This is a genomic window from Bogoriella caseilytica, from assembly GCF_003752405.1.
GTDB classification, from domain to species: Bacteria; Actinomycetota; Actinomycetes; order Actinomycetales; family Actinomycetaceae; genus Allobogoriella; species Allobogoriella caseilytica.
The window spans coordinates 1,883,475-1,939,274 of record NZ_RKHK01000001.1 but is presented as its reverse complement, the minus strand read 5'-3'; the positions used below and the strand labels follow the sequence as shown (position 1 = coordinate 1,939,274).

Annotated in this window: 57 protein-coding genes and 1 pseudogene (2 of these 58 running past the window's edge); 35 read left to right on the top strand and 23 right to left on the bottom strand. The window is 68.7% G+C overall.

The window, feature by feature from the left end:
- Together EDD31_RS08670 and EDD31_RS08665 are read left to right on the top strand one after the other, a co-directional pair.
- Positions 1-37 carry the 3' end of an aminodeoxychorismate lyase gene (locus tag EDD31_RS08670; RefSeq protein ID WP_123303801.1) on the top strand. It extends 848 nt beyond the left edge of the window, so only the last 37 of its 885 coding nucleotides appear in the window; its start codon lies beyond the left edge, outside the window; it ends in the stop codon at positions 35-37.
- Positions 38-111: 74 nt separating this feature from the next.
- Complete coding sequence (locus EDD31_RS08665) at positions 112-1,023, top strand: 2-hydroxyacid dehydrogenase (protein WP_170163254.1); 912 nt, start codon at positions 112-114, stop codon at positions 1,021-1,023.
- 32 nt (positions 1,024-1,055) lie between these two features.
- Here the strand turns inward: EDD31_RS08665 and menC are convergent, their stop codons facing one another.
- The 3 genes from menC to EDD31_RS08650 are packed head-to-tail and all read right to left on the bottom strand — an operon-like array spanning position 1,056 to position 3,729.
- Entirely contained in the window at positions 1,056-2,189 is a 1,134-nt protein-coding gene (gene menC / locus EDD31_RS08660; protein WP_123303799.1) for an o-succinylbenzoate synthase, read from the bottom strand.
- Complete coding sequence (locus EDD31_RS08655) at positions 2,189-2,893, bottom strand: MurR/RpiR family transcriptional regulator (protein ID WP_123303798.1); 705 nt, start codon at positions 2,891-2,893, stop codon at positions 2,189-2,191. The genes menC and EDD31_RS08655 overlap by 1 nt, the downstream gene beginning before the upstream one ends.
- Positions 2,890-3,729 (bottom strand): GNAT family N-acetyltransferase, encoded by an 840-nt coding sequence (locus EDD31_RS08650; protein WP_123303797.1) that lies wholly within the window; start codon positions 3,727-3,729, stop codon positions 2,890-2,892. The genes EDD31_RS08655 and EDD31_RS08650 overlap by 4 nt, the downstream gene beginning before the upstream one ends.
- A 36-nt stretch (positions 3,730-3,765) precedes the next feature.
- On the opposite strand from EDD31_RS08650, the gene EDD31_RS08645 reads away from it, so the two are divergent.
- Positions 3,766-4,959, top strand: coding sequence for a M20/M25/M40 family metallo-hydrolase (locus EDD31_RS08645; protein WP_123303796.1), 1,194 nt, complete (start codon positions 3,766-3,768; stop codon positions 4,957-4,959).
- A 45-nt stretch (positions 4,960-5,004) separates the two neighbouring features.
- Here EDD31_RS08645 and EDD31_RS08640 read toward each other — a convergent pair whose 3' ends face one another.
- Positions 5,005-5,604 carry a TetR/AcrR family transcriptional regulator gene (locus tag EDD31_RS08640; protein WP_123303795.1) on the bottom strand — a complete coding sequence of 200 codons (600 nt, stop codon included), beginning with the start codon at positions 5,602-5,604 and terminating at the stop codon, positions 5,005-5,007.
- Between the two features lie 61 nt (positions 5,605-5,665).
- Here EDD31_RS08640 and EDD31_RS08635 point away from each other — a divergent pair, with 61 nt between their 5' ends.
- From EDD31_RS08635 to EDD31_RS08605, 6 genes are all read left to right on the top strand, one after another.
- Complete coding sequence (locus EDD31_RS08635; protein WP_123303794.1) at positions 5,666-6,568, top strand: oxidoreductase; 903 nt, start codon at positions 5,666-5,668, stop codon at positions 6,566-6,568.
- Between the two features lie 66 nt (positions 6,569-6,634).
- On the top strand, positions 6,635-7,813 hold the full coding sequence (locus EDD31_RS08630; RefSeq protein WP_123303793.1) for an AI-2E family transporter: 1,179 nt from the start codon (positions 6,635-6,637) through the stop codon (positions 7,811-7,813).
- A 479-nt stretch (positions 7,814-8,292) separates the two neighbouring features.
- Entirely contained in the window at positions 8,293-8,814 is a 522-nt protein-coding gene (locus tag EDD31_RS08625; RefSeq protein WP_170163253.1) for an alternate-type signal peptide domain-containing protein, read from the top strand.
- A 23-nt stretch (positions 8,815-8,837) separates the two neighbouring features.
- On the top strand, positions 8,838-9,335 hold the full coding sequence (locus EDD31_RS08620; RefSeq protein ID WP_123303791.1) for a hypothetical protein: 498 nt from the start codon (positions 8,838-8,840) through the stop codon (positions 9,333-9,335).
- A gap of 516 nt (positions 9,336-9,851) precedes the next feature.
- Positions 9,852-10,406: a signal peptidase I gene (locus tag EDD31_RS08610; protein ID WP_170163252.1), complete on the top strand. Its 555-nt coding sequence runs from the start codon at positions 9,852-9,854 to the stop codon at positions 10,404-10,406.
- Positions 10,406-11,116: a hypothetical protein gene (locus tag EDD31_RS08605; protein ID WP_123303788.1), complete on the top strand. Its 711-nt coding sequence runs from the start codon at positions 10,406-10,408 to the stop codon at positions 11,114-11,116. Before EDD31_RS08610 ends, EDD31_RS08605 begins: the two co-directional genes overlap by 1 nt.
- On the opposite strand, the gene EDD31_RS08600 is transcribed toward EDD31_RS08605, so the two are convergent.
- On the bottom strand, positions 11,092-12,414 hold the full coding sequence (locus EDD31_RS08600) for a UDP-glucose dehydrogenase family protein (protein ID WP_123303787.1): 1,323 nt from the start codon (positions 12,412-12,414) through the stop codon (positions 11,092-11,094). The genes EDD31_RS08605 and EDD31_RS08600 overlap by 25 nt on opposite strands.
- Positions 12,415-12,719: 305 nt before the next feature.
- Here EDD31_RS08600 and EDD31_RS08595 point away from each other — a divergent pair, with 305 nt between their 5' ends.
- From EDD31_RS08595 to EDD31_RS08555, 9 genes are all read left to right on the top strand, one after another.
- Positions 12,720-13,262, top strand: coding sequence for an alternate-type signal peptide domain-containing protein (locus EDD31_RS08595; protein WP_170163251.1), 543 nt, complete (start codon positions 12,720-12,722; stop codon positions 13,260-13,262).
- 20 nt (positions 13,263-13,282) lie between these two features.
- Complete coding sequence (locus EDD31_RS08590; protein ID WP_123303785.1) at positions 13,283-13,759, top strand: hypothetical protein; 477 nt, start codon at positions 13,283-13,285, stop codon at positions 13,757-13,759.
- Positions 13,760-13,763: 4 nt separating this feature from the next.
- Positions 13,764-14,270, top strand: a complete 507-nt coding sequence (locus EDD31_RS08585) for a fibronectin type III domain-containing protein (protein WP_148058911.1) — start codon at positions 13,764-13,766, stop codon at positions 14,268-14,270.
- Positions 14,263-14,835 (top strand): signal peptidase I, encoded by a 573-nt coding sequence (locus tag EDD31_RS08580; protein ID WP_123303783.1) that lies wholly within the window; start codon positions 14,263-14,265, stop codon positions 14,833-14,835. Before EDD31_RS08585 ends, EDD31_RS08580 begins: the two co-directional genes overlap by 8 nt.
- A complete protein-coding gene (locus tag EDD31_RS08575) occupies positions 14,817-15,587 on the top strand; it encodes a hypothetical protein (protein ID WP_123303782.1) in 771 nt (256 codons plus the stop codon). The genes EDD31_RS08580 and EDD31_RS08575 overlap by 19 nt, the downstream gene beginning before the upstream one ends.
- A 303-nt stretch (positions 15,588-15,890) precedes the next feature.
- Positions 15,891-16,688 (top strand): class E sortase, encoded by a 798-nt coding sequence (locus EDD31_RS08570; RefSeq protein ID WP_123303781.1) that lies wholly within the window; start codon positions 15,891-15,893, stop codon positions 16,686-16,688.
- 88 nt (positions 16,689-16,776) lie between these two features.
- Positions 16,777-18,297, top strand: coding sequence for a sugar transferase (locus EDD31_RS08565; RefSeq protein ID WP_123303780.1), 1,521 nt, complete (start codon positions 16,777-16,779; stop codon positions 18,295-18,297).
- Positions 18,297-19,259 (top strand): glycosyltransferase, encoded by a 963-nt coding sequence (locus EDD31_RS08560; protein ID WP_123303779.1) that lies wholly within the window; start codon positions 18,297-18,299, stop codon positions 19,257-19,259. The genes EDD31_RS08565 and EDD31_RS08560 overlap by 1 nt, the downstream gene beginning before the upstream one ends.
- A 4-nt stretch (positions 19,260-19,263) precedes the next feature.
- Positions 19,264-21,351 carry a glycosyltransferase gene (locus tag EDD31_RS08555; protein ID WP_123303778.1) on the top strand — a complete coding sequence of 696 codons (2,088 nt, stop codon included), beginning with the start codon at positions 19,264-19,266 and terminating at the stop codon, positions 21,349-21,351.
- On the opposite strand, the gene EDD31_RS08550 is transcribed toward EDD31_RS08555, so the two are convergent.
- The 8 genes from EDD31_RS08550 to EDD31_RS08515 all read right to left on the bottom strand — a co-directional run bounded on the left by EDD31_RS08550 (position 21,348) and on the right by EDD31_RS08515 (position 31,751).
- A complete protein-coding gene (locus EDD31_RS08550) occupies positions 21,348-22,331 on the bottom strand; it encodes a glycosyltransferase family 2 protein (protein WP_148058910.1) in 984 nt (327 codons plus the stop codon). The two genes, EDD31_RS08555 and EDD31_RS08550, sit on opposite strands and share 4 nt — an antisense overlap.
- The gene (locus EDD31_RS08545) at positions 22,315-23,373 is read right to left on the bottom strand and encodes a polysaccharide pyruvyl transferase family protein (RefSeq protein WP_123303776.1); all 1,059 of its coding nucleotides are present in this window, start codon (positions 23,371-23,373) and stop codon (positions 22,315-22,317) included. Before EDD31_RS08545 ends, EDD31_RS08550 begins: the two co-directional genes overlap by 17 nt.
- Before the next feature lie 21 nt (positions 23,374-23,394).
- The gene (locus tag EDD31_RS08540; RefSeq protein ID WP_123303775.1) at positions 23,395-24,849 is read right to left on the bottom strand and encodes a lipopolysaccharide biosynthesis protein; all 1,455 of its coding nucleotides are present in this window, start codon (positions 24,847-24,849) and stop codon (positions 23,395-23,397) included.
- On the bottom strand, positions 24,846-25,955 hold the full coding sequence (locus EDD31_RS08535) for a glycosyltransferase (RefSeq protein ID WP_123303774.1): 1,110 nt from the start codon (positions 25,953-25,955) through the stop codon (positions 24,846-24,848). The genes EDD31_RS08540 and EDD31_RS08535 overlap by 4 nt, the downstream gene beginning before the upstream one ends.
- Before the next feature lie 4 nt (positions 25,956-25,959).
- Positions 25,960-27,432 (bottom strand): O-antigen ligase family protein, encoded by a 1,473-nt coding sequence (locus tag EDD31_RS08530; protein WP_123303773.1) that lies wholly within the window; start codon positions 27,430-27,432, stop codon positions 25,960-25,962.
- Positions 27,433-27,483: 51 nt separating this feature from the next.
- Positions 27,484-29,031 (bottom strand): tyrosine-protein kinase domain-containing protein, encoded by a 1,548-nt coding sequence (locus EDD31_RS08525; RefSeq protein ID WP_123303772.1) that lies wholly within the window; start codon positions 29,029-29,031, stop codon positions 27,484-27,486.
- Positions 29,032-29,124: 93 nt separating this feature from the next.
- Positions 29,125-29,691: a hypothetical protein gene (locus tag EDD31_RS08520; RefSeq protein WP_123303771.1), complete on the bottom strand. Its 567-nt coding sequence runs from the start codon at positions 29,689-29,691 to the stop codon at positions 29,125-29,127.
- A gap of 128 nt (positions 29,692-29,819) precedes the next feature.
- Positions 29,820-31,751, bottom strand: a complete 1,932-nt coding sequence (locus EDD31_RS08515; protein ID WP_123303770.1) for a DUF4012 domain-containing protein — start codon at positions 31,749-31,751, stop codon at positions 29,820-29,822.
- Between the two features lie 87 nt (positions 31,752-31,838).
- On the opposite strand from EDD31_RS08515, the gene EDD31_RS08510 reads away from it, so the two are divergent.
- Complete coding sequence (locus EDD31_RS08510) at positions 31,839-32,423, top strand: arsenate reductase/protein-tyrosine-phosphatase family protein (RefSeq protein WP_123303769.1); 585 nt, start codon at positions 31,839-31,841, stop codon at positions 32,421-32,423.
- A gap of 11 nt (positions 32,424-32,434) precedes the next feature.
- A complete protein-coding gene (locus EDD31_RS08505; protein ID WP_170163250.1) occupies positions 32,435-33,013 on the top strand; it encodes a CAP domain-containing protein in 579 nt (192 codons plus the stop codon).
- Positions 33,014-33,108: 95 nt separating this feature from the next.
- Here EDD31_RS08505 and EDD31_RS08500 read toward each other — a convergent pair whose 3' ends face one another.
- On the bottom strand, positions 33,109-33,312 hold the full coding sequence (locus EDD31_RS08500) for an LPXTG cell wall anchor domain-containing protein (protein ID WP_170163249.1): 204 nt from the start codon (positions 33,310-33,312) through the stop codon (positions 33,109-33,111).
- A 481-nt stretch (positions 33,313-33,793) separates the two neighbouring features.
- Between EDD31_RS08500 and EDD31_RS08495 the strand changes: the two genes are divergently transcribed.
- Together EDD31_RS08495 and EDD31_RS08490 are read left to right on the top strand one after the other, a co-directional pair.
- Positions 33,794-34,279: a MarR family winged helix-turn-helix transcriptional regulator gene (locus EDD31_RS08495; RefSeq protein WP_123303766.1), complete on the top strand. Its 486-nt coding sequence runs from the start codon at positions 33,794-33,796 to the stop codon at positions 34,277-34,279.
- A pseudogene (locus EDD31_RS08490) lies at positions 34,276-35,538 on the top strand (MFS transporter); the annotation flags it as partial. The gene EDD31_RS08495 and the pseudogene EDD31_RS08490, both read left to right, overlap by 4 nt.
- On the opposite strand, the gene EDD31_RS08485 reads toward EDD31_RS08490, so the two are convergent.
- The 4 genes from EDD31_RS08485 to EDD31_RS15080 form a co-directional block, all read right to left on the bottom strand.
- Positions 35,505-36,338 carry an HAD-IIB family hydrolase gene (locus tag EDD31_RS08485; RefSeq protein ID WP_123303765.1) on the bottom strand — a complete coding sequence of 278 codons (834 nt, stop codon included), beginning with the start codon at positions 36,336-36,338 and terminating at the stop codon, positions 35,505-35,507. The pseudogene EDD31_RS08490 and the gene EDD31_RS08485 sit on opposite strands and share 34 nt — an antisense overlap.
- Positions 36,331-36,504, bottom strand: coding sequence for a hypothetical protein (locus EDD31_RS14775; protein WP_170163248.1), 174 nt, complete (start codon positions 36,502-36,504; stop codon positions 36,331-36,333). Before EDD31_RS14775 ends, EDD31_RS08485 begins: the two co-directional genes overlap by 8 nt.
- Entirely contained in the window at positions 36,504-37,322 is an 819-nt protein-coding gene (locus EDD31_RS08480) for a class E sortase (protein ID WP_123303764.1), read from the bottom strand. Before EDD31_RS08480 ends, EDD31_RS14775 begins: the two co-directional genes overlap by 1 nt.
- A gap of 61 nt (positions 37,323-37,383) precedes the next feature.
- Positions 37,384-37,758 carry a cold-shock protein gene (locus tag EDD31_RS15080; RefSeq protein ID WP_123303763.1) on the bottom strand — a complete coding sequence of 125 codons (375 nt, stop codon included), beginning with the start codon at positions 37,756-37,758 and terminating at the stop codon, positions 37,384-37,386.
- A 231-nt stretch (positions 37,759-37,989) separates the two neighbouring features.
- Here EDD31_RS15080 and EDD31_RS08470 point away from each other — a divergent pair, with 231 nt between their 5' ends.
- Positions 37,990-39,990 (top strand): helicase-associated domain-containing protein, encoded by a 2,001-nt coding sequence (locus EDD31_RS08470; RefSeq protein WP_123303762.1) that lies wholly within the window; start codon positions 37,990-37,992, stop codon positions 39,988-39,990.
- Positions 39,991-40,011: 21 nt separating this feature from the next.
- On the opposite strand, the gene EDD31_RS08465 is transcribed toward EDD31_RS08470, so the two are convergent.
- Positions 40,012-40,671, bottom strand: a complete 660-nt coding sequence (locus EDD31_RS08465; RefSeq protein ID WP_123303761.1) for a TetR/AcrR family transcriptional regulator — start codon at positions 40,669-40,671, stop codon at positions 40,012-40,014.
- 63 nt (positions 40,672-40,734) lie between these two features.
- Here EDD31_RS08465 and EDD31_RS08460 point away from each other — a divergent pair, with 63 nt between their 5' ends.
- Together EDD31_RS08460 and EDD31_RS08455 are read left to right on the top strand one after the other, a co-directional pair.
- A complete protein-coding gene (locus tag EDD31_RS08460; protein WP_123303760.1) occupies positions 40,735-41,355 on the top strand; it encodes an NADPH-dependent FMN reductase in 621 nt (206 codons plus the stop codon).
- On the top strand, positions 41,352-42,887 hold the full coding sequence (locus EDD31_RS08455; protein ID WP_123303759.1) for an MFS transporter: 1,536 nt from the start codon (positions 41,352-41,354) through the stop codon (positions 42,885-42,887). The genes EDD31_RS08460 and EDD31_RS08455 overlap by 4 nt, the downstream gene beginning before the upstream one ends.
- Here the strand turns inward: EDD31_RS08455 and EDD31_RS15000 are convergent.
- Together EDD31_RS15000 and EDD31_RS14995 are read right to left on the bottom strand one after the other, a co-directional pair.
- The gene (locus tag EDD31_RS15000) at positions 42,817-43,227 is read right to left on the bottom strand and encodes an NAD(P)-binding domain-containing protein (protein WP_245991076.1); all 411 of its coding nucleotides are present in this window, start codon (positions 43,225-43,227) and stop codon (positions 42,817-42,819) included. The genes EDD31_RS08455 and EDD31_RS15000 overlap by 71 nt on opposite strands.
- 13 nt (positions 43,228-43,240) lie before the next feature.
- Positions 43,241-43,465 (bottom strand): hypothetical protein, encoded by a 225-nt coding sequence (locus EDD31_RS14995; protein ID WP_245991372.1) that lies wholly within the window; start codon positions 43,463-43,465, stop codon positions 43,241-43,243.
- Between EDD31_RS14995 and EDD31_RS08445 the strand changes: the two genes are divergently transcribed.
- The 3 genes from EDD31_RS08445 to EDD31_RS08435 all read left to right on the top strand — a co-directional run bounded on the left by EDD31_RS08445 (position 43,432) and on the right by EDD31_RS08435 (position 46,283).
- Positions 43,432-43,653, top strand: a complete 222-nt coding sequence (locus EDD31_RS08445) for an ArsR family transcriptional regulator (RefSeq protein WP_123303758.1) — start codon at positions 43,432-43,434, stop codon at positions 43,651-43,653. The two genes, EDD31_RS14995 and EDD31_RS08445, sit on opposite strands and share 34 nt — an antisense overlap.
- An 84-nt stretch (positions 43,654-43,737) precedes the next feature.
- On the top strand, positions 43,738-45,423 hold the full coding sequence (locus EDD31_RS08440; protein ID WP_123303757.1) for a DNA repair helicase XPB: 1,686 nt from the start codon (positions 43,738-43,740) through the stop codon (positions 45,421-45,423).
- Positions 45,424-45,488: 65 nt separating this feature from the next.
- Positions 45,489-46,283 (top strand): hypothetical protein, encoded by a 795-nt coding sequence (locus tag EDD31_RS08435; RefSeq protein ID WP_123303756.1) that lies wholly within the window; start codon positions 45,489-45,491, stop codon positions 46,281-46,283.
- 33 nt (positions 46,284-46,316) lie between these two features.
- On the opposite strand, the gene EDD31_RS08430 is transcribed toward EDD31_RS08435, so the two are convergent.
- Complete coding sequence (locus EDD31_RS08430) at positions 46,317-47,318, bottom strand: lactonase family protein (RefSeq protein WP_123303755.1); 1,002 nt, start codon at positions 47,316-47,318, stop codon at positions 46,317-46,319.
- Between the two features lie 279 nt (positions 47,319-47,597).
- Here EDD31_RS08430 and EDD31_RS08425 point away from each other — a divergent pair, with 279 nt between their 5' ends.
- Positions 47,598-48,101: an NYN domain-containing protein gene (locus EDD31_RS08425; RefSeq protein ID WP_123305341.1), complete on the top strand. Its 504-nt coding sequence runs from the start codon at positions 47,598-47,600 to the stop codon at positions 48,099-48,101.
- An 86-nt stretch (positions 48,102-48,187) separates the two neighbouring features.
- Here the strand turns inward: EDD31_RS08425 and purU are convergent, their stop codons facing one another.
- Entirely contained in the window at positions 48,188-49,105 is a 918-nt protein-coding gene (purU, locus tag EDD31_RS08420; protein ID WP_123303754.1) for a formyltetrahydrofolate deformylase, read from the bottom strand.
- 400 nt (positions 49,106-49,505) lie between these two features.
- Here purU and EDD31_RS08415 point away from each other — a divergent pair, with 400 nt between their 5' ends.
- The 6 genes from EDD31_RS08415 to EDD31_RS08390 all read left to right on the top strand — a co-directional run.
- On the top strand, positions 49,506-50,801 hold the full coding sequence (locus EDD31_RS08415) for an ABC transporter substrate-binding protein (RefSeq protein ID WP_245991074.1): 1,296 nt from the start codon (positions 49,506-49,508) through the stop codon (positions 50,799-50,801).
- Positions 50,798-51,724, top strand: a complete 927-nt coding sequence (locus EDD31_RS08410) for a carbohydrate ABC transporter permease (protein WP_123303752.1) — start codon at positions 50,798-50,800, stop codon at positions 51,722-51,724. The genes EDD31_RS08415 and EDD31_RS08410 overlap by 4 nt, the downstream gene beginning before the upstream one ends.
- Positions 51,724-52,665, top strand: coding sequence for a carbohydrate ABC transporter permease (locus EDD31_RS08405; protein ID WP_123303751.1), 942 nt, complete (start codon positions 51,724-51,726; stop codon positions 52,663-52,665). Before EDD31_RS08410 ends, EDD31_RS08405 begins: the two co-directional genes overlap by 1 nt.
- A gap of 81 nt (positions 52,666-52,746) precedes the next feature.
- The gene (locus tag EDD31_RS08400) at positions 52,747-54,450 is read left to right on the top strand and encodes a glycoside hydrolase family 13 protein (RefSeq protein WP_123303750.1); all 1,704 of its coding nucleotides are present in this window, start codon (positions 52,747-52,749) and stop codon (positions 54,448-54,450) included.
- A 45-nt stretch (positions 54,451-54,495) separates the two neighbouring features.
- Positions 54,496-55,713 (top strand): ROK family protein, encoded by a 1,218-nt coding sequence (locus EDD31_RS08395; RefSeq protein ID WP_123303749.1) that lies wholly within the window; start codon positions 54,496-54,498, stop codon positions 55,711-55,713.
- A 24-nt stretch (positions 55,714-55,737) separates the two neighbouring features.
- Positions 55,738-55,800, top strand: partial view of an SDR family NAD(P)-dependent oxidoreductase gene (locus tag EDD31_RS08390; RefSeq protein ID WP_123303748.1) — the beginning only. The gene runs 684 nt beyond the window's last position; only the first 63 of its 747 coding nucleotides appear in the window; its start codon is at positions 55,738-55,740; its stop codon lies off the right edge, out of view.

Here is a 55,800-nt window from a genome sequence, read left to right as displayed (position 1 = left end):
CGCGCTGCTGGAGAAGCTGCTGTACCGGACGCACTGACGCTGTACCGGACGCCCTTCCGCGCGCCCGCCACAACAACCGGCCGATCAGGCCTTGATGGGAGAACCATGCGCGTGATCGTGCCTTCTGAGGAGATTGCCGGCGCCATTGCCGAGGCCGGCGTGGACGTCGAGACCGTGGTGTGGCGCCAGGACTCAGCTGACGAGGTGCCGGCCGGTGAGTTGCTGATCGGCGTGCGCCCCAGCAACCCGGAGGCCTCGGAGCGCCTCGGTGAGATCGAGGGGCTGCGGCACATCCACGTGCCCTCGCTGGGCTTCGAGTGGGTGGAGGAGTACGTGCCCGAGGGCGTCACGCTCTCGAACTCGGCGGGCACCATCGAGGAGGGCACCGCGGAGCTGACGCTGGCGATGATTCTCGCGGTGCTCCGCGAGATTCCGCAGGCGGTGGACCAGCAACGGGAGGGCCGCTGGGACGCGGGCTTCACCGCGAGCTCCCTCCAGGGCGCCCGCGTGCTGATGCTCGGCTACGGCGGCGTGGGCCAGGCCATCGCGCGGCGGATCGAGGCCTTCGCGCCGGAGTCGATCACGCCGGTGGGCTCGCGCGCGCGGGAGGAGAACGGCACGCACATCCACGGCGCCGACGAGCTCCCGGAGCTGTTGCCGCAGGCCGACGTCGTGGTGGTGAGCCTCCCGCACACGGACAAGACCGCCGGCCTGGTGGACGCGGACTTCCTGGCCGCCATGCCCGACGGCGCGCTGCTGGCGAACATCGGCCGCGGCCCGGTGGTCGACACCCAGGCGCTGCTGGCCGAGCTGAGCACCGAGCGCCTGCGCGCGGCGCTGGATGTCACCGACCCGGAGCCGCTACCGGACGGGCACCCGCTGTGGTCGGCGCCGGGCTGCCTGATCCTGCCGCATGTGGGCGGGGCGACGTCGAAGGTCTGGGAGCTGACGCTGGATCTCATTGTGGAGCAGACCCGGCGCATGGCCGCGGGCGAAGACCCCCGCAACATCGTCGAGCGGTAGGACGGCGCGAGCCCTACCGCCCGGGCCAGCCCTTACGCCTTGAACCGCTCCTGGCGGGTCTCGTTCTCTGCCACCACCTCGGGCAGCACCTCGGCGCCCAGGCCGGCCACACCAGGCACCGTCACCACGCCCTGCTCGGCGGTCACCGGCGGGCTGATGATGTCGCGGGCGTAGTACTTCTCCGAGGCCGAGACGTCCGAGGGCAGGGAGAAGCCCGGCAGTGAGGAGATCGCCACGTTCGCGAGCCGCCCCACGCCGAACTCGTGCATGCCGCCGCACCACACCGGCCATCCGGCCTCGGAGGCGATCCGGTGTGCTTCGCGCGCCACGGTCAGCCCGCCCATGCGTGAGACCTTGATGTTCAGGATCGATCCGGCCTTGAGCTCCACAGCGGTGCGGAGCTCGTGGAGGGTCTCCACCGATTCGTCCAGGCACACCGGGGTCTCGATCTGCTCGGCGAGTCGCGCGTGGTCGAGCAGGTTCCGGGGGTGGAAGGGCTGTTCGATCATGGTCAGGCCGAAGGGGTCGAGCTCGCGGAACACCGCGAAGGCCTCCTCGGCGTCGGCCGAACCGGGGTAGGCGCCGTTGGCGTCCACGTGCACGTCCAGGTCCGGGTAGGTCGCGCGCACCGCGCGCACGGGCTCCACATCCCAGCCGGGCGCGATCTTCAGCTTCACCCGCGGGTATCCGGCGGCCACGTGCTTGTCCACCTGCGCGACCAGCTCGTCGAGGGTCGGCTCGATGCCGAGCGAGACCCCGGCCACCACGGACTCGCGCGTGCCGCCCAGCGCCTGAGCCAAAGGCACACCCCGGGCGGCAGTCCACAGCGACCACGCCGCCATGTTGATCCCGGCCTTGGCGAAGAAATGCCCGCGGATCTTGGCGTAGTAGCCATCGACCTCGTCGGGGTGGTCCCACTCGCTGCCCAACACCGTCGGGATCAGGTACTGCCGCGCCACATCCCAGGCGATCGAGGTGGTCTCCGAGGCGTAGAAGGGCCCCGACGGCGAGGCGATCTCGCCCCATCCAGTCACGGTCTTGCCGTCCTCCTCACCGGTCATCTCCACCAGCAGGTGACGCAGGGAGGATTTGCGGTGCGAGGAGGTCTCGAAAGAGTGGACCAGGGGCAGCTCGACGTCGTGCAGCACGATTTCGGTGACGCGCATCAGTACAACTCCAGGTTTCTGGCGAGGGTGTCGCGCTCGGCCAGACGGCGGCGCGCCCCCTTGGCCGAGGCGGTGGTCAGGGCGGTGAGCAGGTGGATGACGGTGACCATGGCGGTGGCCGAGTCGGTGACCGAGGCGGAGGTGGTGGGGACGACGACGGCCTCGGTGGCGTGCGGCAGGAGCGGCGAGTCGGGCGAGTCGGTGATGGCGACCACGCTCCCACCGCGCCGGGTGTACTCCTGGACGAAGCGTGCGGTATCGCGCCGGTAGCGGCGCACCGAGAAGGCGATCAGGACGTCGGTGGCGCGCACGTCGGCGAGGACGTCCATGGCCCGCCCGCCCTCGCCGTCCACGAGGTAGACCTGGGAGAGGCCGTAGGAGAGGTCGAACTCCAGCAGCCGGGCGAAGACCGCGGAGCGGCCAGCGCCGGTGACGTAACGCCGCCGGGCGCCGACGACGACGGCGGCCGCACGGGCCACCGAATGGTCCTCGGCAACGGCGGCCCAGACCTCGTTGAGGGTCTCGCGCTCCTGGCGGATGACGCGGGACTGCAGCTGGTTGGCGGCCACGCCCGCACGCACGGAGGCCATGCGGGCGCCGTAGCGGTCGGCCGGTGAGCGCAGCTCGGTGTCGGGGGCCTCGGCGGTGGTGCCAGTGGTGGTGTCGGGCTCGGCGGTGCCAGGCTTCGTGCCTTCGGCGCTCATGCGTCCGGCCGCTCGAAACGGTAGACCGCTACGTTCGCTTCTGGGGCGCTCACCCGGCGGCAGGAGACCGCCTCGTAGCCGCGCTCGAAGATCTCCGCGAATCGGCCACGGAGCGCCGTGCCGATCTCGGTGTGCGGGCCGGCCGGCTCGGTAGGCAGCCCGAGCAACAGGGCCTGCCCGTCCTGGGCGAGCTCACCGACCTGCAGCGCTGGCACCGTCTGCGGCGCGACGCCGGCCGGGGTGAGCACGTCGTCGCCGGCGCCCGCACTGGGCTCGAGGTCCCACTCCACGGTGACGCGGTCCAGGCCCGGGCCGATGGCGTCACGGTCGAACCAGCGGCCGCGCGCGCCGAGCACGTCGAGATTGAAGTGGGCATTGCGGGTGATGAGGGGGTTGTAGGTCCAGCGCATGCGGGTACAACCCCGGGTGAGGGCGATCGCAGCCTGCACGTTCTTCAACACCCGACCGATGCCGCGACCCTGTAGTTCCGGGGCGATACCGGCCACCTGCGAGAAGTGGTACACGTGCGGATCGGCAGGATCGGTCTCGACGGCCGTCCAGCCCAGGGCGAAGGCCTGCAGCGCGCCGTCGGTGGAGATCGCGCCCACCACGGTGCCGCCATGGGCGGCGAGGTTGGCGAGCAGGCGCGGGTTCAGGCCGTCGTCCGGGCCGTCGTAGCCGAAGACCTTGCGGTAGAGCTGGCAGAGCGCGGCGAACTCCTCGTGCCGCTGGAGCGAACGCACCTCCAGACCGCCGTCGAGCACGGCGGTGGTGTCGGTGCGGGGACTACCGGAGGCCGGGGTGGAGAGGAAGGGCCCGGCGGTGGCGCTGTGCATGCAATCTCCCTGAGATACGTTTCGTATCATTGTGGCATGACTGACCAACTCGCCCGATCCGGCGCCTCTCTCCTGGAACTTGCTCGCAACCACCACGGCGACGCGATGCGTCTTCTGGAGCAGATGGTCACTACCGAATCCCCCACCGGTGACGCCGAGGGCGTGAATGCGGTCAGTGCCCAGGTGGTGGAGATATTCGCCGCACACGGCGCGCAGGTAAGCGAGCACACCGGCGAATGGGGCACCCACCTGGTGCTCGAGATTCCCGGGCGCGGCACGCGAGCGGACGCGATGCCGGTGCTGCTCGTGGGGCATTCGGACACCGTCTGGGCGCGCGGCACCCTGGAGGACATGCCCTACCGGATCGAGGACGGCGTGGCGTACGGGCCGGGAGTCTTCGACATGAAGTCCGGAATCGTGGTGATGGATGTAGGGCTGCGTGTGGCGCGCGAGGCCGAGCTCGATCACCCGCCGGTGCAGATCATCATCGTGGGTGACGAGGAGATCGGCTCCCCCACCTCCCAGGAGCTGTTGCGTGACGTGGCGCGCGGGGTGCGGGCGGCGATCGGTTTCGAATCCCCCCACCCCGACGGCGCACTGAAGGTCGGCCGGCTGGGCTCGACCCGGGTGCGGCTCGCGGTGACCGGACGCGCGGCGCACGCGGCGCTGGACCCCGAGTCCGGGATCAACGCCATTGATGAGCTCGCCGATCAGATCGTGGCGATCCGTGCGATCGTGGCTGCCGCCGAGCAGGCCGAGGCAGAGCGCTCTGGCCCCGGGGGCGTGCTATGCAATGTGGGCACGATCGGCGGTGGCGGGAAAGCCAATGTGGTGCCGGCTCAGGCCTGGGCCGAGATCGGCCTGCGTTTCCGCACCGGCGAGGTGGAGCAAGAAGTGCTGGGCGCCCTGCAGTCCCTGACGCCGGTCCGCGCAGGCGCGGTACTGGAGGCGGAGCTGCTCTCGAACCGGCCCGCGTGGGCCGCGGGCGAGAGCTCCGCGGAACTGATGGAACTGGTCGAGCAGGCCGCGCAGGAGGCCGGGCTGCCCGAGGTGGGGGGCTACCCGGCGGCCGGGGCTGGTGACACCAACCTGCTGGGTTCCCTGGGGGTACCCACGCTGGATGGCTTCGGGCCGCGGGGCGCCGGCGCGCACGCGGTGCACGAGCAGGCCGTGGTGGAGTCCCTGGACGAGCGCGCCGCACTGCTGGCGGGATTGCTGGGCCGGTTGTGACTCCTCCTGCGGGTTGATCTCGCCAGGGAGACGATCTCCCTCCCCTCACGCCGGACCGGCGCCTCGCAGGAACTGTGCGATCGCCGCGTCGACCAGGCCGTCGAGCAGCTCAGGCCGGATCATGTCGCCGTTGATCAATGTGGCGATGCCCTGCATGGTGGCGAACAGGACGATCCCGATCTTCTCGGGGTCTCCAGCGGCCAGCGCGCCGTCGGCCTGGCCCTGCACGATCACCTCGTGCATGAGGGTCAAGCCGGTGGATGCGGCCTCGGCTACGCGCTCGGCGCCGGGCCGGTGCTTGCTGGTGAACATGAGCTCCAGGAGCGCCGCGTCCTGCGTCGCGAAGCGGATGTATGCATGCACGAGAGCGCCGAGCCGGGGCGCGAATGCCTCCCCCGCCTGCTCCAGGGCGGAGCGCAGCTCGGCGTCCAGGCGCTCGAACCCGGTCACGGCGAGGGCGTCGAGGAGTTCCTGCCTGTCGCGGAAGTGCCGGCGAGGAGCCCCGTGGCTCACCCCGACATCCCTGGCCAGCTCACGCAAGGAGAGCTGCTCGATCCCCTGCTCCCGCAGGGTGCGTTCGGCGGCTGCCAGCAGGGCGGGCCGCAGCCGCCCGTGATGATAGGTCCGCTCGTTCGCTTCAGTCACGACGCCGATCCTAAGCGATGTTGCCGTTGACAACACTGTAGACACTGCCTACATTCGATCCATGACCTCTTTCTCCACCGCAGACATCCCGGACATGACCGGCAAGACCGTCGTCATCACCGGCGCCAACAGCGGCCTCGGCCGATCCAATGCCCGGGAACTCGCGGCCCGGGGCGCTCGCGTCATCCTGGCCGTGCGCGACCTCAGCAAGGGCCGGGACGCCGCCGCCACCATGACGGGCGACGTCGAGGTCCGGCACCTCGATCTCACCGATCTCTCCTCGGTGCGCGCCTTCGCCGAGAACCTCGCCGAGCCGGTGGAGGTCCTCATCAACAACGCCGGCGTGATGGTGCCACCACTGGGCCGCACCGCTGAGGGTTTCGAGCTGCAGTTCGGCACCAACCACCTCGGCCACTTCGCGCTGACCAATCTGCTCCTGCCGAGGATCACCGGGCGAGTGGTCACCGTCTCCTCCAACGGGCACCGGGCGGGATCGATCAACTTCGAGGACCTGAACTGGAATCAGCGGCCCTACCGCGCCATGCAGGCATATGGGCAGTCCAAGCTCGCCAACCTGCTGTTCTCCGCCGAACTCCAGCGCAGACTCACCGCAGCCGGCTCCCCGGTGCTCGCCACCTCGGCGCATCCCGGCCTCGCCTCCACCAACTTGCTGAAGTCCCCCGGCAAACGGCCCCGGCTCGAGGCTTTCCAGCAGTGGTTCCTGCATGGGCTCGCCCAGAGTGACGACGACGGCGCCCTGCCCACCCTGTACGCGGCCGTGGCGGACATCCCGGGTAACAGCTACGCCGGGCCGGGCGGTCTCCTGCAGAGCCGCGGCGCCCCCAAGCTGGTCGGCCGCTCCCGGGCAGCCCGCGACGGCGACCTCGCCCGCCGGCTGTGGACGGTCTCCGAGGAACTCACCGGCGTCACCTTCCCCCTGGGGAGCAACGCCACCCCCGCCTAACGCCGCCCGCGCGACACAACCGACTTCCCACCCCCAATCCCCCGCGCATGGTCTACCTTCGCGAGCATGAGCCCTTTGCGATGGCGCCGTCGATCCACCGACCGCCCCGCCAGAACGCCAGCCCCCGCACCCCAGGCAGTCCCCATTCCCCCACCGCCAGCCCCCTCACCGGTGGCCACCCTCTGGTCTGACGGGCTCGGGCGGCTCGCGACCCGCGGCGTGCAACTCATCGTGGTGGTCGCCATCGGCGTGGGAGTCGTGTTCGTCTTCCAGCAGCTGGCAGTGGTCACCCTGGCCTTGCTGATCGCTCTGATCCTGGCCTCGGCCTTCAACCCCGCGATGCGATTCATGCGCTCGCGCGGGGTCCCTTCCCTGGTGGCCACCCTCATCACCCTGCTCGCGATCGCCGCCGTGCTGAGTCTGGCCGTCTGGCTCGTGGTCTCTCAGGTGCGCTCCCAGTGGGATGAGCTGGCCGATCAGGCCCAGGCCGGTTTCAGCGACGTCGTCGCATGGATCAACACCTTGCCCTTCACCGTCGACCAGGCGCAGATCGATGAGTGGATCGAGACCGGTATCGACTTCCTCACCAGCGCCCAGTTCGGCAGCGGCGCTCTGGCGGGCGCCGGAGCGGTGGCGAACTTCATCACCGGCCTGGTGCTGATGATCGTGATCCTGTTCTTCTTCCTTAAGGACGGGCCATCGTTGTGGGCCTTCCTGATGCGACCCTTCGAGGGAGCGCAGCACGCACGCGCAGAGCGCATCGGCAACAAGACTGTCAGCACCCTGGGCAGCTACGTGCGCGGCACCGCCACGGTGGCCGCTGTGGATGCCATCGGCGTCGGTATCGGCCTAGTGATCCTCCAGGTACCGCTGGCCTTGCCGCTGGCGGTGCTGACCTTCCTCCTCGCGTTCATTCCCATCGTGGGGGCGACGGCGGCGGGCATCCTCGCCGCACTCGTCGCGCTGGTGGCCAACGGGCCGATCACTGCACTGCTGGTCATCGGCGTGGTCGTTCTGGTCAACCAGCTCGAGGGGAATCTGCTCCAGCCCGTGCTCATGGGCCGCACCCTCAAGCTCCACGCCTTCGTCATCCTGGTGGCACTGACCGTGGGCACCCTGCTCGGCGGTCTTGCCGGGGCCGTGCTCGCGGTGCCGTTCACCGCGGTGGTCTGGGGCGCCATCCAGGAATGGGAAGGCCCCGGCGTGCCCGCCCGATGGGCCCGGCCCAAAGCCATCGACGTCTAGGGCGGCCGACGTCTAGGCCCTGCCATGCGAACGAGGCCGATACGGCGCCACACCATGGAGGTCCGCACCGGCCCGCGCACCAACTTCGGGCAAACCCGCGGCTGAGCGCTGAACAACCCGTGCAGCGTGGACATTCTTCATGCCAATTGAATAATTGGCGGGGGGCCGCATTTGCCGTGAGGACTGTTTGCCATATTGTCTTGGCATTACCACCTTCCCCCAGGTGCGACCGTGATTTACAACAGTAGACGACCGTTTATGCCTACTATGATCTGGATCACTTATCGATTTGATGGTTGCCAAGGCCCTCGACTAACGGCAATAATCACCGCGAACGTAAATTCCTTCTGGAAGTGCGTAGTGGACGAAGAAGTCCCCTCTTAGGTCGTTCATCCTCACCGGGCCGTCCATTTCTGTGCTTTCGCGCGCACAATCGGTGGCAACCACACAGACTCTCTGGGGGAGATATGCCAAACAAGATGACTAAAGGTGCCGTCGCGATCGGCGCTGGAGTCGTGCTGCTGCTCGGCGGCGCCGGCACCTACGCGCTCTGGTCCGTCACCGAGACGCTCGACGGTGCGGTCGCAACCGGTGACCTCAACCTCGAGCTAGACGGCGCCGGCACCTGGGAGATGAACGGCGAGGCCTTCGACCCCGCGACGGACCACATCGTCCCGGGTGACACCGTCACTTACACCCAGGCGCTGACCGTCACCGCCGTCGGCGAGAATCTGAACGCCCGGCTCAGCATCAACGAGGACGCTGCGATCGTCCCTGGCGGACTGGAGCAGTACTTCGACATCGACCTCGCCGTGGACACCGGTTGGGACTCGGATGCCGCAGGCTTCATTGTGCCGTCCACCGACCCCGGAGTCCCCTACGAGATCGAAGCCGTGGTGACGCTGGAGTTCGACGAGACCACTCCCAACCGCGAGGGGACCACCACGGACGTGGACTTCGGCGAGATCGCCTTTACGCTCGAGCAGACTCCCGTGAGCTAATCACTGACAGGCCTATCCACGCGATGTTCCGCAAGGGCACACTCACCATCGCCGTCGCCATCATTCTGGTGGCCGCAGGCGGCGCGGTCGCCCATGCTCTCTGGCAGAGTCAGCAACCAGTGTCGGACGTGCAGATTCGATCCAGTGACTTCCAGGTCTCCGCTCAGTGGATCACCGCTCCCACACTCACCGCCATGTTTCCTTACGACCCAAACAACGCGAACTTGGTGGACAACCGCCGGGAAGGCACTGCGCAGGTCACTCTCCATAGTGCCGCGCAGTCCCAGATCACCGTCCAGCACGACCCCAGCGGCGGCCTCGGTTCCCATCTGCACGGGGTGTGGCATCCGAACGCCGACTGCACCGGCACCGCTCGCCCCATGGGGGCCGCGAACCCGCAGCCGCTCGCCGGTGGAGAGTCCATCGACATCTGCGTGCGCTTCTGGGTGACAGCGGCCGCTCCGCAGAACACCAGCGGAGACACCACTGTCATCGTGGAAGCCAGGCAGATCCGACCATGAGCACACAAGCGAGGCGTTTGCCCCACCGCCGACTGGCCCTCATCATCGTGCTGGTTGCCGTTCTCATTGGCGCTCCGACGACGTCTTACGGCCTATGGAGCCACAGCGCATCACTGCCGCCCAGGGACACCTCGACGTCCACGGTGGCCACTCCCAGTAATGCCACCTGCACCACCGAGGCCGAGCCGGGAGAGCCGCTCTGGCGGTCCGCCCGCATCCGATGGCAGACCGCCGGGTACCCCGTCGGAACGACCTTTCAGCTTCGCCTCAGCCCGTCGAACGGATCTGCACCGCAGACCGTCAGCGTGGGGACTGTCGACAACTACCTCATCACACGTGGCCTGTTGAGCGGCCTGGTCGGAGGACTGCTCGAACTCCTTCTGGGAGGAGGCAGGATTGGCGTCAACGTCATCGCGGTGCATCCATCAGGCTGGACCTCGCAGCTGAGCAGCCCAACACTTCAGGTGCGTGGCCAGGAGACCTCAGTCCTCCCCGTGATCCTTGGTGGAGTGCGCTGTGCCTGACTCCCGCCCTCTCCTCCGCCTCCTCGGCCGTGTTCTCGGCGCCTTGGCGCTGACCATCGCGCTCGTCGTCGCACTCGCGACCATCGTGGTCCCGAAGCTGATGGGCGCGATGCCCTACACCGTGCTCACCGGCAGCATGAGCCCCGCGATGGAGCCTGGTGCCCTCGCGATCGTGGCTCCCACCGAAGCCCAGGAGATCCGCATCGGCGATGTGGTCACCTATCAACCGCGCCCGAACGACCCCGCCGTGGTCACCCACCGGGTGATCGGCATCAACGTGAGCGCAACCGGCACCACCTTCACCACCCAGGGCGATGCCAACACTCGCACCGACCCCCACCCGGTGGTTCCTGAGCAGATCCGGGGCACGGTCGCCTACGCCGTGCCGTGGATGGGACATGTGAACTCCAGCCTGAACGCCGGCTCACGCAGCTCCCTCATGGTCGGCGCGGCCTGCGCGCTGATCCTCTACGGGCTCTGGCAGGTCGGCTCGGGTATCCATAGCCGCACGCCCGCCCGCATCCGGGAAGGTGAGCAGGCAGCCTGATGCGCCGCCTGGTGATGCTGGCGTTAGCCGCGGTCCTGCTGTCCGGATGGCCCTCCCCTGCCTCCGCAGCACCCGCGCCGAGCCTGGAGTTCTCCGAGGACGGCGCGCTGTGGTCCGCGACCCCGCACACACTCTTCGACAACACCATGCTCGTGCCTGGTTCCACGGTGGTGGAGGAGTTCTGGGTACGCCACCACGGCGACGACCTTGCGCGCGTCCACCTGCATCTTGAGGATCGCTTCAGCCCGGCGAACGATCCCGAGCTGCACGAGTGGATCACCATCTATCTCCGCGGTGAGGTTGTTGAGCCGGGCGAGATCCGACGTGGACCGCTGGCCCCGCCCGGCGCACCCGTTGCGATCCACATCGAGGTGGCCATGGCCCCGGACGCGCCGCCTGCTTCGCGCCAACGCCAAGCCGAGATCATCTCGGCGATCACCATCGCCGCTGAGGCCACGCAGCCAGTCGACCCGGTCGATCCAGTTGATCCAGTTGATCCAGTTGATCCAGTTGATCCAGTTGACCCCAGCGCACCCGGCGCTCCGCCGGATGGCGCAGGACCGCCGCCGGGCAGCCCTGTTATCCCTGGCGACCCCGGGGGCGGCCTGAGTGAGACCGGCGCGCGGGTCGCCACAGCAGTATTGGCTGCCCTGGCCCTCCTGGCCTTGGGCGGCCTGCTCCGCCGCTACGGACGGCCGAGCGCCCGATAGCTCCATCCGGCGCCACGCCACCGCTGCGGATCGAGCACGTTCCGGCCGTCGAGCATGCGTTTGCCGGCCACGACCTGACCGAAGTCATGGGGATCAAGGCCCCGGAACTGCTTCCATTCGGTCAGCATCAACACCAGCTCGGCCCCGCGCGCCGCCTCCTCGGCCGAATCCGCGAAGGCGAGCGTGGGCCACACGCGCGAGGCGTTCTCATTGGCCTGGGGGTCGGTGACCACTACCTCGGCGCCCTGGAGTTGCAGCTGGGCAGCCACGTTCAGCGCGGGAGAGTCGCGCACGTCGTCCGACTCGGGCTTGAAGGCTGCGCCCAGAACCGCGATGCGCTTGCCGGCCACCGAGCCGCCAAGTTCCTCGCGCGCCAGATCGACCATGCGGGTACGACGGCGCAGGTTGATCGCGTCGACCTCACGCAGGAAGTGCAGTGCCTGATCGGCGCCGAGCTCGCCGGCACGCGCCATGAAGGCGCGGATGTCCTTGGGCAGGCAGCCACCACCGAAACCGACGCCGGCGTTGAGGAACTTGCGGCCGATGCGGTCGTCCAAGCCGATGGCATCGGCCAGAGCCGTCACATCCGCTCCCGTGGTCTCACACAGCTCGGCCATCGCGTTGATGAAGGAGATCTTGGTGGCCAGGAAGGAGTTGGCGGCTACCTTGACCAGTTCGGCGGTCGCGCGGTCGGTCACCAGCTTGGGGATGCCCTCGCTCAGCGGTGTCGCGTAGACCTCGTCGAGCAAGGCCTCAGCGCGCTGGGCATCACCCGGCTCACCGGCGCTCGGCACCCCGTACACGATGCGATCGGGGTGCAGGGTGTCCTGGACCGCGAAGCCCTCACGCAGGAACTCCGGATTCCACACCAGGTGAGCGCTGGGCTGGGCTTCGGCCACCAGATCGGCCAGGCGCGCAGCAGTACCCACCGGCACCGTGGACTTGCCGGCCAGCAACGCCCCGGGCTTGAGGTAGGGCAGCAGCGCGGTCACGGCACCATTGACATAGGTGAGATCCGCCGCGTAGCTGCCCTTGGACTGCGGGGTGCCCACGCACAGGAAGTGCACTTCGGCCTCGGCGGCGTCGGCGATGTTCGTGGTGAAGCGCAGCTTGCCGTTGGCACCGGCCTCGGTGAGGAGCTCGGGAAGCCCGGGCTCGTAAAAGGGCGCCCGGCCGGCGGACAGCGCCTCGGCCTTGGCGGCATCAGTCTCGACGCCGACGACGTCGTGCCCCAGCGAGGCCATGGCGGCGGCATGGACGGCGCCGAGATATCCACATCCAATGACAGAAATGCGCACGTGCTGCTCCTGTGGTTGGCGGGGGAGAGCAGGTTGAGCGTATCCCCCTTTGTCTCTCGCTGGCCACGCCGGACCACCCCCGGGCAGCACACCGCCGCCACGCCATACCTGTGATGCGACTCATGCGCAACTATGGTCCAAATCCAGGCACTGAGGGTCAATACTTGAGTAGGGGCAAAGCCCCAACCTTCGTAGCGTGCCAGCCGATCCGGCCCCTCTCCAGGCGCGTGACGTCAGAGGTCAACCATCACACCCGCGCACCGCGCCTTGGCGCACTCGAGCGCGCTCACGAAGCTAGGAGCAACATGTCCAAGAAGATGACCAAGGGTGCATTCGCGATCGGAGCCGGCGTCGTGCTGCTGCTCGGCGGCGCAGGGACCTACGCCCTGTGGACGGTCACCGAGGAACTCGACGGCACCGTGCAGACCGGTGACCTCGACCTCGTGCTCGACGCCGAGAGTGCCACGTGGACCCTCAACGGGAGCACCCCGGTCACCGACATCGATGCGCTGCGCCTGGTGCCCGGCGACTCGGTCACCCTGTCGCAGGACCTCCTCGTCACCGCCGTGGGTGACAACCTCAATGCGCAGCTGACCGTGACCGAGGCGAGCGCCCTCGTGCCCGAGTTCGCCGAGCACTTCACCGTGGACCTCGACCTCGACACGGCCTGGAACTCCACGGGTAACGTCGTCGACGTCCCGTCAGCCCAGCCCGGTGCCGCCCCGTATGAGGTCACCGCTCACGTGACGGTGGCCTTCGACCCGAACACCGGCGGCCAGGACGCCACCGACGTCTCGGTCGATTTCGGGGCCTTGGAGTTCATCCTCGCCCAGCAGCCCCGCAACTGACCCCACCAGGACGGTCCTGAATGCTGCGCCGATCTGTGCTGAGTATCGCCGTCGCCGTCCTCCTCGTGGCCGCCGGCGGCACCCTGGCTCACGCATGGTGGCGCGTCAGCCAGCCGGCAGCGGACGTCGCACTCCAGACCAGCGACTTCCGGGTCCACGCACAGTGGAACGAGGAACCGACGCTGACCAACCTCTTCCCGGGAGATGCCCGCACCGCTACTGCCCAGGTGTCCCTGGACAGCGCCGCGCAGTGGCAGTACCGCGTCGACTACGCGAGCTCTGGACCCCTGGCGCCCTACCTCACAGCGGTGTGGTTCCCGAACACCCAGTGTTCGGGAACCCCCCACGCCATGGGGCAGACGAACCCTGCTCTCCTGACCGGCGGAACCGCCACAGAGATCTGCGTGCGGTTCAGCCTCAGCAACACGGCGCCGAGCAGGGTGCAGGGCACCCCCGCCGACGTCACCGTGACCGTCACAGCCGAGCAAAGAAGGTGAACCCATGAGCGACCCACAGCCCTCCAGCCGGCGTGTGCCTCGCCGGACCCTGATCGCGCTGCTCGTGGTCCTGCTCATCGCCGCCCCGACCGCTGCCTACGGACTGTGGCAGCACAGCGCACAGCTCAGCACCCAGGCCTCCGCGGCGACCCTGGACGCGCCGACCAATCTGCGGTGCACCAATGTGACCGACCTTTCTGGCTTTGCCGCCCGCGTCAACTGGACGGCACCCGCCTCACGGCCGGCTGGGACCATCGATTACCGGGTGGTCGTCACCAGCGGTTCGCACTCTGACACGATCACGGTCCAGAACCGCACGGATCACACCTTCCGGATGGGCCTCCTCGAAGGTCTCGTCGGCGGAGTCTGGAGCCTGCTGTTCGGCGGCACACCCGTGAACGTCTCAGTGCAAGCAATCCACCGAGCCTCGGGCTGGACCTCGGTGGTCAGTAGCGAAACCGTTTCGATCCGCAGGTCCTACAACCTGACCGGAGGCGTTCGCTGTGCCTAAGCCGCTCCGCGTGGCCGGTACGGCACTCAGCGCCCTCGCGCTCACGCTCGCCATCGTCATCGCCCTGGCCACGATCGTCATCCCCAAGCTCATGGGCGCCACGCCCTACACCGTGCTGACCGGCAGCATGCGCCCCACCATGGAGCCCGGCGCCCTCGCCATCGTCCAACCCGTCGATGCAGCGGAGATCCAGGCGGGCGACGTCATCACCTATCAGATCGCCCCCAACGAGCCAGCCGTGGTGACCCACCGCGTCATCGGGGTCAACACCTCCACCACGGGCGAACGCACCTTCACCACCCAGGGCGACGCAAACAGCACCCCGGACTCGTCCCCGGTGCTGCCGGCGCAGATCCGGGGCAGCGTGGCGTACTCGGTGCCATGGATGGGGCACGTCAACTCCACGCTCAACGCCGGATCGCGCAGCTGGCTGCTCGTCGCGGCCGCGTGCGCGCTGATCGCCTACGGCCTCTGGCAGGTCGCTTCTGGCATCCGGGCCCGATCGCGCCGGAAGCGAGCGAAGCCCGGCACGCGGGCGGCACATCGATGGGCGCAGGCACAGTGAAGGGCCTCGCCTGTGCGCTCGGACTGCTGTTCGCGGTCTTCGCCTCCGGAGTAGCGGGATCACCGGCCGCCGCTACTGCACAGGCACCGCTGGAGTACTCCACTGATGGACGCTCCTGGTCCGCGACACCACCAGACCTGTTCGGTGACGACCTCCTCATCCCCGGCTCAGAGGTCACCAGCAGGTTCTGGGTCCGTCACCACGGCCACGGCACCGCACGCCTGGCTCTTCACCTCAATGAGGTCGGCGGGGCGGCGCGTGCCGCGCCGATCCACCAATGGCTTCGGTTCCGGTTCAACGGCCACGAGGTGGTTCCCGGCGCCGCAGCCCACGACACCATCGCCCATCCGGGTGAAGCGACCGCCGTGCAACTCGACATCGCACTGGCGTCCGCGGCCCCGCCCGACACCCGCCACGAGCAGGTCCAGATCCTCTCCGCGATCTCCTTCTCGGCGGTTCCCGACGGCGCCGAGCCGACGCCTGTCCCACCCGACGGCGCCGAGCCCACGCCGACCCCAACCCTCGGCACAGACCCGGAACCCGCACCTGGACCGGAGACCCTGCCTGCAGCGGGGGTTGCCGCGCCACCGCAAGACACAACGCCGCGCCCGGTCCCTCCGGCCCGCCACGGCGCGCTCAGTACCACCGGCGTGTCCGTCACAGTCCTGGCCGTCTGCGCCATCGCCCTCTTGGCCGCCGGTGCGTCCCTGCGGTGCCGCCTCACCTCACAAGCTCACCAGACGCCACGCTGAGCAACGAAGCCGAGCAGCCGGTAGCCGCGGCACAGGCCGCGGACGACCATCGGCCGATTCCCATTCCGGAACCCTTGCCAGGGGTACCCCCTGAACCCCTAGGCTTTCTCTCGTACGCTGCGGGGCCGGCGGACCAGTTGCCGACCGATACTCGGGAAGTAGCAACCATGGCCAAAAGGACCTATCACCAGCGCCAAAAGTATTGGCGCCGAGTGGAGTTCTCAACTCTCGCAATCCTCATTCTCACATTAGGCTTCCTGCTATACGTTTTGCTGACCTGAATGGGAAGAGGAGCCATCCCCCGTGACAGCCACCGAGGCTCCCAGGCCTAGCCGGCGCCGCGTGCGCCAACGAGTGCGCCGGCGCCGTTCACGCGGCCTCACTCCGCTGTTCGTGGTCGGGGAGCTCCTGGTCACAGCCGGTGTGGTCCTGGGGCTCTTCGTGGTGTGGAACCTCGTCTGGACGGACTACGAGGCCGGCCAGGAACAGCGTGCAGCGCTGGAGCGGCTCGAGGAGAGTTGGACGGTGCCGGATTCCAGCGCAGACGATGCCGATGCCGACGGTGACCAGCCCGTGTCTGCTGAGCCCGGCGAGGGTGATCCACCAGCAGTTTCCCGCGCAGACGACGGCGAACCCTTCGCCCGCCTGCACGTGCCGCGCTGGGGTGCGGACCACGCCCTACCCATCCGCGAGGGCTCCGCCATGAGCGTGATCAACACCGGTGCCGCCGGGCGGTACAGCGAGACCCAGATGCCGGGTGAGATGGGGAACTTCGCCATCGGCGCGCACCGCCAGTCCTACGGAGCTGCGTTCCGGCACATCGACGCCCTCGAGCTCGGTGACCGGCTCATCGTGCGCAGCGCGCAGGCCTGGTTCGTCTACGAGGTGACCGAGACTCGCATCGTGCAGCCACACCAGGTGGAAGTGCTCGCCCCGGTTCCGGGCCAGGTGGGCGCCGAAGCGAATGGCCGATATATCACACTCACCACCTGCCATCCGCTCTGGTCCACCGCCGAGCGCTACATCGTGCACGGAGAACTCGCCGAGTGGTACCCGTTTTCCGCGGATCTCCCGGAACATTTACTGGTGTCGGACGAATAGTGAAGTTTGTTGGCATGGCCTTCGGCCAAACCGTCTGTAGCATCGCGACAACAGGGGGAATACGGACGACAGATCTGGTGGCACATCAGTGACTGCTGAGAGGGATCGGACACCCGGCCACCCCGCGGGCGCCAGCGGGCCGAGGTCGGCCGCGACGCGTCAGGCCACCCCCCATGACGCGTCGGTTCTCGACGGCACCGACGTTCGACCGATCGCCTGGTTCTCCTGGTTCCGTTTCGGCGTCTTCGCCACGGACGTGGTGATGATCGCGACCGCCCTCATCGCAGCCCAGTACCTGCGCTTCGGCGAGGATTCCGTCTACGTCGCCACGAACTGGGCCCCCGTCCACTACGGGGTCACCGCGCTCGGCATCCAATTGGTCTGGGTCATCGCCCTCGCGGCCACGGACTCCCGCTCCAGCCGGGTCCTCGGCGTCGGCATCGAGGAGTACCGCAGGGTCCTGGTGTCCACCGTCGGTGCCTTCGGTGCCGTGGCGGTCATCTCCTACCTCCTCCAGCTCGAACTATCGCGCCTCTACTTCATCGCCGCACTCCCCATCGGCCTGGCCCTCCTGCTCGCCGGGCGTTTCGGGTGGCGCCTGGCACTCTCCGCACGCCGCGCGCGTGCCCGCGCCATGTTCGGAACAGTGATCGTCGGCGGCAGCTCAGAAGTGGAGACGACACGCGCCGAGCTCGCGCGCGCGCCCCACGCGGGTTACCTACCGGTCGGGGCCGTGGTGCTGGGCCACGACGAGAACCCCGAAGAAGGGCTCCCCCGGATCCCTCTCTCCGATCTGCCGGCACTCGCCACCGACCCCCGCGTGGGCGCAGTCATGGTCACCGGCTCCGTCCCCCGCGAGACCGTTCGCCAACTCGCGTGGCACCTGGAAACGGTGGCCGTGGAACTGATCGTGGTTCCGCGCCTGACCGATGTGGCCGGCCCGCGGATGCACGTGGCTCCGGTGGGCGGCCTGCCGATGGTGCACGTGGACCTACCCGAGTTCACGGGCTTCGCCCACGCGGTCAAGCGCCTGGTGGACATCCTCGGATCATTCGTCGCTCTCCTGATCCTGCTGCCGGCCTTCGCCGTGATCGCGCTGGCCATCAAGCTCGACGACGGCGGCGCGGTCTTCTTCCGCCAGCAGCGTGTGGGCCGGGACGGCCGCACCTTCACCATGCACAAATTCCGCTCGATGATCACGGACGCGGAGAAGCATCGCCGAGAGCTGGAGAAAGCGAACGAGGGGTCGGGGGCGCTCTTCAAGCTCAAGCGCGATCCGCGGGTCACCCGGGTCGGCGCAGTACTCCGCCGCTACTCCCTGGACGAGTTCCCGCAGTTCTGGGACGTGCTGCGCGGCGCCATGAGCCTGGTCGGGCCGCGGCCCCCACTGGCGCAGGAAGTCGCGAGTTACGAGGAGCACGTGCACCGCCGGCTTCTGACCAAACCGGGGATCACCGGCCCCTGGCAGATCTCGGGGCGGAGCGACCTCTCGTGGGAGGAAAGTGTCCGGCTCGACCTCAGCTATGTGGAGAACTGGTCGGTGGCAGGGGACATCGTCATCCTGTTCAAGACCGTTCGGGCCATCCTCAAACCGAACGGAGCATACTGATGGCGCCCACCCGGAAGACCGGATCAGCATCGCGGAAGGCCCTCCTCGTGGCCTCCACCGGAGGACACCTGGCGCAACTCGTCCGTCTCGCCCCCACACTCGACGTCAGTGACGACTCGCTCTGGCTGACCTTTCGCACACCCCAGAGCGAATCGCTGTTGCAGGGTCGCCGAGTCAGCTACATCCCCTACATCCGCCCGCGCGACTGGCGGGGCGTACTCAAGGCTTCCCGCACGATCGCCCAGCTCCTTCGCCGGGAGTCCTTCGACGCCGCGGTCAGTACGGGCGCGGCACCAGCCGTCGCCGCGCTCCCTCTGGCCCGGCTCCAGGGCATCGACACCACGTACATCGAGAGCGTGTCCCGCGTCGACGGGCCGTCCCTCACCGGACGCATCCTTGCCGCGACGCGCTCAGCCCGTCTGTACACCCAGCATCCCTCGTGGGCAGGAGCACGATGGCAGGCTCACCCGAGCGTCTTCCACACCGTCACACCGGTGTCACGACCGAGAGTGGAGAGGCCCTCGCTCTTCGTCACCCTCGGCACGATCGAGGGCTACGCCTTCGATGCGCTCATCGACGCGATCCGCTCCACGGGTCTTGCTGATGAGCGCACGGTGTGGCAATTAGGCTGCACCACGCCTGGCGGCGCACTGCCGGGGAGGCACTTCAGCCAGGTGTCCGCTTCCGATTTCGACCGATATGCCACCGAGGCCGACGTCGTCATCAGCCATGCTGGCGTCGGTAGCCTCCTGCGGCTTCTCGACCTGGGAGTGTCACCGATCCTCGCGATCCGCCGGAAGTCGCGCGACGAGCACGTCGACGATCATCAGGCGCAGATCGCCCAGCTGGCCTCGGATCACGGGATCGCCACCGCAGTGGAGGTCGATGAGCTGACCGACCAGACCATCCTGCGCGCCACCGGCCGAGCCATCGCGAGCTCCCCCACACCACCGATCGGATGAGCCCATGAGCCTAGCGATCTTCGTGCCCGGTGTCGGCCAGCACGAGAACATCGGAGACATCATCCTGAGGCGGCAGCTGTTGCGCCGGCTCCGCGATCACGGTCACCTGCACATCTACGTCGGCTCCAGTACCGATGACTACGACCAGGCTCTCGGCATCTCTGACACCGACCGCCTCTACCGTTCCTTCCGCCGGTGGTATGCCGCAGCACTGCGCCAGGCTGCGCTCGGGAAAGCCACGTACGTCTTCAAGCCAGGGGAGATCCAGCTCACGCTCCCAGGAATGAAGGAGCACCTGGCCATGCTGCCGGTCGTTGCTCTGGCGAGAATGCGGGGCAAGCCGGTCATCCGGGTGGGCACCGGCTCGCGAAACTTCGCCGCCGTCCCGCGGTTTCTGCTGCGCCCCTCCATCTCCTTGTCGACGATGACACGATGGCGGGACACCCGGACGGCCGCCTATCTCTCCGGCCGAACCATGCCCGATCTCGCCTTCGGCGAAGGAAGTCCCCGGCCGCAGGATGACCGGTCCGACCGGGCCACGGTCGTCGTTTCGATGCGGTCCGACCGGGCCACGACACCACAGCTCTGGGTCGATGCGGTGCGAGCACTGGCTGAACGCCATCATCTGCGGATCGTCGCCATCTCCCAGGTGATTCGCGACAACCCCAAGACTGCGGAGTTGGCACACCGCCTCGGGGCAGAAGCCCTCCTCTGGGATGGCGGCCGGCACGGCGATCGCGAAGCTCTCCTCCGTGCGGAGTACCAGCGCAGCGTGCTCACGGTCAGCGATCGTCTCCACGTCCTGATCGCGGCCTTCACCGAAGGGTCCGTGCCCGCGGCCCTGCTGACCGATGGATCGGACAAGATCGCACGGCATTTTGCCGCCGCAGGGATCTCCGGAATCGACCTCACGCTCACCAGCGAAGCATCCAGCGGCGACGTCACCGACTGGCTGGACGCCGTGACGCAGCGACGCGACGAGTTGCTGGACAAGCTCGACACCGCTCGCCACGAGATCGACCAGGTCTTCGACGAGGCGCACACGCAGTTCTCGGGCCGTCTCGAGGCCAAGCCTCTCACGGCCCTCCAAGTTGGCCGGCGGGGGGAGATCGCCGGCGGCATGACGCAGGTGATCAACACCTATCTCGACACGGATTTTCCGCACTTCCAGCCTCAGCTGCTGCGGTCACGCGGAGCCAGCAACCCGGTCTCGGCGCTGGCGATCTACCTCGGCGCGGTCATGCGCCTCATGATCGCCCGTCACGCTGATCGCACCGTCCTGGTCGTGCACCTGTCCCAGGGCGGGTCCTTCCTGCGCGAGGGAAGCCTGCTCCGGCTTGGTCGCGCCCGGGGTTACACCGTGGTCGCGCAGCTGCACGGAAGCTCCTTCGCCGCCTTCGCTGCCCGGCGAGCCGCACTGGTGGGCTCGGTGCTCCGCAAGGCCCACGGAGTGCACGTGCTCTCGGATGAGTCGGCCGCAGCTGCGCTCGAGCTGGCTCCCCACACATTGCTTGTCCAGATCCCCAATGCGGTCCCCGGGGCGCAGGTGCGCTCCAAGGAGCGCCTGGTCGTCTTCGGTGGCGCCGTGACGCGGCGCAAGGGGGCGGATCTGCTCATCGAAGCGTGGGAGGCCCTCTCGCCCCGGGGCTGGAGACTGGTGATCGCCGGCCCGGTCCAGGAGGCCGACCTCATCCCAGATCCCCTCCCGGCCGGTATCGAGGTTCCTGGCCCCGTGACGCACGGGGAGCTGATGGCACTCCTGGAGTCTGCTGCCATTGCGGTCCTGCCCTCCCGCGATGAAGCCATGCCCATGTTCCTCATCGAAGCCATGGCACGCGGGAACGCGATCATCAGCACCACAGTGGGAGGCATACCGTCTCTGGTGACCCCGGAGGCCGGCGTCCTCGTCCCACCGGGAGGCCGCGCAGAACTCCAGGCCGCCTTGGCTCACCTGCTCGCGGACCCTGCCGCCACCGCATCGCTCCAACGCGGGGCCCGAGAGGTCTTCGAGCAGAGCTTCTCCGCACGTGTTGTCACGCCACGAGTCGATGAGTTCTGGCTCGCGGCGCGCGAGCGCCGGCGGTCCGGCTAACGGTTGGCCAGCCGCCGGCCAAGCTCCATGGCGAGCGGTCGAGAGGCCTTCGCAGCTCCAGCGATGACAGCCCTCCGGAGATCTCGCCGGCGAGCCAGACGCACCACTCCCTTCCAGGTCAAGTCCTGGCGGATCGTCGCGATCATGGCGTCCCGTTCGGGGGCAGAGTACGACGCGTTGTGCACGTCCTTGAGCTGCGACAGCAGGATGAAACGGTGCTGGAAGTAGAGATGGCGAGCAGCGATCCCGGGATCATCGGGGAACCTTCGTGCGCAGTCGTCGATGACGCCAGCCACCATGCTCAGGGACGCGTACCTCGGACTGCCCGCGGTGATGATGGATCCGGGTCTCACGCGGTAGTCGTAGACGTGAGCATCCACCAGCCGCACCCGATGGGCCGCGCTGAGGGCTTCTCCGACCATCGCCAGATCGGAGTGGACCGGTGAGGGGGTGAAACTCACCCCCTCGATGAGGTCCTTGCGGAAGAGCTTGTTCCAGAGATGCCCCTTGAGGGCACCCGCCAGCAACATCCCGAAAGCGTCGCGGCCATCGGCCTCCCGCCGTGCAGGCGGCCTGATCCACCGAGGGCTCCGGTCGGCGTAGACATAGCGCGCTGAGGCCACCACCACGTCCGCGCCGTCACTGTGACTCAGGAAGTCACTCAGCGCGGTTGCCGGCCACTGGTCGTCCACGTCCACGAACCAGATCCATTGCCCTCTGGCTTCGCGGACCCCCACCTCGCGTGCACGCGCGACGCCGCCACCTGGTCGGACCGGAATCGCCCGCACCCGTGGGTCCTTGGCGGCCAGGAACAAGGCTTTGTCGTACGTCCCATCGGTGGAGCCGTCGTCGACGACGATGATCTCGATGTCGAGCAGCGTCTGGTGACAGGCCTGGTGGATCGCGTCCTCGACGAAGGTCTCCGCGTTCCGGCACGGCATCACGATGGAGACGAGGGGAGCATCAGTGGGCGACGGCACGGCGGACACGCTCCTTCAGCGTTTCGATGCCACGTCGGGCGGAGATGACCTGAGTTGCGGTCTCGTGAGCGGAACTGCTCGCCCGGCCGAGCACGTCCGGATCGATCGAGGCGGTCACGGTGGAGGAGACGACGAACTCCGCGAGGCCAGCGGAACGGATCGTCCGGACGGCCTTCGCACGGGGCGCATCAGCGACTGCCACGGGAGTAGCTCCTTCCGTCGCTCCGAGGACGAGGGCGTGCAGTCGCTCGCTGACGACGACCGCGGCCTGGGAGTACGCCTCACGGAGCCGGAACTCGTGGGCGGCGTGGTGCGGACTCTCCCAGAGCACTGTCTCTGCCGACCACTTGCGCGCCAGGACCTCCGCTGCAGCATTGTCGCGAACCGTCTGCGCGGCCACCACGATCTCCAGGTCAAGCTCTCGGGCGACGGCGGCGAACCGTTCGCACCAGTCGTCCGCGAAGCGAGCCCCGTTGTGCCGGGGAGCGACCACGATGGAGCGCTGGCCACCGGCCGCTGCACGGTCCAGCAGCGTCGCATCGTCCGCGCCTTCGGCGAAGCCCCAATCCGGCGCGACGCCGCCGGTCCTCATGGTCATCTGCGACTCGTGGTCGCGCCAGCTGACCACATCGCACAGGCGCAGCGTGCCGCGTATCGCGGGAACCCATCGTGTCGGCCGGCGGATTCCGAGACCGACGTGGAGAGCGCGCCCCCCGCGGAGCCTGTTCACGGCGAGGAGAGGCGCCACGCGCAGGTAGTGCATGGCATACGGGCGAGTCGTCTCGATCTCTCCCGCGTTGAAGGCGTAGACGGCGCCCTGGCGAGTGATGCTGCGGGAGATCGCCCGTCGCCACTGTGCGGAGTCGCGGAAGAGGACATCCGTGCTCTCGATTCCGAGTGCCGAGAGGTAGTCATCGGGGCGATTGCCCACGAAGACGTTCAGCGGGCCCAGCTCTCGGAGCGTGCGGAGGTAGGGCCTCCGCAGCACCGTGTCACCAAGGTTGTCGTACTGCCCCATCGCGGAGGCAAATACTTCTCTCATGCAAATTTTCACCCTTCTTGATCAGCGCTGTCGCACGCGCTTGATGACGTCGAACACATGCCGGATGTCAGTGCGCGTCGGTGGGAAGCAGAGGTAGGTGAGGGTCAACCACGCTGCAGCCAGGAGCACACCCACGGCGACCGCGCCGAACGGGTTGGCGATCAGCGCCACCGCCCCCAGTCCGAGCGCCGCAATCGGCAGAGTCACGGTTACGGTGCTGCGAAGCCCGTCCCGCACGAGGGGGGCAAAGTTCAATCCGGTGACACGCCCGCACCACCACAAGGCGGCGAACCAGTTGAGGGCGTAGGCGATGGAATGCCCGATCGCCACACCGAGTGGCCCCCAGGGCAACCCGGCAAGTAGGAAGAGCACGATCACCGGCTGTGTCGCCAGGTAGAAGCGGAACTGATGTCCCGACAGGCCTAGCCCCAGGTAGGCCCAGTACGCAACCTGGTTCAGCGCTCGGAAGATCCCGCCGAAGGCGAGCGCCTGGACGATGGGGGCGATGTCCACCCACTCGGTACCGAACACGATCAGGACGATCGGTTGCGCCAGGCCGATCACCAAGGCGTAGACGGTCCCCGCGATCAAGCTCCCCACCAGCTGACCGCGACGGAGGAAGGCCATGAACCTGCCTCGTTCGTCCTGCAACCGGGACAGTACCGGCAGTGCCACTCGGGTCATGGGGGCGAGGAGTTGCACGATCGGCGCCATGAGGAGCTGATAGGCCCGGCTGTACAGACCCAGTGGTCCTGCGCCCCACACCAGTCCGATCGCCACGTTGTCCACGTTCTTGGTGACGTACGCGACGGCTTGTGTCCCGAGCACCCCGCCTCCGAAGCGCATGAGTGAGCCGACATGGCCGGCACGAGACGGGAGTCCCGGCCACCACCGGGCGACCGCAACCACCAGCACCACGCCTGCCACGGCAGTGACGAGATGCTGGGCGACCAGTGCCCACACGCTTTCGGTGAGATAGGCGATCACACTGGCACAGATCAAGCCCGCCATGGCCGGTAGCGTGTCGACGACATTGAGCGCCAGGAACCGCATCCGCCGGTTGAGTTCCGCCCTGAACTGAGCACTGATCCCGTTCAGGACAAAGGTCAGGCTGAGCGCTCTGGCAAGGTCCGTGAGCTCTGGGTGACCGTAGAGCCGGGCGATAGCGGGGGCCGCCAAGAACACCACTACCGTCAAGAGACCGCCGATGCCGGCGTTGATCCAGAAGAGGTTCGACTTCTGTTCCGCATCGAGCCGGCGTGCCTGCACGGCAGCAGAGGTCAGGCCGAAGTCTCGAAGGATCTCGCCGATGCCGACCAATGACAGCACCATGGCGATGAGACCGAAGGCCTCGGGTGCGAGCAACCGCGCCAGCAGCACAATGCCGGCCAGTTGCGTCGCAATCCGGAGCAGCTGCCACAGCATCGTGGTGGAGGCACCACGAGACGCGCGCGAACCGAGGTCGGCTGTGCTCATCGTCTGGTCTCGACCAAGCGAGCAAGCACCTTCTCCAGGAGATCACTACTGGCTTCTGCGCTGAACCGTTCCAGCCACGGGTCTGCACGCCGGACGTCGACCTGCGCGGCGGCCAGTACCGCGTCAGCGAGGTCCGCGGGCCGCTCGGTGAGCGCTAGGTGCCCGGTCAGACCGGGTACGAGAGCGTCAGCCACGCCAAGAGCACCAGAGACCGCAACGGAGGGGATTCCCGCTGCCGCTGCTTCCACCAGCACGTTTCCGAAACCTTCGCGTATCGAGGGCAGCACCACGACCCGCGTGGCATCGTCCGGCTCCTGTTCGTACCACCGCTCGACCCATCCTCGCGGCTCGAAGTCGACTCCGATGGTGGCTGCTTGCGCCACCAGGGACTCGAGCAATGGGCCTCCGCCGTAGGAGACGACCCGCGCCGGAACTCCGCGCCTGGTCAGCTCAGCCGCCGTGGCAAGTGCGAGCGCCGGGCGCTTCTGCGTGACGAGCCGGCACGGCAGGATGATCTCGAGACGGTCCAGCCGGTGCCGCACAGCCTCAGGCTGGGATCCCTCACGCCGGTTGGCGTCGACCTTCGCGGTCGCGGGATTCGGCACCACGAAGACGCGCTTCCCGGAAACACCGAAGCCCGCTACGAGCTCCGCCGCGACCGGATGCGAGATGGCGACCACGGCATCGGCTCGGCGGTACAGGCGCTTCGCCGTCGCCACTTTCAACCGGTGGCTGGCGCTCGCCTGCGGCAGCCCCAAGGTCACCAGGTTTCGCTCGCTGACCACAATCGGGGGCCTCTGGCTTTTGCGCAGCAGCCTCGACGCCGCCAACAGGCTCAGGTTCGAGTGCATCTGGAGCGAGATCGCAACGTCCAGCCCGTCCGCCCGCAGCTCATCCCGCAGCGCCCGGACCTTACCTTGCTGGCCCGCGATCCCGGACAGACTCCGGACGTCAACCTGAGCGGGCAGGAACTCGGCGTCGACGGCGCGGCCGGTGAGCACGGCGCGCACCTCATGACCACGCGCGACAAGGCTCTCCATCCAGGTCCGTGCCACATACTCGGCTCCCCCGCCGTGGAGGGAAGCGACGACCACCAGGATTTTCATGCCTTCAACCTCTTCGGAGTGTGGGGCCGCTGTCGCCGGTCAGCCGACCGCTTGGGCGCGGCCGTCGCTGGCGGGGGCCGAACCGGTGATGGTCCGAGGCCCCGGCGGCAGGGTCATCGCCGTCGTCGGCCGGAAGATGGAGCGCCAGGAATACGACAAGGCCCAAGATCAGGTGCATGGAACGAACGGCGTCCAGGGCGTTGAAGCCCGCGAACGCAATCACCACCGACATCGCTGCTGCTGCCGCCGCCGTTCGCCGCGCTCGCAGGGCGATCACCAGCACTGCGGCGAGTATGCCGAGCAGAAGGATGAGTCCGGGTAGGCCCAGGCTGATGAGGATCTGGAGGTAGGAGTTCTCGATCACCACGCTTCCGAAGCGCGCCGCCGTCTGCCCCGAGGTTGCGGGGCCAGTGCCGAGGTAGTTCGAGGATGCCGCGGCCTGGAGGGCGACGTCCATCCCGGTTCGCCGGGCACCGGCAGAGAGCTCGGCCTCGACAGAGCCCGTTCGTGTTGCGAATGCTTCGAGCCGCGAGACCACCACCGCCGCCGCGAGGCCGATCACGGCCAGGAGAGCGAACTGCCCCGGCCTGCGCTCTCCGCGCCGCAGCCCGACGATCACCAGGCCCGCGATCAGCGCAGCGATCGTGGCCAGCATCGGCCCCCGGGACAAGGTCGCCACCACTCCTGCCGCGGAGAGCAGACCCCAGACGAGCGAGGCGCTCTCCCGGCGTTCCATCCAACTCAGCACGCCCAAGACCGTGGCCACCGACAGGAAGACGCCGGCGAACAGTGGGTGACTGAACGAGACTTCAGCGCGATACACGGACCAGTGCTGCGAGGTGGTCTCACCCACCAGCGCGTACAGCGTTCCGAAGAGAGGGCTGCCGCCAAGAACGAACTCGAGGACCGCGTACGAGCCGGCCAGGCCCCCGACGACGATCCATGTCCTCCGAAGCAGCGCGGCCTCCTGCGGTGCTGATCGGACAGTCAGACCAACAAAGACAGCCGCACAGAAGCTGACGATCCAACCCAGTCCGAAGAAGGTACTGGAGTGTGCCATCGCCGAGATCAGCGCCCAGAGGGAGAAGAGCGCTGCGCAGGCCGCCGCCGCAGCTCCCCAGCTCCCGCGCGGTCGGTCGGGCTCCCAGTCCGTCCTTCGCGTGGACAGGTGAGCATCCAGCCAGACACGGACTCGCCAGACGATCAGCAAGATCGTGCCCAGAGGTAGCGCCTCCATCATGGCCGTCCCGGGCAGGAGCTTGGTGGGCAAGAGCGCGTAGATGATCACGGCCGCGGCCGGCAGAACGTGTCGGGGAACCGCCATGGCCACGAGAAGGAGCACCGCTCCCAGCAGGGCTCCCAGAAGTGTGTGCGACTCACGGGCGAGCACGACGACCAGGAACGCGGTCAGCATCACTGAGAGCAGCGCCGCCACCGGGGTGTAGAGGCGAGTCGCCACCTGAGGTTGCGCCTTCATGGAGAGTCCACCCCCTGTTCCCGGCCGGCTCCTGGTGGAGCGATGAGCCGACTAGTCCCCGGATTCCTGTAGGCGCTTGCCCGGCCACGTTCCCCCGGAAAACCCACGACTGGATGCGTGCGCCCCCAGCGAGTCTGTGGAGTCGAGGTCGCGCGTTGCTGCGGATCGCGCTCCGCGGCCCAGCGCGCCGTTCTCCGAGTGCGAGACCGTAGAACGCACTGGCGCCATAGAGCCCTGGTCTTCCATCACCTGCGCGTCACCCACCGTCTCGTAGGTGTAGGTGTACCCGGAGTAGTACGTGCCGTCCTTGAGCGGAGAGGCCTTGTTGAGCACGGTTCCGAGCACTCTGGCATCCACCGTGTCGAGGTTGCGGATCGTCTGGGACAACTGCCCCTTGTGGATCCGGTCAGCTCCGACCACCACTAGTGCACCACTGGCAAACTTCGCCAGGAGAGCCGCATCCGCAACGGGCAGGAGCGGAGGGCTGTCGATCACCACCACGTCGTAACTGTCGGCGAGCTCCTCGAGCACCTTCCGCATCGCCGTGGATCCCAGGAGTTCGCTGGGGTTCGGAGGGAGCTGCCCCGAGGTGAGGACATCCAGCTGGCCATTGAGCCATGGTTGGATCACCTCATCGAGTTCGGCCTTCCCGATCAACGCTGTGGTGAGCCCGGCCCACCCCTCCAGCCCGGTGTAGTTGGCGACATCTGGCCGGCGAAGGTCGCAATCGACCAGAATCACCCGCTCGCCAGCATTGGCCAGCGCGATCGCCAGGTTCACCGAGGTCGTCGACTTTCCCTCACCCGGGACCGAGGAGGTCACCACGATCGACTTCGACTCGCCCAGGTCCACGAACTGCAAGTTCGTCCGGAGACGGCGCATGGCCTCGGATCGTTCACTGGTGGGTTCCCGCACCATGTAGAGCGGGCTATCAGGATCCTTGTCGTCGTATCGGAAGGTGCCCAAGACCGGAGCGCTCGACCACTCCGCCACGTCGCGCTCCGTGCGGACGCGTGTGTCGAGAACCGTGCGCAGTACGGCGACGGCCACCCCGACGGCGATCCCCACGATGAAGCCCATCGCGAGATTGAGCGGAATGTTGGGGAAGACCGGCGAGCGCGGAGACGCCGCGAGTTCGACCACCCGAGCAGCGACGAGGTCTTGCCCCGCCGGGTTGGGGCTCAGTTCCTCCACCACGACAACGAGCTGGTCGGCCACCGCATTCGCAAGCGCTGCCGAGGCCTGGGCGTCGCTGCCGGTGGCGCGGACCTCGAGAATGGTGGTGCCGTCGGCCGTGGTGACGTTGATGTGTGAGGCGGCCACGCTGGTGCCGAGGCGTTCGGCGACTGGTTCCAGCACGAGCGGAGCCGTGGCGATCTCTGCATAGGAGGCGAGCTGTCGCTCAGCGAAGCTGGAGCCCTGGGTCAGCTCGCCGACGTTCTCTCCGCCGACGGCAGCCACATAGACGCGTGCGCTGGCCTCGTACTGCGGCGGGAGGAGCAGTGAGACGGTCGCGGCTGTCAGCAGCCCGAGCACGACACAGAGGGCAATCGCGATCCACCGCTTACGCAGGATTGCCAGATACTCACGTAGCTCCACGTATTCTCCCCATAATCCACAACCCGCATACGAGAAACGGCGACGCTCCCGACAGTACGGGAGCGCCGCCGTCCGCGATACTGCACGTAGGGATCAGGCGGTTGTGGACTGGCGGTTGCGGGCATAGACCATCACGCCGGCGCCGGCCACGAGGAGCACACCGGCGCCGAGCACTATCGGAAGCACCTCAGAGCCTTGCGCCGGGATACCCGGCGGCGTGGTCCCAGGCGGAGGAGTCTCCCCCGGAGGGGTCTCCCCCGGAGGCGGAACGGCTGCCTCGCCGATGGTGACCACCGATGTGGCGAGGACGTTGCCGTTCTCGTCGGTGGCGGTGAGCAGGTAGGTGCCGTCCGCAGGGAAGGTCACCCAGAACTGAGCCATGCTGTTCGCGGCTGTGGTGGTGCCAGTGGAGACACCGGCCACATTGGCACCTTCGATCGAGACGAGGCCGTCTTCGTCGAACTCGTCCTCGACGGTCAGGGTGACGGTGGTGCCATCCAGCTCATCGGGGGTGTCCACGATGATCAGAACGGGCTCACCGGCGACGATGTCCGTCGGGATGAGGATGGTGCCGGCGCCGGCGTAGTCCGCCATGGCAGCGGACGGCGCCAGGGCGAGTGCTGCTGCCGCGGCGGCGGCGGCGAGTGCGCGTCGCTTCATAGTGGAATCCCCTAATGTCACTGGTGGGTGTCAATCTCTGACATTGACGACGCTAACAGCGGCCCATACGGGGTGGAAGGTCGAGATGAGAAAGTGCACCACCACCAGTTTTCCCGATGCCGGGGCGGTCATTCACAGGTGGAATGCACGACCGCGCGCTCGGTGTCGCGCGGCCCTGGGGTCACCCGTACCTGCGGCTCTCCCGGCAGGCTCGCGGGCACCTCGATGCGGTAACTGATCGAGGTCTCTTCGCCCGGAGCGAGCGTCAGAGGTGCGGCGGCCAGCCACAGGTCGCCATGGAGGTTGTAGCCAACCCCCGGTAGCGCCTCGGTCTCCACCTCGGTCAGCAGCGCACCGCTCGGCGCATAGACCACGATCTGGCTGCGTATGTGACCGACTGGCACCAGGTTTCCCCGGCCCACCAGGTAAGAGTCCAGTTCGGCGTAGTTCTCTGGAACGTCCGAACGCACGGAGACCTCCACACCCAGCACCCGCGAACCGTCCGCGCGGCATTCGAGTGCGTCCACCTCCACATCGAGGTGCTGGTAGTAACTGATCTTCGCGGCCGTCAGTTCGTTGACGTAGACCCCGATCACTGGGTGCTCGCCGTTCTCACCGCGCAGCTCCCCGGAGAGGATGGTGCCAGCGAGCAGCTCCTGCTCACCGGCGTGCTGCGACCAGATCATGAGCCGGCCCTGGCCTGCCATGCGATCGAGCACGTCCACCGCCGGAGCCGGGTCCATGTCACCGTCCAGCACGGCTTCCACGATGGCATCGGCCGCCAGGGCGAAGAATTCGTTCTGCAGATCCGGATCGCCGATCTCGAGGTACACCTGGTTGAGCAGGATCTGGGCAGTGTTCTCCTCGTCGAGGGTCTGCCCGGTGGGCAGCGTGACCGAGCCGGCCGGGCCGAGAAGTGCTTGGAGCGCCACCGGGTCAATGCCGAGCACGCCGTCGATGTCCACTTCGGCGGACTCTTCGCCTGCGTCGGCGGCGGCTACTGCGCGACGCTCCACGTTCTCCTCCGCCTCCCACATCGCGACCGCAAGCTCGGCAGCGCGCGGGAAGTCAGGCGTGCGGTTGACGTTCTGGATATAGCGGCCCAGGCGGTCGCTGTAGATGCCGATCTCCTCATCGGTGAGCTCTCCGACCGGGGGGTCGAGGTACGCGAACTGACTCGTGGGGTGGATACTCACCAGGTCGAGATCGCCGTCGTCGGCACGCAGCAGGATCACCTGACCGGCGATGCCACCAGTGGCGCGCGGCTCCGCGTTGTTCTGCACCAGCACCAGATAGTGGCGCGGGCCCTCCACTCCCATCATCGGTGGGATGAGCTGCACGGCCCGGGCAGCGGTGGTGGTGAGCTCGGCGATCTCCTCGACCTGCGCCTGCAAGCGGTTGGTCGCAGTCGCCACCTGATCCACCAACCCTTCGCGCTCCATGGCGGCGAGGTTCACGGCGGCTCTTTGGAGCTCGGCATCCGCAGCGACCACCTGCGGTGCGACTTCAGCGATGGGCGCGACGTCGATGCGCCCGTCTTGCGGGGCGAGGTTGGCGGGGTCCACTGCCCACACGGCGTCGACCAGATCGCCCAGTGCACGGTGGGCGAGATCATCGACCGTGGCGGTCAGGTTCTGCACGGCACGCACGTTCTCTCCCGCCCACGGGAGGTAGGCGGCCAGGCGCCAGTGGGGCCCGTTGAGGGAGTCGCGGGCGGTGCTGGTGCGCTGTTGGATGCTGGCGGCGAGACGATCGACATCCTCGCGGTCGTGTTCGAGCGCCTCGCGCTGCAGTTCGCTGACCTCGCGCTCGGCGGCCCCGAGCTCCCGGTACGCCGTGCGGGCATCCAGAGCCAGCAGTGCACCGATCGCGATGACGACCACGACCAGGAGACCCGCAGCGAGGCCGAGCATGGCGGCGATGCGCGGGCCCCGCCGACGTCGTACCCGCACACGCCGACGCACTCGCACGCGGTTCCCGGAGCCAGCGCCCGCCGCAGTGTGCGGGGCCGAGGGCTCGGGGTTACCGTTCCCCCCGTGTCGCCGTGCGTGGCGTGTCATGGCGGCGAGTGTACGGCTGGACCGGGCCACAGGTCGCGCGCACCGATACGGTGGTGCCCGCAGGGGAGAATCCGAGGAGCGCTGAGCATGTCCTTCCGATCAGGTGACCGGTTCACGCTGCTCACCGTGTGCACCGGCAACATCTGCCGCTCCCCCGCGGCCGAACGCCTCTTTGCCGCCGCCTTCACCATGGAGCAGATCACCGTGGCATCTGCTGGCACCCATGCCATGGTCGGCTCGCCTATCAGCCCTCCCATGGCCGCATTGCTCGATGATGTCGGCGCGCCCACCGGCGGATTCTCGGCGCGCTTGCTCACCGAGGACCAGATCGACGGAGCGGACGTGGTGCTCGCGATGACCCGGGAGCACCGCTCTTTCGTGGTCGGGATGGTGCCCGCTGCCGTCAAGCGCACCTTCACGCTGCGCGAGTTCGCGCGGCTCACCACGCGCGTGAGCAGCGCGGAGCTGGATGAGGCCGCCGGCCCGGACGCGGGCGCTGCGCGCCGCCTGGGCGCACTGGTTCCCCGCGCGGCCCGCCATCGTGCCCCGGTTCAACCGGAGCTGGACGATGTGGTCGATCCCTATCAGCGCGCAGAGCAAGTTTATGAGAAGTCCTTCGGTCAGATTCTCCCCGCCGTGCGCACGATCGCACGCGCGGCGCTACGGATGTGAGGAACCAGCTGGTGGCACGCTCCCGCGCGGTCGTTGTGCTCAGTGCGCTTGCACTGACTGACCTCGCGCTCGTTGGTTGCTATGGGGAGGAGTCGCTGGAGGAAGTGACCACCGCCCCGACGGCGGATGAGGCCACCGCCCCTCCGTTGGAGCCGATCGATGTCGCCGCCACTGACTCGGGCGACTTCGCAGCTGAACTGACCGATCTGACCAATGAGGCGCGCGAGAACGAAGGCTTGGAGCCCCTCGAGCTGGATGCCTGCGCCACGCGATACGCCTTGGAGCGGGCCGAGGCGCAGCGCGGCGCCGAGCGCCTCACCCACGCCCCCATGACCGAGGTCAACCAGGACTGCGAGGTGGCCGTGGGCGGGGCCGCCTCGGGCGAGAACCTCTCCGGCGACGCCTACACCGCGCACAGCATCGTCCAGGCCTGGCTGGCCTCAGCCAGTCACCGCGCCAACCTGCTGAACCCGGAGTTCACCCGGATCGGCGTCGGCTGCGTGACGGACGAGGCTTTCGGCCCAGCGGACAGCGACCATGGCCCTGTGCTGCTGTGCTCACAGGTGTATCTCGGCCCCCCTGCGCCGTAGCGGCACCGGTGCCCGGCCTGCCGCGTGGGCGGATGCCGGGGCTCCGGGTACGCGCCCCGCGAGCACAGCCAGCGCCGCTCAGTCGCGGCGTCGCCCTAGTCGCGACGACGTTGTGCTCGCCAAGTCAGCCAGGCCCCGATCGCCACGAGGACGAGAGTCGAGACAAGCAGGATCAGCACACTCGAACCTGTGCTGGGCAGGCGTGAGGTAGCAGAGTTCGGGGCGGCCGTGGCCGCTGAGGTCATCCAGGAGACGACCAGGGCTGCCGTAGCCGTGACCGCCGCCAGGGCTCGGATCATCCTCCCCCGCCGACCACCGCTACGTCCGCGCGCACTCCCACGGAGCCCCCACCTGCTCATCCACAAACCCCTCATCACCAAGGCACAGCACGTTCCACCTTTTAGGACTGGGTTCCCTCGCGAGAGTCGGGCACACTTCTAGACGGCCGTCGAGTGGTGGAGACCGAGAGAAACTATGCCAAACGTCGCGACGGATGGACACCGATCGAATGTGACATTTCGGTAACACTCCTACTTGAGTCGCGCAAACTGTGCGATCGAACCACCTCTTAAGACCGCCGTCTAGGGCGCGCCACCGCTGCATGACATCGAGGGGCACCCCAGACCCGCACCGGAACCGACCGTCCACATCACGCCAGCGCCGGGGGCGATGGGTCGGCAGGGTAAAGAACGCCCCGCACCACGCCAACCTCACCCCAAGCCCTGCCCAACGCTGAGCAACACTCATTAGCGGGGCTAATGATGTAAGCTAACGGTATCCATGAATGAGCAGACCACCTCCCCCGACACCAGTCGCAGCAGCCCGCCCGTGACCCAGGCCGTGCCGCGCGAACGCAAGGCGGACCTCGCCACCAACATGCGCATGTCGGTGCTGCGCCTCTCACGCAAGCTGCGCAACGAGGCCACCGGCGAGATCAGCGAGTCCCAGTACTCCGTGCTGTCCGCGCTCTTTCACCTCGGCCCGATGACTGCCGGCACCCTGGCTGAGCGTGACCACGTCTCGCGCCCCTCGATGACCCGCACCGTGGGTTCCCTCGAAGAGCGTGATCTGGTCACCCGCCGTGTGGATGAGGCCGACAAGCGCCACGTGGTCGTGCAGATCACCGAGGCCGGTGCCGCCACGGTCAAGGACATCAAGCGCCGCCGCACCGCCTGGCTGGATAAACGTCTCGCCCGGCTAACACCGGCCGAGCGCCAGACCCTGACCGAGGCCGCGGAGATCATGCGCAAGGTGATCGAGCAGTGAGCCGCACCTTCTACTCCCTGCGCTTCTTCAACTACCGGCTGTGGTTCGGCGGCGCCCTCGTGGCCAACATCGGCACCTGGATGCAGCGCATCGCCCAGGACTGGCTGGTGCTCACCGTGCTCACCGCCGGCTCGGCCACCGCCGTGGGCGTGACCACCGGGCTGCAGTTCCTGCCCATTCTGCTGCTCTCGCCCTACGCCGGCCTGCTCGCCGACCGGCTGCCGCGCCGCGCGCTGCTGATGACCACTCAGGGCGGCATGGGGCTGCTCGCGCTCGCACTCGGCCTGCTGGTGCTCTCCGGCCACGCCGAACTGTGGCACGTGTACTGCTTCGCGCTGGGGCTCGGCGTCTTCTCCGCCCTGGACGCCCCGGCCCGCCAGACCTTCGTGGCCGAGATGGTCCCGCGCGAGCACCTGCCCAACGCCGTCGGCCTGAACTCCACCTCCTTCAACATCGCGCGCCTGCTCGGCCCGGCCACTGCCGGCTTCATGATCGCGGCCGTGGGAGAGGGATGGGTGTTCCTCATCAACGCCATCACCTTCGCCGGCACGATCCTGGCGCTGGCCTTCATGCGCAAGGGCGAACTGCAGCCCCTCCCCCACGCCAAGCGCGGCAAGGGGCAGGTGCGCGCCGGGATCGCCTACGTGCGCGGCCGCAGCGACATCCTCACCATCTTGCTGGTGGTGGGCGTGATCGGCGCCTTCGGCCTGAACTTCCAGCTCACCTCGGCGGTGATGGCCTCGGAGACCTTCGGGCTGGGCGCCGGGGAGTACGGCATTCTCGGCTCGGTGCTGGCCATCGGCTCTCTCTCCGGAGCACTCATGGCCGCGCGCCGTCGGCAACCACGCCTACGGGTGGTGGTGGCCGCAGCCGCGGTGTTCGGCCTGGTGATGATCCTGCAGTCGGTGGCGCCCACCTACTGGATCTACGTGGCGCTGTGCGCGCCCGTCGGCTTCCTGTCGCTGACCATGCTCACCTCGGCCAATGCCGCGGTGCAGCTCTCCACCGAGCCGACCATGCGCGGGCGGGTCATGTCGCTGTACATGATGGTGGTCATGGGTACGACGCCCATCGGCGCACCGCTCGTGGGCTGGATTGCCGAAGCCTTCGGCCCGCGCTGGGCCGTGGCCGTGGGCGGTGTGGCCTCGCTGGTGGTGGCATTGGCCGCGGGCCTGTGGGTCAAGCGGCGCCACCACATGCACATTCGTTACTCGCTGCACCGCCCCTACGTGATGGTGATCGAGGATTCCTCCGGCGAGCGCGCCGCCACCCAGCCCTCCACGAAGCCAGCCGTCTCCTCCCAGGAGTCCACCGCCACGGTGGGCACTCCCAAGCCGACCACCGGGTAGTCGTTGCCTCCAGGGTCGAGGCGATCGCCCACGAAGATCATGTCCGCGAGCGCGATACCGGTGTGCTCGGCGAGGCGCTGCATGCCGTAGGCCTTGTCGACGCCGGCGAGAGTGACATCCACCGACGTCGACCCCCCTGATCGCACCTCAAGATCCGGGATCCGGGCCGCGACGGCGTCGCGCAGGGCGTTCTTCTTCTCGCCGGTGGGGTCCCAGGCCTTCTTCTCCGGCAGTGGGGCCTGCTGCCCGAGCGCCGAGAAGGTGATCTGCGAGCCGCGGTTGTCCAGCACGTCTCCCCACGTCTGCGTCTCCCACAGTCCTAGCGCCCGGGCCTCCTCTTCCAGGGCGGTCATGGCGCGCTCGCACTGCTCTGCGGAGAGGTCGTAGGCGTAGACCTCGTCCCAGGCACCACCGGCGAAGCGCAGGTACCGAGTGCCGCAGGTGGGCATCAGGTGCAGCCGGGAGAGCTGCTCCGGCGAGGCGTCGAGGTTGCCGAGGAGCTGACTCTGGAACTGGGTGACATGCCCTCCGGAGATCACGCAGACCGGCACCAGGGCAAGCAGGCCGCGCAGCGCCGCTGCCATCCGGGGCGTGATCGCGGCCTTGGAGGCAGCGAGGGTGTCGTCGAGGTCGAAGGCGATCAGCTCGGCGTCGAAGCGGAGCAGTTCCTCCGGGGAGGCGCCGATCGGCGGGATGCTCCCGCTAGCCATCGGCGCCTTGCTCGCCCACGGTCATGTCGAGCAGGTCGAACTCAGCGACGGCCCATGGGAAGACCCAGATGAAGAGTGCGTAGACCGCAGCCAGCGCGAGGAGGAGGGCCAAGAGTGCCTTGATGGGCCACGGTCCGGGAAGGACCCGCCACAGCGCGCCGTACATCAGCTCACCTCTCTCAGGTGCTCGGGCATGGTCTGGCTGGGGGGGTACCACTCGGTCATTTCGCCATGGACGATGTAGCGCTCGGCAGTCTGGAAGAGCGGATGGCAAGTGGTCAAGGTGATGGTCCGTTCGGTGGCCTCCACGCCGGGTTCGCGCGGGACGGGAGCCAGCACATCCACCTCGTGCGGCAAGACGATGTAGGCGTCGGTGACCTCGTAGACCAGCCAGGCCTTCTCGGTCCACACCACCATGCGGTCGCCGGTCTCCAGGGAGTCCACGTGCCGGAAGGCCGCGCCATAGGACTGCCGGTGCGCCGCCAGGGCGAAGTTGCCCACCTCGCCCGGGAGCTGCGTCTCCTCGTAGTGGCCCGCATAGCCGATGTTGAGCAGATCCATGCCGACCCCCTCGGCCACCGGAATCGCGTTCTCGCCTCCCCATCGGGGCACATGCAGCGAAGCGAAGACCTCACCGGGAGCCGGTGCGTCGATGATCGGCGGATCACCCTCGCCCGGCGCGGTGGCCTCCTCGGGCAGTCCCTGGCCACGGTCGCGCAGCTCCTCCAGCGCGGCGCGCTGGGTCACGCCGGCTTCGACGTCGGTCCAATAGACCTGCCACACCACGAAGAGGCCCAGGATGATGCCAGCCGTGATCAGCAACTCGCCCAGCACACCGACCACGCGTGCGAACGGCCCGAGTTTCGGCCGCGATGTGCCGGCGCGCCGCGCCACACGACTCGGCGGGGGCGGTGGTGCGGTGGCCGGCTCAGCGGTCTCGAAGAGTGTGGCGAGACCGCCCTCATCCCGGCGGGGTGTGGTCATGCGCTCAGAATCTCATAAGGGAACGCACTTCGGGAGGGCCTTCGCTGGCGGAAGCGGCAGCTCAGAGGTCGAACTGATCCGCCACGTGCCGCATCACCTGGGCGAGCTGCTGACCGTTCTCCGGGTACCGGCCACGGTGCAAGGAGGTGGAGGCGCGATCGAGAGCCTTGATGAGGTCCTCAAGGATCGGCACCATGTCTTCCGGCTTACGGCGCTTGGCGGCTGCCACCGAGGGGGGAGCTTCGAGCACGCGCACCGAGAGGGCCGACGGTCCGCGGCGGCCATCGGCGATACCGAAGTCCACCTTGGTACCGCCCTTGAGAGCGGTGCCCTCGGGCACCGCGGAGGCGTGCAGGAAGACCTCACTGCCGTCATCGACGGTGATGAAGCCGAAGCCCTTCTCCTGGTCGTACCACTTGACCTTGCCGGTAGGCACGGGGACTGCCCTCTCTTCGAACGAACGAAGCGCCGGCTGAACAAGCCGGCGCCACTACTTCCGCACAGTGTATCCGTGCCGACCCGGCCAGGGCGAGCACAATGCCCGGATCGACGCTCGCGCCCACCGGCACCTGCACGCCCATGGCGCAGACCAACGGCGCAGACCAACGGCGCACGGGACGACCGGCTGGGCGCGTGCCCGTCGGCTCGCAGTCGTAGTGTGGGAGGGATGAGCATCGAGCCCGCCACCACCCAGCAGCTCGCCGCCGCGCTCACCGAACGCGGGAACGACTCCTTGGCAGCGCTGATGGCCGCGCGCCCCGACCTGGCCAACCCGGCGCCGTCGTCCATGACGGCGCTGGCGGCACGTGCGGCCTCTCGCCCCAGCGTGGAGCGGGCCTTGCGGGAGATGAACGCCGCTGAACTCGCTGCCGCTCGAGCGCTCACCGAAGGCGTCTCCCTGAACGGCGCCCCCGCCGGGAACGCCGGCGCGCGTGATGCCTCCACCAGCGCCCCCGGCGCCGGTGACCTCGCCAAGAGACTCACCGACCTCGCCCTGGCGGTGGACGGGCGCCCGGTCGCCGGGTTGGTCGAGGCCACCCAGACCCCGGCCTCACCGCCCGAGGTGCTCACCGGGGAACCGCCGGCCACCGCCTACCGCTCCATCACCACGGAGCAGGCCACGGACGAAGGCGTGCGGGCCGCGGCCGACACCGTGCGCCTGGTGGCAGCGCTGCTTGAGTTCTGGGAGGAGGAAGGCGCGTCCATCCTGCGCACCGGTGGCGTGGGCGTCCGCGAGGTCCGCCGCACCGCCGCAGCCCTGGGAGTGAGTGAGCCGCATTGCGCGTTCATCGTGGAACTGGCCGCCACCGCCGGGCTGCTCGGCCAGGATGACGAGCCGGTTGCCTGGGTGCCGGCTCGCCCATCGCGGGGCTGGTTGGATGACCCCCTCCCGGAACGCTGGGCCGCGCTCGCTTCCAGTTGGCCCGACTCCCCTCGGGTGGCATGGCTGGCCGGCACCCGCGAGGACGGCGCCATGCGCGCCGCACTGCAGCCCGAACTGGAACGAGCCTGGGCGGTGACGCTGCGACGCCGGGTGATGGACCTTCTCGGCGCCCTGCCCGAGGGCGCGGCACCCGATGCCGAGACCGTGCACGCACTGCTCGCGTGGGAACGACCCCGCGCCACGCCCGCCGAGCCTCACGTGCGCGCCGTGCTCGAGGAGGCCGCACGGCTCGGCATCACCGGCTCCGGTGCGCTCACTCCCCTAGGCCGGGCACTGCGCTCCGAGCACGAGGAGCCCGCCGCCCGCGAGCGCGAACTCATCGCGGCCCTGCAGTCGGCCCTGCCCGAACCGGTCGACGAGCTACTCATCCAGTCCGACCTCACCGGCATCGTCCCCGGCTGGCCCAGCCCGGAGCTGGGGGCGATCCTGGAGCGCTGCAGCGAGGTGGAGTCGCGCGGCTCCGCGCTCACCGTGCGATTCACCCCGGCCTCGATCCGCGCCGGGCTGGATGCCGGCATGGACGCCGACGGGCTGGTGTCCACCCTGAAGCAGTACTCGCGCACGCCGATACCGCAGGCGCTGGAGTACCTCGTGCATGACACCGCCCGCCGCCACGGCCAGGTACGCGTCGGCACGGCACGCAGCTACCTGCTCGCCGCCGACGCCTCGACCGCCGACCAGCTCCTGGCCGACCCAGCGCTGCGGTCGCTGAAGCTGCGCCGCATGGGCGAGCAGGTGGTGCTCTCCCCGGCAGAGCCCACCCAGGTGCTCACCGCACTGCGCGCCGCAGGGCTGGCCCCCGTGGCGGAAGGCAACGACGGTGAGGTCATGGCCGTCACCCAGCGCCGCCGGGTCCTGCCGCCAGCCGCACGCCCGGGCGCTTCCTCGGGAACCTATTCGCGCCGGCTCAACACCCAGGAACTCACCGCGATTGCGGCTCGTGCTCGCGCAGGGGAGGAACAGCGCCACCGCGATATCGCCCGGCGCACCGAGACCGGTCCTCTGGTGACTGACCCCGTGCACGCGCTCGAAGTGCTGCGCGCAGCCGCCGCGAGTGGAGATGTCGTGGAGTTGGTGATGGCCGGTTCGCTGGGCCGCTCGGAGCGACGCCGCGTACGGCCGTTGAGCGTGGAGGGCGGGCGAGTGCGCGTGGCCGACGTCGAGCGCGAGGTGGAGCTCGTGGTGGCGGTTCACCGCATCTCTGAGGTCATTGCTGAGGAGTAGGCAGATCCGCCACTCCCGGGCTTAGCTCGAACGGCCCGTCAGATGAGCGAAGCGCGCTGCGTCCAGCGCTTCACTGTGCGCGACCAGTCCCGTGAAGTCGGCGGCCACTCCCCGCAGCAGGGTCTCGATCGCCGCATAGGCTTCCTCGTCGCTGAGATGTTCGCGACCGAACTGCGCGCGGTAGTGGATCAGCGCCCCGAAGAGGTCCAGGAGTAGCTCACGATCGGTGTCGCGAAGCAGATCACCTCGATTGATCGCCCGGTCGACGGTCTCGGCCACCGCGCGGCGAGCGGGCTCGACGACCGTGTCGAGGTAGCTGCACCGCAACTCCTCGTCGCCGGCGCAGTCCACGTACAACGCGCTGAGCACGTCAGGGCGGATAGTGCGATACGCCGCCAGGAAGACGTTGAAGGCCTCCCCGAAATCACACAGCGTGCATCCCGTGTCCGGCGGCGCGGGCACGGATAGCCGCGAAGCGATGGCCGCCAGGGCCAGCGCCGGACGCCCAGGCCATCGCCGGTAGATCGCCGGGCGGGACGTGCCGGCCCGGCGGGCCACTCCCTCGAAGGTCATGGCCGCGTAACCCTGTTCGTTGAGGATCTCGAGCGTGGCCGTGAGCACGGCGTCGTCGATCGAGCGATCCCGGGGGCGGCCGACTGGCGCAGAGCGCGGGGTGGACATGACGCCCAGCCTATCGTACCGTTCCATTACGTCACGTAACGCAACTCTCTTGAGGGGGACTCCATGCCAACCGCGACCACACCGGATCTCGACGAGGCGCCGGTCACCACGCGGCCATTGCGCACACTCGTCGTCATCGGCAGCACCAGGAAGGACCGCTTCGGCACCATTCCTGCAGCGTGGATATCGGAACGAGCGACCGCGCGCACTGACCTCGACGTCGAGGTCGTCGATCTGGCCGCACTCGAGCTACCAGTGATCCTGCCGGGCGACAATCCGGAGGCTGTCGCGCCGGAGGCGGTGCGCGCGCTCGGCACCCAGATCGGCGCCGCAGACGCCGTCATCATCGTGACGCCGGTATACAACCGCGGCTATCCCGCCTCGCTGAAGAACGCAATCGACTGGTTCTACGGCGAATGGCATGCCACCCCGGTCGGCTTCGTCTCCTACGGCGGGCGCACTGGCGGCATCGAGGCGGTCGCTCAACTGCGCACCGTCTTCACCGAACTCGACACCATGACCATCCGCGACGCCCTGACCATCCCCAACTTCTGGACCGTCTTCGACGACGCGGGACGCCCCCATCAGGCCGAGCCCATGAACGCGGCAGCGACGTCCTTCCTCGACCAGCTCGCATGGTGGGCTCACGCCCTGCGCAGCGCGAAAGAGAGTGCCGACCAATGAGTGAAACCACTGTCCTGCGCGCCTCCCGGCGCACCTGGGCTGGCCTCGCGCTGCTGACCCTGCCGATGGTGATGCTGTCCACCGACTTGACGGTGCTGTTCTTCGCCATGCCGGCCATCAGCACCGATCTCAGCCCTGGCCCCACCCAAGCCTTGTGGATCGTGCACGTTTACGGCTTCCTGATCGCCGGTCTACTGATCTCTATGGGCCGGCTCGGTGACCGGATCGGCCCCAGGAAACTGCTGCTCGTCGGGGCGGCGGCCTTCGGGGTCCTGGCGGTCCTGGCGGCCTTCTCCACCAGCGCGACGATGCTCGTCGTCATCCGTGCGCTCCTGGGTATCGCCGGCGCCACCTTGATGCCCTCGCTCTTCTCGCTGCTGCGGGTGATGTTCACCGACGAGAAGCAGCGCCGCCTGGCGATCGCGATCATGATGAGCGCCTTCTCGGTTGGCGGAGCGGCCGGGCCGCTGCTGGGCGGCGTCCTTCTGGAGTTCTTCTGGTGGGGCTCCGTCTTCTTGGTCAATGTCCCGTTCATGGTGCTGCTCGTGGCCGTGGGACCATGGCTGCTTCCCGAGCGCAGTGACCTCGAAAGCGCACGGCTAGACGTCGCGAGCGTGCTGCTCTCCGTCGCCGGCATGCTTGCCGTGGTGTACGGCCTGCAGGAGATTGCGGCCGACACCGATTCGGGCGCGGGCACGGCATGGTTGCACCTCGCGATCATGGCTGCAGGGGCCGGGCTGCTCGCCTGGTTCGTGCGCCGGCAAGGACGGCTGCGGGATCCACTCTTCGATCTCTCCCTGCTGCGGGACCGCCGCATCGCCGCGCCACTGACCAGCGTGCTGCTGGTGGGCATCGGACTGGTGGGCACCTACTACCTGCTGACGCAGTTCCTGCAAGGTGTGGCCGGCTTGTCCGCGCTGCACGCCGCCTACTGGACGCTGCCCTACGTGGCGGCGAATATCGCAGGATTCCTGGCCGCACCGGCGCTGGCCGGCCGGATCCGACCGGCAATCATCGCCACCGGCGGCACGGCGATCGGCGCGCTGGGCCTGGGGTTGACTGCGGTGGCGACGAGCGCGAGCAGTTCCATCCCTTCGATCATGGGCTTGTTCGCCGTGGCCGCCGTGGGCCAAGGCATGGCCTTCGCCCTGCTCAGCGACATGATCATCTCCAGCGCGCCCGCAGAGCGCGCCGGATCTGCGGCCGCGGCACAAGAGGTCAGCGGAGAACTCGGGACCGCGGCCGGCATCGCGATCGGCGGAGCGATCGGGCTCCTGGTCTATCGCACCCAGCTCGCTCGAACCATGCCCGACGGCGTCCCGGACTCCGAGCGCGAGTCGGCCCTCAACGGCATCCACACCGTCCCCTCCGAGGGCGCGGACGACCTGCTGCGCGCTGCTCAGGATGCCTTCGCCGCGGGTGTCGCGACCTTCGCATGGGTCGCTGCCGCACTGATGGCGGTCAGCGCAATCTTCCTGGGATGGACTCTGGTGCGCGCCCCACGGCAACCGGCTCCGGTTCGTCGAAGATGACCGAGCCGCCGCACACCCCGGTGTCGGGCAGGGCCAGCTCCACGCGGCGCGGCACCCAGGTGACCGTGGTGCTCAGGTCGCGCCGGGCCATCCGGGCCAGAGCCAGCAGAGCGGTGACAGCCGAGTGCCCGGAGCCGATCACCACGGTGTGCTGACCCTCAAAACCCTGGCGGTCGCGGAAGTCCGGGATGCGGTAGGACAGCACGTCGCCGGCCTGCTTCTCCCCCAGGGCCGGCAGGCCACCGGCGCCAGGAGAGTTCGGGCTCTGCCAGGTGCCGGAGGCATCGATCACCGCGCGAGCGTCCATCCGGTACTCGCCGTCGGCGGACCGCACGTGCACGGTGAAGGGCTGCTCAGCGCGGCCGGCGTCCGCCAGACGGTCGCGGCCGCGGCGGGAGACCCCCCACTACCTCGGATCCGTAGCGCACCCGCTCGCCCAAGGCAGTGGCCAGCGGGGCGCGGTAGTGCTCGATCCACTGCGCGCCGGTGGGGTGACCCTCTTCCGGGGCGGACCACCCGGTGGCTTCGAGCAGGCGGGCCGAGGCTGCGTCGATCACGACAACGGGCAATCCACTCATCGGGCACTCCTCCACGCATCATCTGCGATCTCACCGGGCCGGTGTGGCTCTCCCAGCCGACGGTCTCCCACCACATGAAGCTGCTCGTCGACGCGGGCCTGGCCAGCCGGGAGCAGCGCGGCGAACGGGCCTATTTCCGCGTGGTGCCCGAAGCACCCGAGCAGGCCTCCCGCGCCCTGCATCCGTGAACGGCGGACGTCGACAGGGTGGCAGGGCCGTGGGGTACGTGACTTCGCCCCACATTCTGGACGACGAGACGCCACAATGGTCGGATGCCCGACGGCCCCCTGATCGTCCAGTCCGACAAGTCCCTCCTTCTTGAGGTCGACCACCCCCAGGCGCAGGAAGCGCGTCGCTCCATCGCGCCCTTCGCCGAGCTCGAGCGCGCCCCCGAGCACGTGCACACCTACCGCCTCACCCCGCTGGGGCTGTGGAATGCGCGCGCCGCCGGTCACGACGCCGAGCAGGTGGTCGACGCGCTCGTGCGCTTCTCCCGCTACCCGGTACCGCACTCCCTGCTGGTCGACGTGGCCGAGACCATGGACCGCTACGGCCGGCTCCAGCTCGTCAAGCACCCCACGCACGGCCTGGTGCTGCACGCACTCGACAAGCCAGTGCTCGAGGAGGTGCTGCGCTCCAAGCGCACCGCCGGCATGCTCGGTGAGCGCCTGGACGACGAAGACGTCGTCGTCCACCCCTCCGAGCGCGGCCGGCTCAAGCAGGCGCTGGTTAAGCTCGGCTGGCCGGCCGAGGACCTGGCCGGCTACGTCGACGGCGAGGCCCACCCCATCGAGCTGGACACCGCCGGCACCTCGGACCCCTCCGCGGACGGCGCACCCCGCCCCTGGCAGTTGCGTCCCTACCAGGAGGAGGCCGTGGACACCTTCTGGCACGGCGGCTCCGGCGTGGTCGTGCTGCCCTGTGGCGCCGGCAAGACCCTCGTCGGTGCCGGGGCGATGGCACGCTCGAAGACCACCACGCTGATCCTGGTGACCAACACCGTCTCGGCCCGGCAGTGGCGCGAGGAACTGCTGCGCCGCACCTCGCTGACCGAGGACGAGATCGGTGAGTACTCCGGCTCCCGCAAGGACGTCCGGCCGGTCACGATCGCCACGTACCAGGTGCTCACCACCAAGCGGAAAGGCGTCTACACCCACCTCGAGCTACTGGACGGCAACGACTGGGGCCTGGTGCTCTACGACGAGGTGCACCTGCTCCCGGCGCCGATCTTCCGGATGACGGCGGATCTCCAGGCCCGACGTCGCCTCGGGCTGACCGCCACCCTCGTGCGCGAGGACGGCCGGGAGGACGAGGTCTTCTCGCTCATCGGCCCCAAGCGCTATGACGCCCCGTGGAAGGACATCGAAGCCCAGGGCTGGATCGCGCCCGCGATCTGCACCGAGGTGCGCCTGACCCAGCCGGAGAGCGACCGGCTGGTCTATGCCACCGCCGAACCGGAGGATCGCTATCGCCTGGCCGCGAGCGCGCCCGGCAAGACCCGCGTGGTGCGGCAGATCCTGGCCAAGCATCCCGGCGAGCAGACCCTGGTGATCGGGCAGTACATCGACCAGCTCGAAGAGCTCGCCGAAGGCCTGGGGGCGCCGCTGATCACCGGCAAGACTCCGGTGAACGAGCGCCAGCAGCTCTTCGCGGCTTTCCGGACCGGGGAGATCTCGGTGCTCGTGGTCTCCAAGGTCGCGAACTTCTCCATCGACCTTCCCGAGGCGGCGCTGGCCGTGCAGGTCTCGGGGTCCTTCGGCTCGCGCCAGGAGGAGGCTCAGCGGCTCGGGCGGCTCATGCGGCCCAAGCAGGACGGGCGCACCGCGAACTTCTACACCGTGGTCACCCGTGACACCGTGGACCAGGACTTTGCCGCGCACCGCCAGCGTTTCCTGGCCGAGCAGGGCTACGCGTACACGATCGTCGACGCCGAGGATCTGGTGCCGGCCGCGGACTGAGGGGTGCCCTGGTGGGGCCAGGCTCCCGAACGCGCGGGGCGAGGCATCCGTGTCAGGGTGGGGTGATGATGCGACGACTCATCGCGGGCTCCGCCGGCCTGCTCCTGATCCTGTCTGCCTGCGCCGGCCCGGACGACGGTGAGGAGACGCCCCCCACGCCGGAGCCGACCACGCCGTCCCCCACCGACGGCACGGACGATGTCGACCAGGATGACGGCGGCGAGGACGCCGATGGCGCCGCACCGGACGAGGGGGCGGGCGGCGATGGCGATGGCGATGGCGATGGCACCGAGGATGGCGCTGGTGAGGCGGCCCGCACCGACGTCCCGCCCGACGTGATGCTCTCGGCCGAGGCACTCGGCGGCGCCGAGCCCCGCGACGAGGACGACGCGGTGGTGCCGTGGCGACTTCCTGAAGCCTGCGAGATGGCCGCCCCCGCAGCAGAGTCCATGCGGACCGTGGTGCAGGGCAGCGGTGAACTCGAGGCCCAGGTCGGCGTGCACCAGACGGCAGTCTTTGCAGACGCCGGCGCAGCCACAGCCGCCGCCGACGAGCTGATCGCTGCGCTGAACGCCTGTGAAGACGCCGAGACCGAGTCCACGGCCTACCTCGTGGAGCCGATAGATGTCGGCGCGCAGGGGCATGGTCTGATCACCGACTTCTACGGCGCTATCGAGGGTGGCGAGGAGGTCGAGGCGGTGATGGGAACCTACCTGGCGATGACCCGGCGCGGCAGCGTTGTCACCCTGGTGTCCGCCGAGGGAGGCGAGGGCATCGTCGACACCACACGGGTCGACGTCGTGGAGCGACTCGGCGCCGCGTGGGACCTGCTCTGCGGGTACACCGACGAAGGCTGCTGAGCGCGCACCCTGGCCCACCCCGGTCGGGCACCCTCACGCCGGGAGGATGTAGGCGACGGCGTCAAGCTCGGCCGCCACGCGCCCCTCGCCCACGCGCGGCGCACCGCCGTCGACGGGTTCGATCGGGTGCACGCCGACCAGGCCGGCGCGCTGGCCGGCGGTCACCACGACGTCGCCGGCGACCGCCATGTGCCGGGGCAGGTCCACGGTGTGCACCTCCTGCACGATCTCGAAGGACTCGCCCTGCGCGCGCAGCACCGAGAAGGAGTCCGCGCCGCGCACGCCCACCAGCAAGTGCTGCTCATCCAGGGCCAGCACATGCGAGAGCTGGTGGGCCGGGCCGTCGGTGCGACCGGGCAAGGTGGCCGCCGCAGAGATCGTGGTCGGGCCGCCCAGCCAGCTCACCGAGGCGACCTCACCGCTGAGCTCACCGGTGACCACCACGGCGTCCTGGCAGTCGAGCATGTGGCGCGGGCCGAAGCCGGCGGGCATGGGGATGCGCGTCGCTCCCGCTTCGGGCCGTCCGCCGTCCAGCCGGTGCAACCACAGCGAGTCCGTGCCCAGATCCGCCACCAGGAGATGCGCTCCGTCCGGACTGATCAGCGTGGAGTGCGCATGCGGGGCATCCTGGCGTTCTGGGTCCGGGCCCGCCCCCTCGTATCCGAGCCGCACGGTGTCGCCATCGGGGGCACCATCGGGCCCGAGCAGCACGGCGGCCGCGCCTCCGCCCACGTAGTTCGCCACGTACAGCCAACGACCGTCGGTGGACACCTCCAGATGGCAGGGCGCGGCACCCACGGCCACGGGTGCGCCAAGCGGGCTGAGTGCGCCGCCATCGCTGATCCGGAAGGCACTGACAGCGCCCTCGTCGACCTCGGAGTTCGCATAGAGGACCGCGGCGCTGGGGTGGCGCGCCAGGAAGGAGACGTCCTCGAGCTCAGCACGCTGCTCCAGGCCGGAGATCACACCACCGTCGAGTCGCGCGCTCCAGATGCCGCCGTTGTCGCCGCCACTGCCGAGCCAGAGTGAAGTCATGACACCATCGTGGCCGATGATCGCCAGGGCACCACCCGAGTGACCGCAGAGCAGCCCCGTCGGCGATCGCGGCCCCGTGGGTGATCGCGCCCCCTGGACCGTTCCGATACGGGTCGAGCTTGGGGATGCGGCGAGTAAGCTCACGCCATGTCCGACGTCGCACCGCTCGAAACTTCTCCCGGAACCGCCCTCCCCGCTGCCGAGGCGGCCCCGAGCCGAACAGGGACGGCCCAGACCTACCTGCTCATCGATGGCGAGAACATCGACGCGACGCTCGGGATGAGCGTGCTGGCCCGGCGCCCGGCTCCCGAGGAGCGGCCGCGCTGGGACCGGGTACGGGAGTTCGCCGGCAGCGTGTGGGACAACTCGGCGCGGGGCCTGTTCTTCCTCAACGCCACCTCGGGCCACATGCCGATGAGCTTCGTACAGGCTCTGCTCGCCATGGACTACCAGCCCATTCCGCTGGCCGGCACCAGCGAGCAGAAGGTCGTCGACATCGGTATCCAGCGCACTGCGCAGGCGATCCTGCACCAGAGCGAGGGCGATGTTCTGCTGGCCTCGCACGACGGCGACTACCTCGAAGAACTCGAAGGCCTGCTCGACGCCGGGCGGCGCGTGGGCGTGATCTGCTTCCGCGAGTTCCTCAACGCCGAGGTGGCTGCCCTCACCGAGCGCGGGCTGAAGATCTACGACCTCGAAGACGACCTCAAGGCCTTCAACTCCGTGCTGCCGCGCGTGCGGATCATCCCGCTGGAGTCCTTCGACCCAGCCCGCTACCTGTAAGCCCCGGGCGCTCGGCGCCGTCGGGCCTCGCGGGGGCGGCGGGCTTCCCGGCGCCGTCGGGCCTCGCGGGGGCGGCGGGGGACGGCTCAGGCGAAGACGACGGTGCGGTTGCCGTCGACGAACACGCGGTCCTCAGCGTGCCAGGCGACGGCGCGGGCGAGCACGCGGCGCTCGATGTCGGCGCCGGTGCGGGCGAGATCGGTGGCGCTGTAGGCGTGGGTCACGCGCTCGACGTCCTGCTCGATGATCGGGCCCTCATCGAGATCCTCGGTGACGTAGTGCGCGGTGGCGCCGATCAGCTTCACTCCACGCTCCTTGGCCCGCTGGTAGGGCCCGGCGCCCATGAAGGCTGGCAGGAAGGAGTGGTGGATGTTGATCACCGGCACACCCACAGCCTGGAGGAAGTTCCCGGAGAGGATCTGCATGTAGCGGGCCAGCACCACCAGGTCGACCTGCCCGCGCAGGAGCTCGAGCTGTGCTGCCTCGGCCTCAGCCTTGGTCTCGCGGGTGACCGGCACATGATGGAAGGGGACCCCGAAGTTCCCCACCTGTGCCGCGAGATCGGTGTGGTTCGAGATCACCATGGTGGTCTCGGTGGCGAGCTCGCCGCGCTGCTCTCGCCACAGCAGGTCCATCAGGCAGTGGTCGGCGCGCGAGGCCAGGATCGCCACACGCGCTCGGCTGCCCGCTTCGGCCAACCGCCAGGTCATGTTCAAGGGCCGCAAGGTGTGCTCCAGCGCTGCCTCCAGGGCGGCCCGGCGCTCGCTGAGTTCAGGGAGGTGGAACTCGGCGCGCTGGAAGAACCGGCCACCCTCGGCGTCGGTGGAGTGCTGATCCAGGGCCGTGATGTTGCCGCCCTGCTCGTTCAGCACCCGTGAGACGGCGGCGACGATGCCGGACCGGTCGGCTCCGGACACCATGATCCGGGCGTGCTCACCTGGCACGCGCGCTCCGGCCTGGCCGGGCGCCGGTGTTCCAGCGGCAAGAGGCGGGGTAGTGGTCATCGCGCCATTGTGGGTCACGCCCGTGGACGACGGCGAACCCGTCCGCACCGCGAACCGCCGCCCCCGCCATCCTGCCGAGGGGAGAAACGCCCTCCGGATGCGGGCTGGCTGCCGGGCGCTACCGTTGTTTCAGGCTGGCTCAACGAAGCGCCAGCCGCACCTCTCCCTCACCTTCCCCTTGTCTCACCGCACTGCCACTGTTACCGTCCATTTAGTTCGGGCACTAGATGTAACGCCTCGATCAATACGGCACCACCACGATCAGCCATCACAAGGGAGTGACCATGGCCGATGTTCTGTCCGCAACCCTGCCGCCTCCGCGCGACTGCGCCGGGCCGCCATCGGCAGCCCCACCCACACCGGCGGGCGCCCGGCGGACCTCAGCTGAAAGGACCGGCCCATGCGAGGACGCATGACGCGCCGGATCACCGCGGCGCTCACCGCCGCCGTCCTGCTGGCCCTGGCGGCCTGCAGTGGCGCGGGCGGGCCGCAGGAGATCCGCTTCACCTTCAGCAAGCGCGAGGCCATCTCCTTCATGAACGACGTCGTCGCGGAGTACAACCAGTCGCAGGATCAGGTGCGGGTGGTCATGGACACCTCCGGCGTCGACGTCGTCTCCGCGAGCTTCGTGCGCGGGAACCCGCCCGACCTCATGCTCGCGAACTACAACTTCGAGGTGGCCCGCTTCGTGCAGCGCTGCGCACTCATCGACCTCTCCGAGACCGAGGCCGCCTCGCTCATGCGCGATGACCTGCAGCCGCTGATGGACCAGTACGGCGTGTGCGAAGGCCGCACCCCGGCGCTGCCGTACTCGGTGATGGCGGCCTCGGTCATCTACAACAAGGAGATCTTCGCCGAACACGACCTCGAGGTCCCGCAGACCTGGAGTGAACTGCTCGAGGTGGCGGACACGCTCCAGGAGGCGGGCGTCGATCCCTTCTACGGCACCTTCGCCGACCCGTGGACCATCAACCAGGGATGGTTCGACTACACCGTGGGCGGCTCCCTCGACGTGCTCGAGTTCTTCGATCGCCTGGCCGAGCAGGGCACCGACGTCGGTCCGGACTCGCCCGTCTCCTTCCAGCAGGACTTCCTGGAGCCGGTGGAGAAGATGGTCTACCTCGCGCAGAACTACACCAACTCCGACGCCGGCAGCCGCACCTATGACGCCGGCAACGTGGCCTTCGCCAACGGCGCGGCCGCCATGTACCTGCAGGGCCCATGGGCCCTGGGCGAGATCGCCCTGACCTCACCGGACCTGGAAGTGGGCAGCTTCCCGCTGCCGATGACCGAGGACCCCGAGGATCTCCGCGTGCGGGTGAACATGGACCTCGCTGCCATGATCCCCGAGGGCGCGGACCATCCCGAGGAGGCGCTCGACTTCCTGGAGTACCTCTTCCAGCCCGAGATCATCACCGCCTACAACGAGTCGCAGCTCGGCTTCGTGCCCCAGGAGGACGGCGCCGAACCCACTGATCCCCGCGTCGAGGGAATGATCGAGTACTACGAGCAGGGCCAGGTGTACCAGGGACCCGGCGTGCTCATCCCTGCGGCCATCCCGAATGAGAACTACGCCCAGGCCATCATCCTGGGCGCCGATCCCGCCACCCAGCTGGCCGTCATGGATGAGGACTGGGCACGCGTCGTCTTCCGCGAGCCGGCCCCCGCTCGCCAAACCGAGGAGGACCGGCGATGACCACCACCGCATCGAAGCCGGCGTCCGCGCCGGAGACCACCGCCCCGGACCGCCCCCAGCAGAAGCGGCAGAAGGTCGAACCGCTGTACTACCTGTTCCTCTTCCCCGCCGTCGTCCTGTTCTCGCTGGCGATCACGGTTCCGGCAATCGTGGGGATCTTCTTCAGCTTCACCGACTCGATCGGCATCGGTGAGTGGCAGTTCAGCGGCTTCACCAACTACATCGCCGCCTTCAGCGATCCCGCGATCCTCTCCAGCTTCCTGTTCACCTTCGGCTTCTCACTCGCCACCGTCATCGTGGTGAACGTGCTGGCCTTCCTGCTCGCGGTGGGGCTGACCGCCCGCATCCGGTTCAAGACCGGGCTGCGCGCGATCTTCGTGATCCCGATGGTCGTGTCCGGCATCATCATCGCCTACGTCTTCCAGTTCCTCTTCCAGAACTCCCTGCCCGCGGTCGGCGGGGCGCTCGGCATCGGGCCGCTGGAGACCTCGCTGCTGGCCAACCCGGATCTTGCCTGGGTGGCGATCGTGATCGTCACCGCCTGGCAGGCGATCCCCGGTGCGCTGCTCATCTACATCGCCGGGCTGCTCTCCATCCCGAGCGAGGTCTACGAGGCCGGTGACATCGACGGCGCCAGCAAGCGCCAGCAACTGTTCCGGATCACGCTGCCGCTGGTCTCGGGGTACGTGGTCATCAACGTGATCCTGGGCTTCAAGAACTTCCTGAACGCCTACGACATCATCGTCGGCCTCACCGAGGGCGGCCCGGGTACCTCCACCCGAAGCATCGCGATGACCATCATCTCCGGGTTCAACTCCGGCGACTACAGCTACCAGATGGCCACCGCGACCCTGTTCTTCATCGTCGTGGTCATCATCGCCATCCTGCAGTTGCTGGCGACGCGCGGAAGGAGCTCGTTCTGATGTCCTCCACCAACACGGCCCCCAGCCTCAGCACCGCCACCGTCACCGGCGGCAAGTCCGGCAAGGCCCCGGGCGACCACCTCGACAAGCCCACCCGCCGCAAGAAGCCGCGAGACAAGCCGGAGCGGGTGAACTGGGGCACCACGATCGTCCTGTTCCTGTGCACCGTGACCGTGCTGCTCCCGCTGTACGTGACGATCATGATGGCCTTCAAGACCTCGTCGCAGTCGGTGGACGGCAACGCTTTCTCCGTGCCGACGCCGATCAGCGTGCAGGGCTTCATCGACGCCTGGCAGCTCACGGACGCCCCGGTCGGCTTCGCCATCTCGGTGTTCGTGACTGCGGGAACCGTGATCATCACGATCCTCGTGGCCTCGGCGGCGTCCTTCGCGATCATCCGGAACTGGCACAAGCGGCTCTTCAAGTGGTCGTTCTTCTACCTGCTGGGCGCGATGTTCATCCCCTTCCCGGTGGTGGCGCTGCCGCAGATCCAGCTCACCGGCCGGCTCGGGCTGGACAATCCGATTGGCGTGGTGCTGCTGGCCAGCATGTTCCAGCTCAGCTTCAGCGTGCTGCTGTTCACCGCCTTCCTGCGCTCGATCCCGATGGAACTGGAGGAGAGCGCGCGCATCGACGGCGCCTCCACCTGGCAGGTGTTCTGGCGGCTGGTCTTCCCGCTGCTGGCACCGATGAGCGCCACGGTGGGCATCTTCGCCTTCCTCTACGCGTGGAACGACTTCATGATGCCTTCGCTCATCATCTCCGATCCCGCACTACAGACCCTGCCGGTGCGGCAGAACCTGTTCCAGACCCAGTTCAGCAGCAACTACAACGTCGCCTTCGCTTCGTACCTGATGGCGATGGCGCCCGCGATCATCGCCTACCTGTTCGCGCAGCGCTGGGTGATGGAGGGCGTCACCCAGGGTGCCGTCAAGGGCTGAGCGACGCCGCGTCCGCACATCCCGGGCCGCGCACGGCCCCATCCTCCGATTCACCGATCACCATCACCCCCAAGGAGCACCATGACCTCGGCCGCGCCCGCGACCCACTCCCCCCAAGCCGACACCGCAGAGTGGTGGCGGCAGGCGGTGGTGTACCAGATCTACCCGCGTAGTTTCGCCGACGCCAACGGCGACGGCCTCGGTGACATCGCCGGCGTCACCAGCCGCGTGGACTACCTCGACAGGCTCAGCATCAACGCCGTGTGGCTCTCGCCCTTCTACCCCTCCGAACTGGCCGACGGCGGCTACGACGTGGCCGACTACCGCGACGTCGATCCGCGCCTGGGCACGTTGGAGGACTTCGACACGATGGTCAGCACCCTGCACGCCCGCGACATCAAGGTGGTGGTCGACATCGTGCCGAACCACTCCTCGGACCAGCACGCCTGGTTCCAGGCCGCGCTGGCCGCCGGGCCCGGATCACCGGAGCGGGAGCGCTACATCTTCCGTGAGGGCAAGGGGCCCGACGGCGCCGAACCGCCCACGGACTGGATCGCGGCCTTCGGCGGCCCGGCCTGGACCCGCGTGCCCGACGGCCAGTGGTACCTGCACCACTTCGCCCCGGAGCAGCCGGACTTCAACTGGGACCACCCCGAGGTGCGCGAGGACTTCCTCACCACCTTGCGGTTCTGGTCCGATCGCGGCGTGGACGGCTTCCGGATCGACGTCGCGCACATGCTCACCAAGGACCTCACCGAGCCGCTGCCCTCCAAGGACGAGCTCGCGCTCATCCCCCAAGACGGCAACCACCCCACCCTGGACCGCGACGACGTCCACGACATCTACGCCGAGTGGCGCGCCGTGTTCAACGAGTACGACCCGCCGCGCACCGCCGTGGCCGAGGCCTGGGTGGACCGCTCGCGCGTGCCGCTGTACGCCCGCCCGGAGAGCCTGGGTCAGTCCTTCAACTTCGATCTGCTGCTGGCCGACTTCGACGCCGGGCAGTTCCGGGAGGTCGTGACTGACAACCTGGAGCTGGCCGCGCGGTCGGGCTCATCCAGCACGTGGGTGCTCTCCAACCACGACGTGGTCCGTCACCCCACCCGCTACGGCCTGCCTCGCCCCGAGCGCCTGGAGAACGGACGCCCGGCGGAGCGCCACGGCCAGGCGTGGCTTCGCTCCGGCGGCACCGAGGCACTCGACCGCAGGGGTGGCCGACGCCGCGGGAACGCGGCCACGCTGTTCCTGCTGGGTTTGCCCGGTTCGGCGTACCTGTACCAGGGCGAGGAGCTCGGCCTGCACGAGGTCGCCGAGATCGAGCCCGGACGGCGACAGGACCCCACTTTCTTCCGCACCGAGGGTGAGGAGATCGGCCGTGACGGCTGCCGGGTGCCGCTGCCGTGGCGCGCCGAGGGAGCCTCGCTCGGCTTCGGTAACGGCCACGCCGCACCGCACCTGCCGCAACCGGCGTGGATGGCCGCGGAGGCCGTGGAGCGCCAGGAAGTGGACCCCGCCTCGACGCTGTCGCTGTACCGCCGCGCCCTGGCGCTGCGCGCGCAGTGGCAGACCGGCGAGGAGCTGGAGTGGCTGGAGACCGGCCGTGAGGATGTGCTGCGCTTCCGCCGGCCGAACGGCTGGCAGGTGGTGACGAACTTCTCCGGCGAGCCCTACCCCCTGGAGGGCGAGACGATCGCACTGTCCAGCGCCGGCCCCACAGCCTCCGACGGCGTGGTGGCGCCAGAATCCACGGTCTGGATCGCGCCGCCGGACGACCAGGGCGCCTGACCCGGCACCTCCGGTGGGCGCGACCAGCTCGGATATCGTGCGGGGATGAGCCCGGTGAGAGTGGATCCTGCCCGGCAGCAACGCCTGACCAATGCCACCGGCGTGCTCCACGCGGCGTGGTCGCAGGAATCCTTCACCGCCAGCGACCTCATCGAGGCCACCGGGCTCACCCGCTCCACTGTGCTCGGCCTATGCGCCGAGCTGCTCGACCTGGGGTGGATCCACGAGCTCACCGATACCCGCGTGGCCGGGCAATACAGCAAGGGCCGGCCGGCCCGCCGGTACGCCTTCCACCCCCACGCCGGGCACGTCATCGGCGTCGACGCCGGGCAGCACCGGATCACCGCCTCGGTGGCCGACCTGAACGGCTCGATCCTGGCCACCGCCGAGGACGTCGACGCCGAAAGCGACGTCGCCCCCCAGCACCGCCGCGAACGGGTGATGGAGACGATCCAGGCGGCACTGGCCGCGAGCGCCGAGCCCGCCGCGCCGGTCCTGGCCCTGGTGATCGGGGTGCCCGCCCCGGTCGACGACGCCGGGCTCTCCCCGGAGGGCGCCCGGGGTTACTGGGCACGGATGAACCCCGGCCTGGCCGGCGCCGGGGCGGAGCTCGCCCAGCGCGTGCTGGTGGAGAACGACGCCAACCTCGCAGCGGTCGCCGAGGGCGCCATCGGCGCCGGGCGCGGCCTGCGGTGCTTCGCGGCGCTGCTCTCCGGTGAGCGCTTCGGCACCGGGCTCATCGCGGACGGCGAGCTGATCCGCGGCCACGCCGGCGGCGCGGGTGAGATGCGGCTGCTCGACCTGGTCGAGGGGGTCGGCAGCACCAACGGGCTCGGCCACCTGGCCCGGGAACTGGTGGGCGAGGCCATCGCGGCCGGCACCGTGCCCGCGAGCTCGACGCTGCCTGGTCGCCTCGCGGCCGGCGAATCCCCTCCCGATGCGGTGGCGGTCTTCGCCGCCGCGCGCGCAGGCGACGAGTTCGCCTCCAGCCTCGTGGACCAGCTCGCCGACCGGCTCGCGCGGGTGTGCGCGGTGCTGGCGGCGCTTTTCGACCCCGAGCGCATCGTGGTCAGCGGCGCCATCGCCACCTCGCTGGGCCACCTGGTGGAGGTGGCCACCGAGCGCCTGACCGACTACGCCCAGCACCCGGTGCCGTCGATCGTGGCCTCCACGCTCGGCGCCGACGTCGTCCAGGCCGGGGCGCTGCACCGCGCCCTGGGCGTCGTGCGGGCCGATCCCCTCGCCTTCGACGTCGCCCGGTAGGCGCGGGGAGATAGATTCGTGCGCATGACTCAGAACTCCTCCCAGCGCCCCGTCGCCGTCGTCACCGGAGCCTCCAGCGGCATCGGA

Coding starts and splice junctions, on each gene's coding strand:
- EDD31_RS08465 (WP_123303761.1), bottom strand. CDS start 40,671: ATGTCCACCCCGCGCTCTGCGCCAGTCGGCCGCCCCCGGGATCGCTCG.
- EDD31_RS08440 (WP_123303757.1), top strand. CDS start 43,738: ATGCCCGACGGCCCCCTGATCGTCCAGTCCGACAAGTCCCTCCTTCTT.
- EDD31_RS08470 (WP_123303762.1), top strand. CDS start 37,990: ATGAGCATCGAGCCCGCCACCACCCAGCAGCTCGCCGCCGCGCTCACC.
- EDD31_RS08415 (WP_245991074.1), top strand. CDS start 49,506: ATGCGAGGACGCATGACGCGCCGGATCACCGCGGCGCTCACCGCCGCC.
- EDD31_RS08535 (WP_123303774.1), bottom strand. CDS start 25,955: ATGAAAATCCTGGTGGTCGTCGCTTCCCTCCACGGCGGGGGAGCCGAG.
- EDD31_RS08430 (WP_123303755.1), bottom strand. CDS start 47,318: ATGACTTCACTCTGGCTCGGCAGTGGCGGCGACAACGGCGGCATCTGG.
- purU (WP_123303754.1), bottom strand. CDS start 49,105: ATGACCACTACCCCGCCTCTTGCCGCTGGAACACCGGCGCCCGGCCAG.
- EDD31_RS08520 (WP_123303771.1), bottom strand. CDS start 29,691: ATGAAGCGACGCGCACTCGCCGCCGCCGCCGCGGCAGCAGCACTCGCC.
- EDD31_RS14995 (WP_245991372.1), bottom strand. CDS start 43,465: ATGAGTGGATTGCCCGTTGTCGTGATCGACGCAGCCTCGGCCCGCCTG.
- EDD31_RS08460 (WP_123303760.1), top strand. CDS start 40,735: ATGCCAACCGCGACCACACCGGATCTCGACGAGGCGCCGGTCACCACG.
- EDD31_RS08635 (WP_123303794.1), top strand. CDS start 5,666: ATGACCTCTTTCTCCACCGCAGACATCCCGGACATGACCGGCAAGACC.
- EDD31_RS08630 (WP_123303793.1), top strand. CDS start 6,635: ATGAGCCCTTTGCGATGGCGCCGTCGATCCACCGACCGCCCCGCCAGA.
- EDD31_RS08655 (WP_123303798.1), bottom strand. CDS start 2,893: ATGAGCGCCGAAGGCACGAAGCCTGGCACCGCCGAGCCCGACACCACC.
- EDD31_RS08495 (WP_123303766.1), top strand. CDS start 33,794: ATGAATGAGCAGACCACCTCCCCCGACACCAGTCGCAGCAGCCCGCCC.
- EDD31_RS08410 (WP_123303752.1), top strand. CDS start 50,798: ATGACCACCACCGCATCGAAGCCGGCGTCCGCGCCGGAGACCACCGCC.
- EDD31_RS08560 (WP_123303779.1), top strand. CDS start 18,297: ATGGCGCCCACCCGGAAGACCGGATCAGCATCGCGGAAGGCCCTCCTC.
- EDD31_RS08485 (WP_123303765.1), bottom strand. CDS start 36,338: ATGGCTAGCGGGAGCATCCCGCCGATCGGCGCCTCCCCGGAGGAACTG.
- EDD31_RS08400 (WP_123303750.1), top strand. CDS start 52,747: ATGACCTCGGCCGCGCCCGCGACCCACTCCCCCCAAGCCGACACCGCA.
- EDD31_RS08530 (WP_123303773.1), bottom strand. CDS start 27,432: ATGAAGGCGCAACCTCAGGTGGCGACTCGCCTCTACACCCCGGTGGCG.
- EDD31_RS08590 (WP_123303785.1), top strand. CDS start 13,283: ATGCTGCGCCGATCTGTGCTGAGTATCGCCGTCGCCGTCCTCCTCGTG.
- EDD31_RS08510 (WP_123303769.1), top strand. CDS start 31,839: ATGTCCTTCCGATCAGGTGACCGGTTCACGCTGCTCACCGTGTGCACC.
- EDD31_RS08515 (WP_123303770.1), bottom strand. CDS start 31,751: ATGACACGCCACGCACGGCGACACGGGGGGAACGGTAACCCCGAGCCC.
- EDD31_RS08605 (WP_123303788.1), top strand. CDS start 10,406: ATGCGCCGCCTGGTGATGCTGGCGTTAGCCGCGGTCCTGCTGTCCGGA.
- EDD31_RS08455 (WP_123303759.1), top strand. CDS start 41,352: ATGAGTGAAACCACTGTCCTGCGCGCCTCCCGGCGCACCTGGGCTGGC.
- EDD31_RS08575 (WP_123303782.1), top strand. CDS start 14,817: ATGGGCGCAGGCACAGTGAAGGGCCTCGCCTGTGCGCTCGGACTGCTG.
- EDD31_RS08425 (WP_123305341.1), top strand. CDS start 47,598: ATGAGCGTGCTGGCCCGGCGCCCGGCTCCCGAGGAGCGGCCGCGCTGG.
- EDD31_RS08645 (WP_123303796.1), top strand. CDS start 3,766: ATGACTGACCAACTCGCCCGATCCGGCGCCTCTCTCCTGGAACTTGCT.
- EDD31_RS08595 (WP_170163251.1), top strand. CDS start 12,720: ATGTCCAAGAAGATGACCAAGGGTGCATTCGCGATCGGAGCCGGCGTC.
- EDD31_RS08620 (WP_123303791.1), top strand. CDS start 8,838: ATGTTCCGCAAGGGCACACTCACCATCGCCGTCGCCATCATTCTGGTG.
- EDD31_RS08625 (WP_170163253.1), top strand. CDS start 8,293: ATGACTAAAGGTGCCGTCGCGATCGGCGCTGGAGTCGTGCTGCTGCTC.
- EDD31_RS08555 (WP_123303778.1), top strand. CDS start 19,264: ATGAGCCTAGCGATCTTCGTGCCCGGTGTCGGCCAGCACGAGAACATC.
- EDD31_RS08435 (WP_123303756.1), top strand. CDS start 45,489: ATGATGCGACGACTCATCGCGGGCTCCGCCGGCCTGCTCCTGATCCTG.
- EDD31_RS14775 (WP_170163248.1), bottom strand. CDS start 36,504: ATGTACGGCGCGCTGTGGCGGGTCCTTCCCGGACCGTGGCCCATCAAG.
- EDD31_RS08650 (WP_123303797.1), bottom strand. CDS start 3,729: ATGCACAGCGCCACCGCCGGGCCCTTCCTCTCCACCCCGGCCTCCGGT.
- menC (WP_123303799.1), bottom strand. CDS start 2,189: ATGCGCGTCACCGAAATCGTGCTGCACGACGTCGAGCTGCCCCTGGTC.
- EDD31_RS08480 (WP_123303764.1), bottom strand. CDS start 37,322: ATGACCACACCCCGCCGGGATGAGGGCGGTCTCGCCACACTCTTCGAG.
- EDD31_RS08545 (WP_123303776.1), bottom strand. CDS start 23,373: ATGAGAGAAGTATTTGCCTCCGCGATGGGGCAGTACGACAACCTTGGT.
- EDD31_RS08585 (WP_148058911.1), top strand. CDS start 13,764: ATGAGCGACCCACAGCCCTCCAGCCGGCGTGTGCCTCGCCGGACCCTG.
- EDD31_RS08500 (WP_170163249.1), bottom strand. CDS start 33,312: ATGATCCGAGCCCTGGCGGCGGTCACGGCTACGGCAGCCCTGGTCGTC.
- EDD31_RS08540 (WP_123303775.1), bottom strand. CDS start 24,849: ATGAGCACAGCCGACCTCGGTTCGCGCGCGTCTCGTGGTGCCTCCACC.
- EDD31_RS08395 (WP_123303749.1), top strand. CDS start 54,496: ATGAGCCCGGTGAGAGTGGATCCTGCCCGGCAGCAACGCCTGACCAAT.
- EDD31_RS08405 (WP_123303751.1), top strand. CDS start 51,724: ATGTCCTCCACCAACACGGCCCCCAGCCTCAGCACCGCCACCGTCACC.